54 protein-coding genes and 6 pseudogenes are annotated in these 57671 nt (G+C 41.6%); 24 read left to right on the top strand and 36 right to left on the bottom strand.

Features of this window, described 5'->3' with window-relative positions:
* Window positions 1-347: 347 nt before the first annotated feature.
* Window positions 348-530 carry a CsbD family protein gene (locus HWQ58_RS29930; RefSeq protein ID WP_292871139.1) on the bottom strand — a complete coding sequence of 61 codons (183 nt, stop codon included), beginning with the start codon at window positions 528-530 and terminating at the stop codon, window positions 348-350.
* A gap of 345 nt (window positions 531-875) precedes the next feature.
* A complete protein-coding gene (locus HWQ58_RS29925; RefSeq protein WP_292871137.1) occupies window positions 876-1328 on the bottom strand; it encodes a hypothetical protein in 453 nt (150 codons plus the stop codon).
* A 253-nt stretch (window positions 1329-1581) separates the two neighbouring features.
* Here HWQ58_RS29925 and uvrB point away from each other — a divergent pair, with 253 nt between their 5' ends.
* Both uvrB and HWQ58_RS29915 read left to right on the top strand, forming a co-directional pair.
* On the top strand, window positions 1582-3579 hold the full coding sequence (uvrB, locus tag HWQ58_RS29920; protein ID WP_292871135.1) for an excinuclease ABC subunit UvrB: 1998 nt from the start codon (window positions 1582-1584) through the stop codon (window positions 3577-3579).
* 98 nt (window positions 3580-3677) lie between these two features.
* On the top strand, window positions 3678-3914 hold the full coding sequence (locus HWQ58_RS29915; RefSeq protein WP_292871133.1) for a hypothetical protein: 237 nt from the start codon (window positions 3678-3680) through the stop codon (window positions 3912-3914).
* Between the two features lie 76 nt (window positions 3915-3990).
* Here the strand turns inward: HWQ58_RS29915 and HWQ58_RS29910 are convergent, their stop codons facing one another.
* From HWQ58_RS29910 to HWQ58_RS38605, 3 genes and pseudogenes are all read right to left on the bottom strand, one after another.
* The gene (locus HWQ58_RS29910) at window positions 3991-4221 is read right to left on the bottom strand and encodes a hypothetical protein (RefSeq protein ID WP_292871131.1); all 231 of its coding nucleotides are present in this window, start codon (window positions 4219-4221) and stop codon (window positions 3991-3993) included.
* 161 nt (window positions 4222-4382) lie between these two features.
* Window positions 4383-4940 carry a transposase gene (locus tag HWQ58_RS29905; protein WP_292871129.1) on the bottom strand — a complete coding sequence of 186 codons (558 nt, stop codon included), beginning with the start codon at window positions 4938-4940 and terminating at the stop codon, window positions 4383-4385.
* A pseudogene (locus HWQ58_RS38605) lies at window positions 4861-5408 on the bottom strand (hypothetical protein). The gene HWQ58_RS29905 and the pseudogene HWQ58_RS38605 overlap by 80 nt, the downstream one beginning before the upstream one ends.
* Window positions 5409-6414: 1006 nt before the next feature.
* Here HWQ58_RS38605 and HWQ58_RS29895 point away from each other — a divergent pair.
* Window positions 6415-6600, top strand: a complete 186-nt coding sequence (locus HWQ58_RS29895; protein WP_292871125.1) for a hypothetical protein — start codon at window positions 6415-6417, stop codon at window positions 6598-6600.
* 155 nt (window positions 6601-6755) lie between these two features.
* The gene (locus tag HWQ58_RS29890; RefSeq protein ID WP_292871123.1) at window positions 6756-7589 is read left to right on the top strand and encodes a hypothetical protein; all 834 of its coding nucleotides are present in this window, start codon (window positions 6756-6758) and stop codon (window positions 7587-7589) included.
* A gap of 550 nt (window positions 7590-8139) precedes the next feature.
* On the opposite strand, the pseudogene HWQ58_RS29885 reads toward HWQ58_RS29890, so the two are convergent.
* A pseudogene (locus tag HWQ58_RS29885) lies at window positions 8140-8760 on the bottom strand (hypothetical protein).
* 121 nt (window positions 8761-8881) lie between these two features.
* Here HWQ58_RS29885 and HWQ58_RS29880 point away from each other — a divergent pair.
* Window positions 8882-9361 (top strand): MEKHLA domain-containing protein, encoded by a 480-nt coding sequence (locus tag HWQ58_RS29880; RefSeq protein WP_292871121.1) that lies wholly within the window; start codon window positions 8882-8884, stop codon window positions 9359-9361.
* Between the two features lie 212 nt (window positions 9362-9573).
* Window positions 9574-10293: a rhomboid family intramembrane serine protease gene (locus tag HWQ58_RS29875; RefSeq protein WP_292871119.1), complete on the top strand. Its 720-nt coding sequence runs from the start codon at window positions 9574-9576 to the stop codon at window positions 10291-10293.
* Between the two features lie 117 nt (window positions 10294-10410).
* On the opposite strand, the pseudogene HWQ58_RS29870 reads toward HWQ58_RS29875, so the two are convergent.
* The 3 pseudogenes from HWQ58_RS29870 to HWQ58_RS29860 all read right to left on the bottom strand — a co-directional run.
* A pseudogene (locus tag HWQ58_RS29870) lies at window positions 10411-11021 on the bottom strand (transposase); the annotation flags it as partial.
* Window positions 11022-11068: 47 nt separating this feature from the next.
* Window positions 11069-11910 (bottom strand): annotated as a pseudogene (locus HWQ58_RS29865) (IS5 family transposase).
* A gap of 59 nt (window positions 11911-11969) precedes the next feature.
* Window positions 11970-12551 (bottom strand): annotated as a pseudogene (locus HWQ58_RS29860) (RNA-guided endonuclease TnpB family protein); the annotation flags it as partial.
* A gap of 375 nt (window positions 12552-12926) precedes the next feature.
* Here HWQ58_RS29860 and HWQ58_RS29855 point away from each other — a divergent pair.
* Window positions 12927-13598 (top strand): rhomboid family intramembrane serine protease, encoded by a 672-nt coding sequence (locus HWQ58_RS29855; protein ID WP_292871117.1) that lies wholly within the window; start codon window positions 12927-12929, stop codon window positions 13596-13598.
* Window positions 13599-13689: 91 nt separating this feature from the next.
* On the opposite strand, the gene HWQ58_RS29850 is transcribed toward HWQ58_RS29855, so the two are convergent.
* From HWQ58_RS29850 to HWQ58_RS29830, 5 genes are all read right to left on the bottom strand, one after another.
* On the bottom strand, window positions 13690-15864 hold the full coding sequence (locus HWQ58_RS29850) for a tyrosine-protein kinase domain-containing protein (protein ID WP_292871115.1): 2175 nt from the start codon (window positions 15862-15864) through the stop codon (window positions 13690-13692).
* A 219-nt stretch (window positions 15865-16083) separates the two neighbouring features.
* Window positions 16084-17439 (bottom strand): polysaccharide biosynthesis/export family protein, encoded by a 1356-nt coding sequence (locus tag HWQ58_RS29845; RefSeq protein ID WP_292871113.1) that lies wholly within the window; start codon window positions 17437-17439, stop codon window positions 16084-16086.
* A 233-nt stretch (window positions 17440-17672) separates the two neighbouring features.
* Complete coding sequence (locus HWQ58_RS29840) at window positions 17673-18395, bottom strand: cyanoexosortase B system-associated protein (protein ID WP_292871111.1); 723 nt, start codon at window positions 18393-18395, stop codon at window positions 17673-17675.
* A 223-nt stretch (window positions 18396-18618) separates the two neighbouring features.
* Complete coding sequence (gene crtB / locus HWQ58_RS29835; RefSeq protein WP_292871109.1) at window positions 18619-19512, bottom strand: cyanoexosortase B; 894 nt, start codon at window positions 19510-19512, stop codon at window positions 18619-18621.
* Window positions 19513-19717: 205 nt separating this feature from the next.
* A complete protein-coding gene (locus HWQ58_RS29830; protein ID WP_292871107.1) occupies window positions 19718-20911 on the bottom strand; it encodes a DegT/DnrJ/EryC1/StrS aminotransferase family protein in 1194 nt (397 codons plus the stop codon).
* Between the two features lie 740 nt (window positions 20912-21651).
* On the opposite strand from HWQ58_RS29830, the gene HWQ58_RS29825 reads away from it, so the two are divergent.
* Together HWQ58_RS29825 and HWQ58_RS29820 are read left to right on the top strand one after the other, a co-directional pair.
* Window positions 21652-23205: a GAF domain-containing sensor histidine kinase gene (locus tag HWQ58_RS29825; protein WP_292871164.1), complete on the top strand. Its 1554-nt coding sequence runs from the start codon at window positions 21652-21654 to the stop codon at window positions 23203-23205.
* Window positions 23206-23547: 342 nt separating this feature from the next.
* Entirely contained in the window at window positions 23548-24966 is a 1419-nt protein-coding gene (locus HWQ58_RS29820) for an IctB family putative bicarbonate transporter (RefSeq protein ID WP_292871105.1), read from the top strand.
* Between the two features lie 64 nt (window positions 24967-25030).
* On the opposite strand, the gene HWQ58_RS29815 is transcribed toward HWQ58_RS29820, so the two are convergent.
* Window positions 25031-25318, bottom strand: a complete 288-nt coding sequence (locus HWQ58_RS29815) for a WGxxGxxG family protein (RefSeq protein ID WP_292871103.1) — start codon at window positions 25316-25318, stop codon at window positions 25031-25033.
* A gap of 183 nt (window positions 25319-25501) precedes the next feature.
* The gene (gene smpB / locus HWQ58_RS29810; protein WP_292871101.1) at window positions 25502-25969 is read right to left on the bottom strand and encodes an SsrA-binding protein SmpB; all 468 of its coding nucleotides are present in this window, start codon (window positions 25967-25969) and stop codon (window positions 25502-25504) included.
* A gap of 656 nt (window positions 25970-26625) precedes the next feature.
* On the opposite strand from smpB, the gene HWQ58_RS29805 reads away from it, so the two are divergent.
* Window positions 26626-27309 (top strand): response regulator transcription factor, encoded by a 684-nt coding sequence (locus HWQ58_RS29805; RefSeq protein ID WP_292871099.1) that lies wholly within the window; start codon window positions 26626-26628, stop codon window positions 27307-27309.
* Between the two features lie 52 nt (window positions 27310-27361).
* On the opposite strand, the gene HWQ58_RS29800 is transcribed toward HWQ58_RS29805, so the two are convergent.
* The 4 genes from HWQ58_RS29800 to murC all read right to left on the bottom strand — a co-directional run bounded on the left by HWQ58_RS29800 (window position 27362) and on the right by murC (window position 31357).
* Window positions 27362-27865 carry a low molecular weight protein-tyrosine-phosphatase gene (locus HWQ58_RS29800; protein WP_292871097.1) on the bottom strand — a complete coding sequence of 168 codons (504 nt, stop codon included), beginning with the start codon at window positions 27863-27865 and terminating at the stop codon, window positions 27362-27364.
* Window positions 27866-28045: 180 nt separating this feature from the next.
* Window positions 28046-28393: a YbaB/EbfC family nucleoid-associated protein gene (locus HWQ58_RS29795; RefSeq protein ID WP_292871095.1), complete on the bottom strand. Its 348-nt coding sequence runs from the start codon at window positions 28391-28393 to the stop codon at window positions 28046-28048.
* A gap of 377 nt (window positions 28394-28770) precedes the next feature.
* On the bottom strand, window positions 28771-29769 hold the full coding sequence (gene murB, locus HWQ58_RS29790; protein ID WP_292871093.1) for a UDP-N-acetylmuramate dehydrogenase: 999 nt from the start codon (window positions 29767-29769) through the stop codon (window positions 28771-28773).
* A 124-nt stretch (window positions 29770-29893) separates the two neighbouring features.
* Window positions 29894-31357 (bottom strand): UDP-N-acetylmuramate--L-alanine ligase, encoded by a 1464-nt coding sequence (gene murC, locus HWQ58_RS29785; RefSeq protein ID WP_292871091.1) that lies wholly within the window; start codon window positions 31355-31357, stop codon window positions 29894-29896.
* A gap of 403 nt (window positions 31358-31760) precedes the next feature.
* Here murC and nadD point away from each other — a divergent pair, with 403 nt between their 5' ends.
* Both nadD and HWQ58_RS29775 read left to right on the top strand, forming a co-directional pair.
* A complete protein-coding gene (gene nadD, locus HWQ58_RS29780) occupies window positions 31761-32411 on the top strand; it encodes a nicotinate (nicotinamide) nucleotide adenylyltransferase (protein ID WP_292871089.1) in 651 nt (216 codons plus the stop codon).
* Between the two features lie 116 nt (window positions 32412-32527).
* Entirely contained in the window at window positions 32528-33541 is a 1014-nt protein-coding gene (locus HWQ58_RS29775) for a type I glyceraldehyde-3-phosphate dehydrogenase (protein ID WP_292871087.1), read from the top strand.
* A gap of 72 nt (window positions 33542-33613) precedes the next feature.
* On the opposite strand, the gene thiL is transcribed toward HWQ58_RS29775, so the two are convergent.
* Window positions 33614-34636 (bottom strand): thiamine-phosphate kinase, encoded by a 1023-nt coding sequence (gene thiL / locus HWQ58_RS29770; RefSeq protein WP_292871085.1) that lies wholly within the window; start codon window positions 34634-34636, stop codon window positions 33614-33616.
* Between the two features lie 180 nt (window positions 34637-34816).
* Window positions 34817-35716, bottom strand: coding sequence for a LysR family transcriptional regulator (locus HWQ58_RS29765; protein WP_292871083.1), 900 nt, complete (start codon window positions 35714-35716; stop codon window positions 34817-34819).
* Between the two features lie 186 nt (window positions 35717-35902).
* On the opposite strand from HWQ58_RS29765, the gene HWQ58_RS29760 reads away from it, so the two are divergent.
* From HWQ58_RS29760 to HWQ58_RS29750, 3 genes are all read left to right on the top strand, one after another.
* Window positions 35903-36784, top strand: a complete 882-nt coding sequence (locus HWQ58_RS29760) for an oxidoreductase (protein ID WP_292871081.1) — start codon at window positions 35903-35905, stop codon at window positions 36782-36784.
* 346 nt (window positions 36785-37130) lie between these two features.
* Window positions 37131-37514, top strand: a complete 384-nt coding sequence (locus HWQ58_RS29755; protein WP_292871079.1) for a nuclear transport factor 2 family protein — start codon at window positions 37131-37133, stop codon at window positions 37512-37514.
* A 403-nt stretch (window positions 37515-37917) separates the two neighbouring features.
* Window positions 37918-38490 carry a Uma2 family endonuclease gene (locus HWQ58_RS29750; protein ID WP_292871077.1) on the top strand — a complete coding sequence of 191 codons (573 nt, stop codon included), beginning with the start codon at window positions 37918-37920 and terminating at the stop codon, window positions 38488-38490.
* Between the two features lie 86 nt (window positions 38491-38576).
* Here the strand turns inward: HWQ58_RS29750 and HWQ58_RS29745 are convergent, their stop codons facing one another.
* Window positions 38577-39530, bottom strand: a complete 954-nt coding sequence (locus tag HWQ58_RS29745; protein WP_292871075.1) for a LysR family transcriptional regulator — start codon at window positions 39528-39530, stop codon at window positions 38577-38579.
* A 104-nt stretch (window positions 39531-39634) separates the two neighbouring features.
* On the opposite strand from HWQ58_RS29745, the gene HWQ58_RS29740 reads away from it, so the two are divergent.
* Window positions 39635-40528, top strand: coding sequence for an aspartoacylase (locus HWQ58_RS29740; protein WP_292871162.1), 894 nt, complete (start codon window positions 39635-39637; stop codon window positions 40526-40528).
* 120 nt (window positions 40529-40648) lie between these two features.
* On the top strand, window positions 40649-41491 hold the full coding sequence (locus HWQ58_RS29735; RefSeq protein WP_292871073.1) for a hypothetical protein: 843 nt from the start codon (window positions 40649-40651) through the stop codon (window positions 41489-41491).
* A 325-nt stretch (window positions 41492-41816) separates the two neighbouring features.
* On the opposite strand, the gene HWQ58_RS29730 is transcribed toward HWQ58_RS29735, so the two are convergent.
* A complete protein-coding gene (locus HWQ58_RS29730) occupies window positions 41817-42923 on the bottom strand; it encodes a peptidylprolyl isomerase (protein ID WP_292871071.1) in 1107 nt (368 codons plus the stop codon).
* A gap of 187 nt (window positions 42924-43110) precedes the next feature.
* On the opposite strand from HWQ58_RS29730, the gene efp reads away from it, so the two are divergent.
* The 3 genes from efp to HWQ58_RS29715 all read left to right on the top strand — a co-directional run bounded on the left by efp (window position 43111) and on the right by HWQ58_RS29715 (window position 44745).
* Window positions 43111-43668: an elongation factor P gene (efp, locus tag HWQ58_RS29725; RefSeq protein ID WP_292871069.1), complete on the top strand. Its 558-nt coding sequence runs from the start codon at window positions 43111-43113 to the stop codon at window positions 43666-43668.
* A gap of 109 nt (window positions 43669-43777) precedes the next feature.
* The gene (accB, locus tag HWQ58_RS29720; RefSeq protein WP_292871067.1) at window positions 43778-44335 is read left to right on the top strand and encodes an acetyl-CoA carboxylase biotin carboxyl carrier protein; all 558 of its coding nucleotides are present in this window, start codon (window positions 43778-43780) and stop codon (window positions 44333-44335) included.
* Between the two features lie 62 nt (window positions 44336-44397).
* Window positions 44398-44745, top strand: a complete 348-nt coding sequence (locus HWQ58_RS29715; RefSeq protein WP_104909018.1) for a metalloregulator ArsR/SmtB family transcription factor — start codon at window positions 44398-44400, stop codon at window positions 44743-44745.
* 64 nt (window positions 44746-44809) lie between these two features.
* Here HWQ58_RS29715 and HWQ58_RS29710 read toward each other — a convergent pair whose 3' ends face one another.
* The 3 genes from HWQ58_RS29710 to HWQ58_RS29700 form a co-directional block, all read right to left on the bottom strand.
* The gene (locus HWQ58_RS29710; RefSeq protein WP_292871065.1) at window positions 44810-45421 is read right to left on the bottom strand and encodes a GerMN domain-containing protein; all 612 of its coding nucleotides are present in this window, start codon (window positions 45419-45421) and stop codon (window positions 44810-44812) included.
* Between the two features lie 56 nt (window positions 45422-45477).
* Window positions 45478-45654, bottom strand: a complete 177-nt coding sequence (locus HWQ58_RS29705; protein WP_292871063.1) for a hypothetical protein — start codon at window positions 45652-45654, stop codon at window positions 45478-45480.
* 92 nt (window positions 45655-45746) lie between these two features.
* On the bottom strand, window positions 45747-47561 hold the full coding sequence (locus HWQ58_RS29700) for a proline--tRNA ligase (protein ID WP_292871061.1): 1815 nt from the start codon (window positions 47559-47561) through the stop codon (window positions 45747-45749).
* A 261-nt stretch (window positions 47562-47822) separates the two neighbouring features.
* Here HWQ58_RS29700 and HWQ58_RS29695 point away from each other — a divergent pair, with 261 nt between their 5' ends.
* From HWQ58_RS29695 to HWQ58_RS29675, 4 genes are all read left to right on the top strand, one after another.
* The gene (locus tag HWQ58_RS29695) at window positions 47823-48392 is read left to right on the top strand and encodes a Uma2 family endonuclease (RefSeq protein ID WP_292871059.1); all 570 of its coding nucleotides are present in this window, start codon (window positions 47823-47825) and stop codon (window positions 48390-48392) included.
* Between the two features lie 278 nt (window positions 48393-48670).
* Window positions 48671-50053, top strand: coding sequence for a 1-acyl-sn-glycerol-3-phosphate acyltransferase (locus HWQ58_RS29690; protein ID WP_292871057.1), 1383 nt, complete (start codon window positions 48671-48673; stop codon window positions 50051-50053).
* A 601-nt stretch (window positions 50054-50654) separates the two neighbouring features.
* Window positions 50655-50858 carry a hypothetical protein gene (locus HWQ58_RS29680; protein WP_292871055.1) on the top strand — a complete coding sequence of 68 codons (204 nt, stop codon included), beginning with the start codon at window positions 50655-50657 and terminating at the stop codon, window positions 50856-50858.
* On the top strand, window positions 50855-51109 hold the full coding sequence (locus HWQ58_RS29675) for a type II toxin-antitoxin system RelE/ParE family toxin (protein WP_292871053.1): 255 nt from the start codon (window positions 50855-50857) through the stop codon (window positions 51107-51109). The genes HWQ58_RS29680 and HWQ58_RS29675 overlap by 4 nt, the downstream gene beginning before the upstream one ends.
* A 60-nt stretch (window positions 51110-51169) precedes the next feature.
* Here HWQ58_RS29675 and HWQ58_RS29670 read toward each other — a convergent pair.
* From HWQ58_RS29670 to HWQ58_RS29630, 9 genes and pseudogenes are all read right to left on the bottom strand, one after another.
* A pseudogene (locus tag HWQ58_RS29670) lies at window positions 51170-51395 on the bottom strand (Uma2 family endonuclease); the annotation flags it as partial.
* Between the two features lie 221 nt (window positions 51396-51616).
* Window positions 51617-52165 carry a (2Fe-2S) ferredoxin domain-containing protein gene (locus HWQ58_RS29665; protein ID WP_292871051.1) on the bottom strand — a complete coding sequence of 183 codons (549 nt, stop codon included), beginning with the start codon at window positions 52163-52165 and terminating at the stop codon, window positions 51617-51619.
* 180 nt (window positions 52166-52345) lie between these two features.
* Window positions 52346-52549 carry a putative nitrogen fixation protein NifT gene (gene nifT, locus HWQ58_RS29660; protein ID WP_292871049.1) on the bottom strand — a complete coding sequence of 68 codons (204 nt, stop codon included), beginning with the start codon at window positions 52547-52549 and terminating at the stop codon, window positions 52346-52348.
* Window positions 52524-52811 carry a nitrogen fixation protein NifZ gene (locus tag HWQ58_RS29655; RefSeq protein ID WP_094349913.1) on the bottom strand — a complete coding sequence of 96 codons (288 nt, stop codon included), beginning with the start codon at window positions 52809-52811 and terminating at the stop codon, window positions 52524-52526. Before HWQ58_RS29655 ends, nifT begins: the two co-directional genes overlap by 26 nt.
* The gene (nifV, locus tag HWQ58_RS29650; RefSeq protein WP_292871047.1) at window positions 52798-53931 is read right to left on the bottom strand and encodes a homocitrate synthase; all 1134 of its coding nucleotides are present in this window, start codon (window positions 53929-53931) and stop codon (window positions 52798-52800) included. The genes HWQ58_RS29655 and nifV overlap by 14 nt, the downstream gene beginning before the upstream one ends.
* Before the next feature lie 372 nt (window positions 53932-54303).
* On the bottom strand, window positions 54304-54501 hold the full coding sequence (locus HWQ58_RS29645) for a DUF2949 domain-containing protein (RefSeq protein WP_292871045.1): 198 nt from the start codon (window positions 54499-54501) through the stop codon (window positions 54304-54306).
* Window positions 54502-54803: 302 nt separating this feature from the next.
* Window positions 54804-55055, bottom strand: coding sequence for an Asr1405/Asl0597 family protein (locus tag HWQ58_RS29640; RefSeq protein WP_292871043.1), 252 nt, complete (start codon window positions 55053-55055; stop codon window positions 54804-54806).
* Window positions 55056-55100: 45 nt separating this feature from the next.
* The gene (cysE, locus tag HWQ58_RS29635) at window positions 55101-55841 is read right to left on the bottom strand and encodes a serine O-acetyltransferase (RefSeq protein ID WP_292871041.1); all 741 of its coding nucleotides are present in this window, start codon (window positions 55839-55841) and stop codon (window positions 55101-55103) included.
* Window positions 55842-57018: 1177 nt separating this feature from the next.
* Window positions 57019-57495 (bottom strand): hypothetical protein, encoded by a 477-nt coding sequence (locus HWQ58_RS29630; RefSeq protein WP_292871039.1) that lies wholly within the window; start codon window positions 57493-57495, stop codon window positions 57019-57021.
* Window positions 57496-57671 lie beyond the last annotated feature (176 nt).

The following is a 57671-nucleotide window of genomic DNA, read 5'->3' as shown; positions in this document are numbered from 1 at the left end:
TTAGAATATGATACGGTTTAGTTTAAAGTGATTGGTCTTTCAAGAAGCGATAAATCGCGTCTCTACATCAGGTTTTTGTTGCTCATTCTGAACTCTATTGCTTTATAGTTATAATAATTATAAAAATAAATTAAGAATAAATTAAGCATAAACAAACATAGAGACGTAATTAATTACGTCTCTATAAAATTTCTGTCAATCAAGCTAGTCCTTTACTTTCAAAGTTTGCTAAGAAAAGAATAAAGGTATATAGCATTGAATCTTTAACGTTTCATAATTTTTTCTTGCAAAAATGGAATCCACCCCATTTATATCCCTAAAGTTTCTGCAAAAAAAACTATAAATTGTTAGTCAATCTTTTTCTTGACATTGTCTTTCACATCTTCAATGCCGTGACGTACTTCGCTTTCGGCTTGCTTTGCTTTACCTTCGGCTTTATCTTCTGGATCTCCAGTCACATTTCCTAATGCTTCTTGAGCTTTACCTTCAACATTTTTAGCAGCAGCCTTTGTGCGATCTTCTATGCTCATTTTGATACTCCTGATTAAATTAAAAATTAATTTCAAAGCTATAAACTAACTTTGAAATTCTTTGTTATTACCTTTACACAGTAACTTAAAGTTTTTGCTAAAGCCTTCCACCATAAGGCAGATTCAATAATTCGGAATTCGTAATTGGTAATTTGTAATTAAGAAAGTTAGTTGTAGTAAGCGTTCTGGCTGTTGGTTGAATATAAAATAAAGTGAGAATAGTTTAGTTACCTATGCTAAAAGACATAGAACAAATGTCACAGATGGTGATTTTTACTTTGTTAAATAAAAAAACCCAGTTTCGTATAGAAAATGGGTTAATAAATTTATGGGGATGTTTTTTGTTTAATCTAGAAAACCCATTAGGCTTTCAGAATTGTCAACCTCATTTGATGCTATCGGACGGTTCCCAAATGTTGAATAGCTTTCATCAATTACCAATAAACTTGAGCCAATTGGACGAATCCCAGAGAGATTCATACTTTCAACGACTTGGAATGTGTTAGCACCAATTGGACGGATACCCATTGAGTTATAGGTTTCAACTACTTCCAAACTACTGGTGCTAACGGGACGCACCCCAGCCATTGAGAGGTGTTCAGCAACTTCTAAGTCGCTAGCGCCTATGGGACGAATTCCAGAAATGGCGAGTGTTCCAGAAGCTCCTACAGGCAGTTCATTGACTTCCTCGACTTTATCTGCATTCAAGCTCTGGTCTTGTTGATTTTCAACTTGCTCTGTAGACTTGGCATACTTCTGCCGAGAACTGGTTGCTTTGCCAGTGTTGCTAATAGTCATAAACGAACACCTCTAGTTTGTTAACTGAATTTTACAATAATTAAGGAAAGATGAAATTTTTTCCCATATACTTTAGAGTTTAACCTTAAAAAACCTCATATAGATATAAGAATCTTTAAAACTAATACATAAGTAAATTTAAAGCAAGAACTTTTGTAAATAATTATTACTATTTATTTGATCTAATAAGCCAGCTACAATAGATACAGGGCGGAATCGTCACCATGAGATAGGGTATTTACAGCAAAATTGTATGACAGAATTTTGTCTTCAAGCTCCCTTTAGTCCCACAGGCGATCAACCACAAGCGATCGCACAACTAGCTGCTAGCATCCAATCAGGCAATCGTTACCAAACTTTACTCGGAGCCACTGGAACTGGTAAGACATTTTCGGTAGCAGCAGTGATTGAGAAAATTGGCAAGCCGACTTTAGTACTAGCGCATAACAAAACCCTGGCTGCACAGCTTTGTAACGAGTTGCGGGATTTCTTCCCCAATAACGCAGTCGAGTATTTTGTCAGCTACTACGATTATTATCAGCCAGAAGCGTATATTCCCGTCACCGATACTTATATTGAAAAAACGGCGGCGATTAATGATGAAATAGATATGTTGCGGCACTCAGCGACGCGATCGCTTTTTGAACGCCGTGATGTGATTGTCGTTGCTTCCATCAGCTGTATCTACGGTTTAGGAATGCCAGCAGAATATCTGAAAGCTGCCATCCCCCTTCAGATAGGTATGGAAGTTAATCAACGCCAAATTTTACGCGATTTGGCAAATGTTCAATATAGCCGCAACGACATAGAAATGGGTCGGGGAAAATTTCGCGTCCGGGGTGATGTCTTAGAAATTGGCCCAGCTTATGAAGACCGAATTATTCGTGTCGAATTCTTTGGTGATGAAATAGATGCGATTCGCTACATTGACCCAGTGACAGGTGAAATTATCAAAAGTTTAGAAGCGGTAAATGTCTACCCTGCACGTCACTTTGTCACTCCAGAAGAACGCTTAGAATTAGCTTGTCATGACATTGCAGCCGAGTTAAAACAGCAAAAATTAGACTTAGAAGAAGCAGGGAAATTATTAGAAGCGCAACGTATAGATCAACGTACACGCTATGACCTAGAAATGCTGCGGGAAGTAGGTTACTGCAACGGCGTTGAGAACTATTCCCGTCACTTAGCAGGAAGACAAGCTGGAGATCCACCAGAATGTTTAATTGATTATTTTCCTAAAGATTGGCTGTTAGTTATCGATGAATCTCATGTTACCGTGCCTCAAATTCGCGGCATGTATAACGGCGACCAAGCGAGAAAAAAAGTTTTAATCGATCATGGATTTCGTCTTCCTAGCGCTGCTGATAATCGGCCTTTGAAAGCCGAGGAATTTTGGCAAAAAGTAAATCAGTGTATTTTTGTTTCGGCAACTCCTGGAAATTGGGAATTAGAAGTTTCTGAAGACCATGTAGTTGAACAAGTAATTCGGCCAACTGGGGTGATCGATCCAGAAATTTCCGTGCGTCCCACAGAAGGACAAATTGATGATTTGTTGGGAGAAATTAAAGATAGAGCCGACCGCCATGAACGAGTGTTAATTACCACACTAACTAAGCGGATGGCGGAAGATTTAACCGAATATTTGCAAGACCACGGTATAAGGGTAAGGTATTTACATTCCGAGATTACTTCTATTGAGCGCATTGAGATTTTGCAGAACTTGCGCGAGGGTAAATTTGATGTTTTGGTTGGTGTGAATTTGCTGCGGGAAGGTTTGGATTTACCCGAAGTTTCCTTAGTGGCAATTATGGATGCAGATAAAGAAGGTTTCTTGCGAACCGAGCGTTCATTAATTCAAACTATTGGTAGAGCCGCGCGTCACATTCAGGGACAAGCAATTTTGTATGCTGATAATCTGACAGGTAGCATGATTAAAGCCATTGATGAAACAGACAGGCGGCGTGGTATTCAAACAGCACATAATCGACTGCATGGGATTACACCGCAACCAATTGTGAAAAAATCGAGTAATGCGATTTTGGCTTTTTTAGATGTATCTCGGCGGTTAAATGCAACTGACTTGAAAGTAGTAGATGAACATCTAGATGAACTGCCATTAGAACAGATTCCCCAATTGATTACTCTGTTAGAAGCGCAGATGAAAGAGGCAGCGAAGAAACTGGAATTTGAAGAGGCGGGTAAATTGCGCGATCGCATTAAACATCTACGGGATAAAATGTTGGGGCGTTAACGTGAATCTACTGAGTCTTCAATTGGAGTGTAATTGAGGGAACACTGATGACCGATTGTTAATTGTAAATATCACGGCGATGCCCAACTTGATGAATTGTGGATCTAACAGAGGAACAAATTAACGTTGCTCTGGCTTACATTGAAACCAATCGTGCAGAGGTGGAAGCTGAGTATCAGCAAATTCTCAAAGAAGCCGAAGAACTCCAGCAATACTACCAAGAGCAAAATCGTGAGCTAGTTGCCCGAATTGCAGCACAACCGCCGAAACCTGGAACTGAAGCCGCGTGGGAAAAACTTCGGACAGCTAAAGCAAAGCGCGAGTCTAAGATATGATTTTTTTGATTGATCACAATCTCAAAGGTTATGCCCTAATTTTCTTTGGTGCGATCGCCAGTCATATCAAATCCGGTTAAATGCACACAGTTAAATTGTTGTTTGTTTCTGGCCACCAGTGGTAATAAGTTAGACCACGAATTAAATCACGCTCGTTAGATAGTAGCTTGCAACGTTGAAATAAAACGGACTCTAGCTCATCTAAGGAATCAAATGACTGATTAGCGATCGCCTGATTCGTGACAGGACATAAGGGACTTCCAAAGAATAAATTATTCCAAGAAAAACAAGAGACAGGATTTTTCAATAATGATAATCATTTTAAGGGGGGAGAAAAGGGGTTGCCGAGGGCAACCCCTTTTCTCCCTCTCATCTGTGCATGAAGAATCTATACACTTGTCGTCTGCTTTGAAGTTAAACAGTGTAAAATTAATATGTTTTGTAGCTAAATAAATGCTGTTATTAAAATCAAATAACTTTTGTTTTACTACAACAAATATCAATAAACCAATTACCTAAATTTGGGAAAACTTCATTAGTAGAATCGGTTAGCCGCTCAATCTGTTTTTCAATTTGAGCCATCGCTTTTTTTGTAAGCTTTATCCCATTCTCATAAGTTTTGTGTACTAGTTTAACTACTGGATGAGAACCTTTCCATTTCATAGTACTAGCAAACTTTAAAGCCGTCTCCACTTCATCTAAAATGCTGCCATTCCAATGGTTCTCTAATATTGCCCATGTCCTTTCTATCGGATTATATTTACTATGATAGGGCGGATAGTAAGCTAAACGTATATTTACTTGATGTTTTTGGGCGAATTCTACTATACGTTTCATAAATTGGGTACACCGTGAACTGTTCTGTGGCCCATTATCTTGATTGAGAAGTAGGGTTTGAATATCGGAAAAACGATGCTTTTGTTCTAACCAAAAATCTTCTAAAATATCAACAATAAAATCGCTTGTAACTTTCGATTCTGTAAAGTATAAAAATAGCGATGTCTTGCTCTGGAAGAAATATACCATAGGGAGTTACAGTTGTTTTCGGATTATAATCATGGTCATCAGCTTTCGCCCCATCGCGGCTTTTACCTCCTCTGTCAAATGAGCCAATCTTTACACGGGCTTTTCCATCCATGCTTAGACGTAAAACACTTTTATCTTCCGAAGCATCAATATTAACTATGTCTAGTTGCTCAAAGATTGCATCAGTTTGTGGGATTTTTTTTGAGGTTGAACTTTCTTGACTCTTCTGAGCTTGTAACCTAAATTATTTAATTTAACTCGAATTGTTTCTGATGTATGTAACTTTTCATCACTGTAACCATACTTTTCGATTAATTGCTTTCTGACTTCGGCTGCACTGAGTCTAGTATATAGTCTTTGACTTTTAAAACTCGGATCGGTTTGACTATAGAAGTCAACTAAATTTTTTATATCTTCTAAAAGATTTGGCAGGTGTTCTTCTGCTTTATAACGTCCTTTACCACTCATGTTATCAACACAAGTAATACCACTTTTTAATTCTCTTACTCCTTTGCGAATTGTGTCTCTATTCCATCCTAATTCTGATTGTGCAAGCCTTTGCCCTCCTAAACCTAAGCCCTGAACTGTCTGTGCCATGAATTTGCGCTTTGCTGCACCTTTTAACTGAGATGCAGTTTCAATCAACAACTTTTTGAGAGAATCAGTTAATACTATGGACATCTGTTACCACACTCAAAAACAAGCATCATTATTCAAATTACTACAAAAGGGGAATGAAGGGGCTGCCGTCGGCAGCCCCTTCATTCCCCTTTAAAATGATTATCATTCTTTTTTAGGGAATAGTTTATTTTCTAGAAGTCCCTAACAGCCACAAGACTTGCAACTCCAATTCCAATAACACCGCCTGTGATGTCTGGATGCTCTTTTACTATCTTGAGAACATCTTCTATCTCTGGCGATTGAGGTGGTGGAGATATGCTAGGTGTTTGAGGTTGAGGAGTAGGCGAGGGTTTAGGTGATGGACTACGATCGCTCTTTGCTATTTGTTTTTGTTCTTGAGAGCGATCGCGCTGAGTTTCAGGTTTTTTAGATGAACTAGAATTAAGTTGCAGCGCTTTAGGTTGGCACTCTTTTGGAAGTGTACCAGACTAGTGAATCATGGGATGGCAAGAATGTTGAATCTGCAAAGTTTCTATGACTAGAAGCGGTGTCTAAACTAAAAAACATACAACTAGGATTATTTGGAATTGATCGCGAAGCCATCGGTCGATTAAACTGGGAAAGTTTGTAAGAATTTGCATGATGTAATTTGCGATGTTTTGCTTAAAGTGCGTTATTTACCTGCTCTACTAAGATATGCGATCGCATATCTCTCTCACCTTTTTTATCTCTCCAGTTTCTTCTATCTCCCTCCTCCTAATTTGACTGATAAATCTCAAGAGCCATATTTGTAGACTTCCCCAAAAACCTATCGAAGTAACAGTTTCAGATTCAAAATCAGATAGTTCGGAGGATGTTCGTAAAGTCTAATTTATTACTCGCTGACCTACTAGAAGTTGCGCCTACACAAGACTTTACCCACCTTTCCTACGAAACGCTGCGCGAACGAACGGAATGCCAAGAGCGAACGTGGGTTAACAACCGGAAAGTTCTCTATGAGAGGCGATCGCCAGAAACCATTGGCGAGATAAAATGCTGATTAGCTTAGTGCTTGGTAAGGGTAGAAATTCAGTGAATGTCGAAAGTTACAATATAACGTTAGTTCGTAAAAATACTATCAGTAGTGTACTTAACTACAAAAGGCGCTTTTTTATCATAGAATAGAGTCTTTTGTTACTATGAGTTGCATAGCAGATGGCATCCCAACGAGAAGCTATTATTTTTGTTCATGGTTTTTATCTTGGCAGAGATAGAAATCACTTTATTGATTGTTTATCCGTTGGTCTTACAGAGGTTTTAGAGTTCCCCAGAATTCAGGAAATAGGAGAGGAAAAGATAACAGGACACATTGGAAAGAAATTCAAGTTATATTTCGGTAAAAATATCTCTAGAGAAATTGATGTTTATGATGCTTATTGGAATGACTTATTTAGTAAACCGCTAAGTGGTAGCAACTTAAAAACCCAAGTGTTTCGTGGGATATATATATTGTTCTATTGGTTCTTTACAAAAAACCTACTTGCACTGAGAAACTCTCCTCCTCTACTAATAGGTTTGGGAACATCCTTAGTATTGTGGATTTTTTGGTTTTATGGAATTGTTGGACTTGCATTTGTAGCACTGGGACAAGAGCCAAGCTTTTTAGGATTTCCCATTCCTGAAGATTGGTCAAAGCCAATCAGTTCTTTTGGAAAGCAGATGACTAATTGGTCGGTCTGGTTAATTGTAAGTGGCATCTTCAGCTTTGTGCCAATCAACCTAATTGCTGATGTTGCAGATTTTTCTACACGATATTTGGAAGAGAACTCTGAAGGTAAGATATTGAAGGCAAAGATCCGAAAGCAGGTTGCAGATAAATTAAATGCTGTTATAGAGACAGGGCTTTACGATAAAGTAACTATTTTAGCCCATAGTTTCGGTGTTGTTATCGCAACTGATGTACTTGCAGATTATCAAGAGGATCATAGAGTTAGATATATATCTATGGGGGGTTGTCTAAAATTTCTATCATGTAAATCCAGACAATAGGAAAAGGAAATTAGCAAATGTCTTGACAACGAAAAGATAGAAGCTTGGATTGATTTTTATTCAGATCAAGATTGGCTGTGTACAAAAACACCTATTCCCAAAAAATCTAGTTATCAAAAAATACAGCAGAGAGAAACCCGAACACCCTTCTCTCTGTGGAAGCAGCTTACTGGTGAATCTCACGATCACTATTTTACAAATGAAGAAGTTCTGAAAGCAGTACTGAATCTGCAAAATTAAATATGTGGTTCAGTATTTATCGGAAGAGGTGCAAACGCCTCCTCTAAAAAACCAGTAAATTTGGATACACTCAAAGTAAGTTCCTAATTAGATAAACAACCTTTGTACTAAGCTAATGCGCCTATATATTGCACAAACTCTGTATAGATGGTCATTAATCATTTGTCATTTGTCATTTGTGTTTCTAAGGACAAAGAACAAATGACAAAGGACAACCCTCACTAGTTAATGTGCAATTTTAATGCGTAACAGCTTAAAGGTTTTGTACCTTTCCCTTTCTAGAAAGTTTAATTATTTACTATTGAGCAAATCAAACCCATCCTCGCAATTTTTTATGTACCTGCGCCAAATACCACATATAATCATCAATTTTGTAATTATCAGCAGCTTTAACTATATACTCTTGAGCTAAATCAAGATTATTTTCAGCTTCGTAATATAATCCCAAGTAAAGATGACTGTAAAAATTTCCCTTTATCTCTTCTGATTGACCAACAGTTAAAACATCATCTGGTCTACAATCTCCCGCATACAAATCATATACGCGTTGCATAACACGTCGAGGGTCATTTTTCACAGTTAGTAAAGAATGACGCGCCTCTTCAACACCTAACGAACGAGCTATGCAGAGATATCGCCATACTGTTTCTTCTACATGTTGGGCGTTTACAGTCAAATCTATTTCAAATTGTTCAGCGCCCTCAGCAAATCTTTCTGCATAATAATACGATAATCCACGTTGCCAGAGGTAGGGTTTGATACGGGCATCCAATTGCTCTGCCATGTCAAAATCTTGAATAGATTCATCAATTTTGGCCAGTTAAAAGTTAACCATGCCTCGGCGAATGTAAGCATTAGGGTTTTTCGGCTGATTGCGGATGGTTTCGTTCCAGCGCTGGAGTTGATTTTCTAGAGAATTTGAAAAAAACATGAGTTTGCCTAGCTAATATGCATTCAATAGAATATTTTCAGGCTTAAGGAGAACTCGTCAATCCCTAAAATGAGTCAAGTTTTGTCATACTAAATTCTTGGTGTTATATTTCCACTTTTCCATGACCAGCGTGATTGAGTTTCCTTGGCAGCAAGAGGCAATTATTCTCCACAGTCAATATCTAATAAATAGTTTTCAGCATTGGACGAGAAATTCTTTGCTGGATGCCAATGGTTCACCACTTGAAACAGCACAAGCGCTATTTGAAGCACCATTTGCCTTAGTTTCTCACGGCACGGATTCAGACCCAATTTTTAACTATGGTAATCGCAAAGCGTTGGAACTATGGGAGCTTTCTTGGGAGGAATTTACCAGAATGCCTTCGCGGAAATCGGCTGAAGAAGTAGTGCAGGAAGAACGCGATCGCTTATTATCAGAAGCAACAACTAAAGGCTTTATCACCAACTATTCCGGTATCCGCACTTCTAGCAATGGTAAACGTTTTTACATAGAAGATACTATCCTATGGAACGTTTTAGATGAGCAAAATCAGTACTACGGTCAAGCTGCTTTCTTCTCTACGTGGAAATTTCTTACATAACTACTGCATCACAGACTTTTTGAATTAATTGCTCTTGCTTGCAATTTTGTTAACCAATCTTGATAGCGCTATTTAAAGAGTGCAGTTTCCTTTGCCTAAGTCTTACTATAAATCTCAAATCTTAAAGCGAGATCCATCCACGGGGTAGAAGAAACTACTTGTAGAATTCAGTATTGTGATACTACTATCTTAAAATTCAGGAAAAAACGCCCGTGGTTCCCATTAGAGATAATAATCCGACAAAAATTACGCCTTATGTAACCTATGGACTGATTGCTGCTAATGTCCTCGCTTTTCTTTATGAAGCAAATCTTCCCCCCCAAGCATTAAATGGGTTTCTACACCTTGCGGCTGTAGTTCCACGAGAACTAACTTTAAGCTTTGGTGGTGTCTCTTTACATCAACCAGTGCCAGAGTGGGCAACTTTAATTACCTCACAATTTTTACATGGTGGTTTCTTGCACTTAGCAGGTAATATGTTGTTTCTCTGGATTTTTGGTAACAACGTTGAAGATAAGTTAGGTCATGCCAAATATTTACTGTTTTATTTATCTTGTGGAGTTTTGGCATCCTTGACCCAGTGGTTCTTCGCTCAAGATTCTAGCATTCCTTCTTTGGGTGCAAGTGGTGCGATCGCAGGCATTCTCGGTGCATACATTCTCCGCTTTCCCAACGCTGAAGTTCTCGGCGTAGTGCCTCTAGGATTTTTCTTCCCAACTTTCCGTGTCCCGGCATATTTCTTTTTAGGATTCTGGTTTCTCGAACAAGCTTTCTACGGGCTTGCCAGCCTCGAAGCACGTACCAATATCGGTATGGAAAGTGGCGGTATTGCCTACTGGGCCCATGCAGGCGGGTTTATTTTTGGGGCAATTCTCGGCCCATTGTTAGGTTTATTTAGCGATAAATCCCAGGAAGAATCTTGGTACAAGTAATTCTTAATGCTATTGTATCCTCAATTATACTGTTTGATTTAATAGGTGAAATTGTCTAAACTTCGCAACTGCTAGCCTTACAAGCTATATTGCAGTTAGTCATTGACACTCTTATCACTAAAGTGACTGAGATTCTTGATTCAACGAAGTCACTTGCTCATACAGGATTACTCCAGCAAGAGTAGAGGTGTCTTCTCCACAAGCGTTACTTGCGTCAAGCGCAAAGGTTCCGATATGCCCTACCGTACCCAATCCTAAGTTAAGGATGTTTATACCAGCATTGTGATCTCTATCCAACTTGCATCCGCATTGACAAACGTGGGTGCGAGTAGATAGACTTTTCTTCACAATTACGCCACAGCTAGAGCATTCAGCAGAGGTATAGGCAGGATTCACCGCGATAGTAACCCTCCTAAAAACCTTCCCGAAATACTCTAACCAAACTCTAAATTGATACCATCCAGCATCATTGATTGACTTTGCTAGACAGTGATTTTTAACCATGTTCTTGATCCTCAAATCTTCATAGACGACTACATCGTTAGATGTGATTACGCACCGTGCCAATTTCACAGCATGGTGCAATACGATTGTCTACTTATTTTGAGGTGAACTCTACTTAACTTGGTTCTAGCTTTACGTCTGTTGCTAGAACCTTTAACCTTGCGAGAAACAAGTCGCTGCGACCGTTTCATCTTCTTTTCCCCAGTTCTGTAGAACCGAGGATTTTCAACTTTTAACCCAAGTGAATCAGTAGACCTCTTGCAAAAGTCACTCAGGAAGATTTGATTTTGGGGAGACAAAGCTCGTAATTGTAGAGAGCAGCAATCAGATTAAACCTTAAACTAAATCTTTTTCGACGATTTCTATAAGTCAGGGACAAAATTTTAAAAACCTTGAGTTTCCGATTTATATGCTCACCTAAAACTCTGATTGTGGCTAATTCTTGATTCCTCTTTTTATCTTCATAATTTAACTTACCTCCTCTGGGCTTTTTTTTAGGAATCCAACTATTGTTATGCAGTTTCTGAATCCCTTGATAACCTTTATCTCCTAAGCACTCTATGTCTTCTCTGAACCTAAGTTTACTACTTTTAAATATACGAAAATCATGCTCTCTACCCTTGCCATGAGCGGTACAGATGATTTTACCATTCGCCTGGTCTACCACTACCTGAGACTTCAATGTATGCTGTTTCTTTTTCCCACTGTAGAACTTTTTTTGTTTTTTTTAGGACGTTCAATCGGGCTTTCAGTAACGTCAACTATCACTACCTGTAACTGATAATCAGAATTTGTCAGTCTTTTCTAGCCTGGAAGAGTGAAAGTCCTAGATTTAGTCAGTGTGTCTTCTATTTTTTGGATAATTCGGTAAGCTGTAGACTCGTTTACTCTCCACGATTGACCAATATGAAAGTATGTGCGGTATTCTCTCCAATATTCCAATGTCATTAACAATTGGTCTTCCAAACTGAGTTTACCTGGCCGTCCTGTTTTTTGTTTTGTTCCCTGTTGCGAAAGCCCGTCCTCTAGCATCTGGTTAAAAGTCTCCGGGCGTACACCACACAAGCGTTTAAACTCTTCTGGCTTTAGGCTCTTTACCTGGTCATAGGTCATAAATACTACCCAACTTTAACCTACTTGTCTCACGCATCTGGGACTTTTGCAAGAGGTCTAGTGTAGAAGCTCGTCGTACCAGCATCCAATCCGATGGTTTGATGCGTTGGTTCAATTACCTCCTTTCGGTCAACAGATACGCAAAATTGCACATAGTAACCATCCGCACGTTTCACCAACCTCACTCGCTTAATTTAGTTAGGCTGATAGAAATGCAAGTCACGAGTGCCTTTAAGCTTCAGCTGACCGATACGATTCTTGTCGGTAAAGGTTATTGCCTTACGATCATCTCTCAACTTCCATCCAGACGATTTGTATTCTACACTCCTACAATTTTTCTGGAATTGGGGGTAGCCTTTTTTCCCCGGAATCTTTTTCTTGCAGTTGTCGTAAAAACGAGAGATGGCAGCCCATGCTCTTTCAGCAGCAGCTTGCCTCGCCATTGAGTTTAGCGAGTCAGCAAAATCAAATTCATCTGCTAAAACTTTGGTGTATTTATTGAGATCAAAGCAAGACTTTGCATTCCCATCTATCCAAAAACGTAAGCATTTATTCCGAATAAATTGTGTGGTTCGGATTGCTTCATCAATGGCGTTGAACTGGGTAGCTTTGCCGTATGCTTTAAACTCAAAAACTAACATAGCATACCCCCTCTTATGATAGCATATTCATCATAAAAGCCAATAAACCTGACTAAGCCCCTTCGGGGCGGGTATAGGGGTGTAGGGTAATTAGCCCCTTATGGAGGGTACAAGAAAGAGTTTTTAAACATGGAATAAAGTTAAAGATGTATTTCGAGATACGTAGTACGAGAAATACGGCGTCCTTGCATCAAGCCCCTCAATTTATTGATGGGGTTCCCTTACACCCCTACACCCTTACCCCCTTACACCCAGCCCAAAGGGCACTGACAATTGAACTGTAGGACTAAAGTCCCACGAGTCGCTTATATCTCAGCCCTAAAGAGACTGAGTTTTACGCTTACCGAGTGTTTCTATAATTTAGGAAAAACACCTGTGTTTCCCCTCTACGACGAAAATCCGACGCGAATCACCCCGTATTTCACCTACGGGTTAATTGGCATGAATATTTTAGTTTTTATTCACGAGGTGAGCCTGTCACATGCACAATTGAGTCAGTTTTTAGGTGAGTATGCGGTAGTGCCTCAACAGTTAACTACCAATTTGAGTGGAGAGTGGATAACGTTATTTACGTCACAATTCTTACACGGCGGTTGGTGGCACTTAATCTCGAATATGGTGTTTCTCTGGGTTTTTGGCAACAATATTGAAGATCGATTAGGTCATGCCAAATATCTGATTTTTTATTTAGCGTGTGGTGCTTTAGCTGCTTTGTGCCAATGGTTTATTGGGATGAATTCTGAGATTCCTTCCTTGGGAGCAAGTGGTGCAATTTCTGGAGTTTTGGGTGCGTACATTATCCGCTTTCCCCACGCTCAAGTCATGACTTTAATATTTTTGGGGATTTTCATCACCACAATCAGAGTTCCAGCACTAGTCATAATTGGACTTTTCGTTGTGCAAAATGTGATATCCGGTCTTACTACTCTACAAACAGCTGCTAATATGACCGTGCAAACTGGTGGAGTTGCATATTGGGCCCACATCGGTGGTTTTGTATTTGGGGTAATTCTTGCTCCCCTGTTTGGCTTGTTTCGGCGCGACTAAATACAGCATTTCCTGAAACTTGTAGCAAAAAATTGCTACCTTTCAATCCTCTGCGTATCCTCTGGGTTAGAATTTCCACATTTGAAAACTATTAGTTTTTGTTAGCACTCGCTGAAACTTCTTCAGATTCTTCTACTTCAGATGTAAATGTTGATGATTTTGCAACTTCTTCAGGTACAGAAACGATGATATCAGCACCATTGATAATTGCTCCCAATAACCCCAGTTCAGATTCAACCAATTGATCGATAGCTTCAGCTAGCATATTCTCTTGCGTATAGTTTGGTCGCGCCACTAGTACGATCCCATCGCTGTAGGGTTGAATTAATAAAGGGTCATTGGATGTGCTGAGAGGACTAGTATCTAAAATAACTAGGTCAAACCGTTCGCGGACATCTTCTATCAGCCGCCGCATTTCGCTGGATTCAAGAATAGCAGCGGATTGCCGCACTGGGCCAGGACTGGGAAGAATGTATAAATTTGCCACATCAGGAACTAAACGAATACATTCACTCAAATTAGCGTAATAACGTAGGGGTTCAATAGTGGCTTCAGGGTCAGGAATTACTTTCAAGGATGTACAACGGGAAGGCGATCGCAAATCTGTTTCGATAATCAAGGTTCTTTTACCAGCACGGGCGGAAGCGATACCCAAATTATAAGCACTTGCCGTTTTACCCTCTAGGCTACCGGTGCTAGTAATCAATACTACCTTTAAGTTTTTACCACCAATCCGGCGCATATTACTACGGAATTTCTCATAAAATTCTAAATAAGGAGAATCTTGAGAAAATACCACCGGCACAGCATCTGGCCCCAAATCATCAACTGGCATTAAAGGTAATTCTCCCAACAGTGCCACTTCTCGTTGCTTGAGGCTCTCGCGGATATCCTCCCTGGTTTTGAAAGTCCCTTCCAATGCTCCTAACAAAAATATCACCCCGCCACCAACCAATACACCTAAGAAACCGCCGACAGCAAGGGTAATAGGCACACTCTTCGGAGATTTGGGATCGATAATGACTGCGGGGCGTCTGGCAATGCTGAGGCTGCTAGTAGTTTCTGCCTCTGCGGTTTTCGCATCGGTTAGCTTCACCTGCATTTGGTCATAGATGGCTTTTTTGAGTCCAACCTCCTGTTCTAAACGCGATCGCTCTAATTGCTTATTGGGTATCAGAGAATACTCTCGCCGTAGTCGCGCTTCTTGTTGAATTTCTTGAGCTAGTTGTTGTTGCAGTGTCTCCCTTTGGGTTTGTAAAGCCACCATTTGGTTTGCCAATTGCTGGCGTGTTGGATCTAAGCTGCTTTGAGTGCGAATACCTGCAACGCTACCCTGAAGCGGAGCCGCCGTCCCACCACCACCTAAAACTTCAGCCGCACGTTGTTGTAGTAATTCCTCAGCAGCTTGTTTCTGACGCATTAACTGCACCATCGTTGGATGTTCCGGCCGCAAATCTTTTCTGAGTACAGCGATTTGCGATTCACTTTGATAAATTTGCGATCGTAAGTTACCAATAATTGGATCGGCACTCAAAGCAGAAGAAACATAAGCCTGTCCGACTGTTAAGCCTAACTTATTTTGTAAACTGCGAACTTGACCATCAACCCCAGAAATAGTTAATTGAATTTGCCGTTGTAGATTTTGGCTGGCAGTAATGGCGCTTAACAAGCTACCATTCTCTGCTGCTAATATTGCTGTTCGCTCTATGCGATCGTACTGTTCCAGCTTCTTTTCAGCAATTTGCAATTCCCGTTTAGTTTGTGGGGTGCGATCGTTAATCTTTTGAATAATTGCTTGTAATCGCCCAGTATTGATGTCACTACTCAACTTGATCATTGCTTGCATCAATTCCGTCAAGACCTGTACAGATCGTTTGGCGTCAGTATCTACATATTTCAGTTCAAAGAGAGGAGATTCTAATTCTCCACTTTTAGCATTTTTTTTAGGTAGAGAAAGGGCAAGACTTGCGCCGAGTTGTTTCGGTTTGACACCGACTTTCTCTGCGACGCCTGCAATTATCTGGTTTGATAGTAAAACATCCTCATTCAGTTCCTTTCCTTGCTGTTGGATTTCATTACCAGTTGTAGAGAAAGAAACTGGTGGGCCATTATAACTAAGTGCACCAGATGCTATATAGCTAGTAGGTGGCTCTGGTTGCATAGCCACCACAGTTGACCCTGCAATAACTAAAGCAAAACTAGCTAGTCCAATCCATTTATATTTATCAAAAGCAATCAGATAGCGCTTAACAATTGGTGGGGTCATGGTCGCTTCGCTCCAATTCAAAATTTAAAATACAAAATTCCAAATTTAGGAAGTACCAAACAAAGATAGTGGCTTTGATACAAGGACGCTATCAACTTCCTATTGTATATATCGGTTGATATCTTTAAGATTTTTCCATTAATGAATTCAAAGATAAGTTAAAGATATGGCTTCCTATACTCCAAAATATTTCCAGCTTGTATACTTCTTTTAATGTTACTAATATCTACCACCGACGTTGTCAAAAAACCGGAGAAAGGATTGAACATTGAAGAAAGGCTGGGTAATAGTGGTCAGGAAGTTAGTAATTCTACCAATGAGGTTCCGACCAACAACAATAACATCGTTATCTTGAAGTGCCACATTTTGAGATGCATCACCGCTTAAAGCTTTTTTAGCATCAAGTTTTTGGGTAACAGCTTTGCCTCGTTCCGAATCAAAACGAACCAGAGCGATATCTCTCAAATTAGCAGTGTCTAGATTTACTCCTCCCAAAGCATCTACAAATGTACTGCCGTTAGGCAGTGCTTGAATGGAAAGACCTCCCGCAGCGTAGTTTAAAACTCGGACTCTAATCTGTGGTGTGGCCAAGGATGAACGTGCTACTAAATTGCGGTCATAACCGTCCTCATTACCGACTTCGCGACGGGGCACGAGTATCGCATCTCCGTCTTGTAAGCGTAAATTCGGGATTGAACCGCCATTTTGCAGTGCTGCATATAAGTCAATAGTTTGTGAAATCACAGAACCATCGATTAACTTCCGGCGTACTTGCACCTGTCGCAGGTCTGCATTCAACGTTGAACCACCAGATATTAGCAAAGCATCAGCAACGCGGGGTGTTGGTGAATTAATTGGATAAATTCCTGGTCGAAATATTTCCCCGCTAATGGTAACTTGAACTGGTCGCGTTCCTGCTAAGGATACTACCACGATTGGATCTGGGAAAAAGCGACTCAAGCCCAAGCGAATTTTTTCTTGAGCTTCTTCCAAGGTTAAACCTTTTAATGACACCGTTCCCACTTGCGGCACGATGATGTTGCCTTCTGGACTAATTACAGCTTGAAAACTGAGGTCTTGACGCTGGGTTACTAAGGCTAAAACTATTATTGGATCGACGACATAACGATTTAAACCTAAGCGAATTTTTTCTTGAGCTTCTTCCAAAGTTAAACCTTGTAAAGAAACTGTTCCCAATAACGGCACCGCAATATTACCTTCTGGGTTGATTAAAGCTTGAAAGCTCAAATCTGGAAAGCGCTGAACCGAAACGCTAATTCCATCTCCTATGCCTAAGCGGTATGGACCTGGAGGACGCTGAAGCACAACACCAATTGCATCTCCTGGCCCCAAGAGGTAGCGACTGAGTTGCGGAGAAATTTCTTCATTCGTACCTGGAGGTATAACCTCAGTACCTGGCAAAGGCGAAGGGAATAGCCCTGGTGATTGTCTTTGAGATGGAAAAGGCTGGGCAACAACAAGTTGGATAGGTGTTGTTAAGAAAACTCCTACTTGAAGACTGACAAAACACAAGGCGCTGAATCCACGCATACAAGAACTGGGATCTATGAACATTGGTGCAGAAAATATTGATATAGAAATTAGTCGCACCGAGTGGTTATTTTACTCTAAAAATGCCTTCAATGTCTCTTTTATCTACAAGTATTTACCAAGAGAAAGAGAATAATTTTGCTAAATTTAATTTCTAACTTCATGTTGTTAACATCATTTTAGGTGAGTTTCAGCTTGAACATAATTTATAGACATACTCTTGATAAATTTCTGCACAAGGGCATCTATAACAAGCTCTACAAAGGACCTGCCATTAATGCAGCTTGCACTGTTTCCCCAATAGACTGAGCTAAAGACCAAGATGTTTCTACTTGCCCCAAAGGTTCCATTGGAATCAGAATGCTCACGCCAACCCAAGGAGTGCGTTGCTTGCGCCACTGTGCCAGTTGATCCGCCAAGAACCAGTAAAAAGGTGATGGATTTCCGCCGTCTGGCATAGCATACCATTGCAAAACAGCGAAGGTTTGCTGTGGTGTGGAGGCGCGAAAAAACCTAGCTTCTACTTTAGTTTCGACATTAGAAGCCAACTTTGCAGATGGTTTGACAGTAAATTCCGCAGAACGAGATTGAGCTACATCCCACTTTCCCCAGCGTGATCTTCCCCAGCCGTTAACGTCTGTCCACTCTACCTCTGGTTGATCCATAGGCCCATTTTGCGGCAACAAAAGCAGGATTGCTTGGGATTCGGAACCTTCTTTTTTAATTACCTGCAAAGACCAATTATGTTCGCCAATTTGCTGTTCAGCTTGTTCAATGGTTTGCCAACCAGGAAGGGTTAACCCAGTCTTGCGGATCTGTTTTAATTCGTGGAGGGTAGTAACAGGGGGCGGCTGTTTCCATTGCCAGTGTCCTGTCAGATATCCGGGAACCCCTGCCATTGCTAGCAGCAGTAGCAATAACAAAAGTGCTGCTACCTGAGTCAATTGGTTTTCCTTGAAAAATTTAGATAAGGAAATCATCAGTAAAATTTGCAATACTTAGGCAAAATTTTACTTTATAAAATCACATTGTGAGTTCAGTAATATTTAGGACTTACGTATAAATGATGAAAGATGAAGGGAGTTGGGAGTGGGGAGTAGAGGAGATGAGGGAGCAGCGGGCAAGGGGAGATGGAAGAGTGAGGGAAAAGAATTAATAACCAATGCCCAATGCCCAATGCCCAATGCCCAATGCCCAATGCCTCTAACTTTCTACTTCTTGCTCAGTTTCTAGAGATGCTGAAAAATAGGTGTTAATCCAATTCAGTAAGGGCACTAGTGACACCAGCATACAAGCAGAGTAGAGATCGCCACCCCAACCCTCATGCAGCCATTTAAAAGCCGCTTCTTGACCTGTGCCGTGAAAGAAAGTCAGTAAAGTATTACGAATGATATTGGCACTAATACTAACGATCGCAGCAAGAGATAAAAACGATATAATTGTCCGCCGTGAAGATAAAGCATCTGTCCAATAAAGCAGCATCAAACCAACGTAGAGAGTCGTAAACAACATTTTCAGCCCTGCACAATAGGGAGCAACTTCTACAATCCGTCCTCCCACGTAAAGATTGATCTCATCTACGGTTACTTCCATACCAAATTGATTCAGTATGAAGCCTGCTGTGCCAGCGATGAAGCTTTGCAGAGGCATGGTATAGGGAGCAATGAGATAGGGTAATGCTGTTGGCGTAGCTAAAAATACTAGTAGTAGGGGGAATCCTTGTAATCGCAAACCTGCTATTCCCTTAAACCACAAGCATAATCCGACTAATATAACGGGCAAGGAAAGGTTAACCCACTCTGTAACACCGCTAAGATAAAAAACTGCCCCTAATAACAATAAAACAGCGCCCAAAGGATTGATGGTATCTGGCAAACGTCTCCACTTTTTCCGGTTCATCCAGCCCAGATAAGCCGCAAATGGTAGACCAATAATCCCGTGGCTGAAATATTCGTGTTCTGTACTAATATTTTTGTGCAGCCAACCATCCAACCAGTGTAGCAATATCGGGGCATAAAGCAGCAGCAAAACGCCTAAAATAGCTATATTTAACAAGCCTGATGCTTTTATATTTTTAACCTGTTGCTGGAGTGCCATGATTTTCAGTATTAGTCATTGGTCATTAGTCATTAGTCATTAGTCATTGGTCATTAGTTATTGGTCATTAGTCATTAGTTATTGGTTATTGGTCTATTAGTCATTGGTCATTTGCAAAGGACAAAGGACAAATGACAAATGACAAATGACAAAGCACAAAGGACAAATGTCTAATTGTTAGATGCACATTAAGTATGAATTAACTTCAGGCTACCACGCTGCCAAGGTCAGCAGGAGATAGATTATCTGCCTGATAACTTGTTGAGACTGCATTGGCGATCGCTGCTACAACTTCTTTAACTTGGCTACTACTCAAACCAGGATACATCGGTAATGATAATATTTGCTTTGACAACTTTTCTGCTTGGGGAAAATCTCCCGGTTGATAGCCTAAGTTGGTGAATGCTGGCTGGAGATGACAAGGAATTGGGTAGTGAATACCAGTTTGAATTCCTGCTGCTGTGAGTTTTTCCTGGAGTTGCTGGCGTTCTATTGGGCAAGAATCATCAACTTTAATCACATAGAGATGATAAACGTGTCCTGTACCACTTTGATTTTCTATAGGGATAATCCCAGCAGTTGCCAAGCGTGCTAGCTCACTATCATACTGCTGGGCAATAGTCAGGCGATCGCGATTCCACTGGGGCAAATATGGGAGTTTTTTGTGCAAAATAGCTGCTTGTAAAGTATCCAAGCGGCTATTTGTACCTGGTTCAGTATGAAAATACTTTTGTGATGCACCATAATTTCGCAAGCGCACCATCTTCTGGGCTACATCTGAATCTCGTGTCAGCAGCATTCCCCCATCCCCAAATGCTCCCAAATTTTTGCTGGGATAGAAACTAAAAGCTGCTGCTATTCCTACTGAACCAGCGTAATATCCGTCTCTTTGGGCCAGATGTGCTTGGGCGGCATCTTCAAAAATTAGTAGTTTGTAGGTATCGGCAAAGTTTATTAGATCGCGTGGTGATACCATCTGACCATAGAGATGCACAGGGATAATTGCTTTGGTTTGAGGCGTAATTGCCTTTGCTGCGGCTTCTAAGTCAATTAAAGCTGTTTGGTGATCGCAATCTACCAAAATTGGTTTGGCGCCAGCACGTAATACCCCAATTAAGGTGGCGATAAAAGTATTTGCGGGTAAAATGACTTCATCGCCAGCACCAATATTACACGCTTGTAATCCCAGAGCGATCGCATCTGTTCCTGATGCCACACCAACTCCATAAGCTGTACCAGATACTGCCGCAAATGCTGCTTCAAAATCTGAAAGTGCTTGCCCTAAAATAAAATCTCCCTGTTCCAATACAGATTGGATTGCATCTTGCAATTGCGTTTGAATTGGTTCATGTTGTAACTTTAAATCTACAAAAGGAACTCTAATAGTCATTTTATTCATTACCAGTCGTCCTCAAAAAATGTTTCCTCACATGGAAAAAATAGAAAACCTTGTACAATTTTCGGCATGAAACTGTAATAGATTTAATCTATTGGATAAAAGCTTAGATCAACTATTTAGTCGGTTATGGTTAATTCAAAATCACGCCCTCTTAATGTGAGCGCCCGAAATTGCCATCAGAGTTCTCTGAAGCCGCCACTCCAACTTCTCTCAAAATTCAAAAAGTTTAGAAACTGGGCTTTTCAATAATTTAGTAGCTTGCTAATCCGTAGGGATATGATTGGCCTATTTAGGTCATTCTGCACTAGGATTATCATCTCTGGGTGCTAGCTGTTATCAGTAAAATGTCTATATTTAATTACACTAACATCTATTTTTTTAAGTAAATTTACTTTGAATGTTCCAGTAAAAATTTTCCTTTATATACATAAATAATGACAGCCCCTTTGTATTGTATCCTTAGCATTAGCTTACCCTGGCTGAATCCAAATCTAACGCAGTCTGATTGCAAAATATCAAGCAATAAAGACTACACCAGTGCTAAATAAACAACATTCAGCACCAGTAACTAGTAACTAGCAGACACCACATCTTGGCTTAATGGAAGGGAGAAAAAATTTTTGCCCTAAATTTGTTTGTCAGAGGCAAAATTAGGGAATGCTTAAAAATAGCAATTGATAACCTAGAAATAGGACTTGGATCAATTACAGAATCGAGAAATTATTAAGGTAACAGTGGCAATGATAGAGCCTGAAAACAAATTATTTGCCCTAAAGGATGGTTGGGATTCTCATGAATCAAGAGAACAGCAACGCCTCAAAGCTTTGTCGGATTTAGGTTTGCGGCAGTCAGAAACGATTCCGGTTTTTGAAGAAGCCACACAGACTGCCGCCCGCTTTTTGGAAGCACCAATTTCCATATTGGGATTTGTGGATCAAGAACGCCATTGGTTCAAGTCGGCGGTAGGCTTATCTAGGCTGGGACTAATGAATCATTTGGCACAAAGCCGCCAACTACCACGCCGGGAATCCTTTTGCACTCAGGTAGTAGAGAGTTTTCAAATATTTGAAATTAATGATACACATAAACTTACCGACCCAATACTTGCTAGTAGCAAGTTGGTACAAGATTATGGTATTCGTGCTTACTTAGGAGCGCCACTGATTGATGCTGAGGGAAATTGTTTGGGTGCATTGGCGGTGATGGATTTAGTGCCGCGCAATTTTAAACCCCAAGACATTGAGTTTTTACAAATCATCGCTCGTTGGAGCATGAGTGAATTTGAACGTAACCGACTCCTGCAAGGGAAACTCGAATCAAACGCTTCCAAGAACGTTCCGATATTTTCACTAAATGAGGAACGTAACACTGAGATTAAAATCACTGCATCCACTCAAGATAGCGACTCTGTTTCTACTAAGCAACTGAAGCTAGAACTTTTGAGTCAGCTAACTCAAGAGTTACGCACACCTTTAACATCTGTACTCGGTATGGCTAGTGTTTTAGGACGTGAGATTTATGGGCCTTTGACGACTAAGCAGAGAGAATATTTGGAAATTATCCAACATAGTGGTCGGTACTTACTTTCCCTAGTAAACGAAATTACCGAACTTGGAGCTATGAATGAAAACTCAACTGTGCTAAATTTAGCTCCCGTGGATATTGAAATGCTATGCCAACAAGCTATCAATACCCTCGAAGAAGTAGCTAATCGCCGCGAGCAAGATATTCGCCTGTCTATAGAACCGGGACGCAGTCGCATTTGGCCTTTAGATAAAGACAAGGTGCGGCAAATGCTTTATCATCTAATTTTCAGTGTGATTCAACTTTCGGCTACAGGTAGCATTGTTCGCATTCATGTTTCTTACAAAGAAGATACGCTCAACATTACTATTTGGGTTTCCCATCCCTGGTTAGGGGATGGCATAACAGAGGTAGATCCTTACTTCCGTCTCAATTCTTTGTCGCTGCTGGAGCTTACAGGTGAGGTTGCAACTTACAATACTTATACAGAAAGACAAGAGCAACTAAATACTTCATCAGTAGCAGTGGAGAATTCCAAAAACCTGAGTGATTCCCACTCAAATTTCTTTGCTACTAGTTCAGGTATAAATTTAGCTAAATCACATGGAAGTCTTTCTCGTGAAAGCTTGGGTTTATTACTAAGTTGTCAACTGGCAGAATTGCATGGCGGACATATTTTGATTCAAGGTTCACCAGAGTCAGGATATCGTTATGTGCTTTCTTTGCCGCTCCAACTGGCGACTTCCTCACCAGCAATTAGCAATGTCTGATGATCGTGGGGATTGGGGAAGGTGGGGTCTCCTCTGGGGATAAGGGGTAATGGAAATTGGGAAAGACGTATTTTCTATCTATATTTCATTAATTCGTAGCGAATTCTCTGTGTGCTTCTGCGCTTACCTATGCCTTTAAATTTCAACCCTCAATTCGCCACCATTTTACGTCAAGCTGTACTAAGTATATGAAGAACTATCTTAACTTCGTATTGGCTGATGGCTAAGAATAAGAGCGCCATTACGCGATCTGCAATCTCTGTTATTACCTTTTTATAGCTATAGGCATTATGATCGATTCCAAGTTCTGCGTCGGCAGGCTAATTGATCGCAATGTTTTTTATGAATTTAGTCTGGCAACGATTTACTCTATCAACTTTACCGCTCAAAGAATATCTTGCTACCAGTTATGTACACCGCTCTCTGGTGGGGCTGCTAAGTTCTTGGCGGCAAACTAGCGTCTTGCTCCAATGGGGAGATGCGATCGCAGCAGCTTTACTCAGCTTAATATATGCTCTAGCACCTTTTGCTTCGAGTACATTAGTGGCTTTTTTGCTGGTGGCTTGTGTCGGATTTTGGCTGTTGTTGACTTTATCTGATGAAGTAACACCAGCAAATGTCTCGTCAGTCACTCCGATTCACTTGCTGGTATTGCTCTACTGGGGAGTTGCCGCAGTCGCAACAGCATTATCACCAGTGAAAAAGGCGGCACTTAACGACTTGGGAACTTTGACCTTGTATTTGCTACTATTTACCCTTTGTGCCAGGGTATTAAGGTCGCCTCGCCTCCGTTCTTGGATTATCATCCTTTATCTGCACGTATCGTTAATTGTTAGTGTATACGGGTTGCGCCAATGGTTTTTTGGAGCCACAGCACTGGCAACTTGGGTCGATCCAGAATCTCCTCTTTCTAAGACTACAAGAGTCTACAGTTATTTAGGCAATCCCAACTTATTGGCTGGATATCTCTTACCAGCAGTAATTTTTAGCTTAGTGGCAATTTTTGCATGGCAAAGCTGGCCTAAGAAAGCCCTTGCATTAACGATGCTAATTGTCAATAGTTCTTGCCTAATTCTGACTTTTAGTCGTGGTGGTTGGATTGGACTAGTGGTGGCAGTTTTAGCTGTGATGGCTTTGCTAGTTTATTGGAAAAGCGTGGAAATGCCTCGTTTTTGGCGTACTTGGTCACTACCGATTGTTTTAGGAGGTTTGATTGGCGTATTGGTGCTAGCAGTGATATTTGTAGAGCCAGTGCGGCTGCGAGTATTCAGTATTTTTGCTGACCGTAAAGATAGCAGTAATAATTTTCGCCGCAATGTGTGGGATGCTGTTTTTGAAATGATTCGCGATCGCCCGATTTTCGGCATTGGGCCTGGTCACAACTCTTTTAATAAAGTTTATCCCCTCTACCAACGCCCTCGTTACACTGCTTTGAGCGCCTATTCGATATTGTTTGAAGTGACTGTAGAAACTGGCTTTGTTGGTTTAGCCTGCTTTCTCTGGCTAATAATTGTCACATTTAATACGGCACTTTTGCAAGTGCGACGGTTGCGACAAATCAGAAGTGTAGAGGGATTTTGGTTAATAGGAGCGATCGCTATTTTGTTGGGTATGCTAGCTCACGGCACCGTAGATACTGTCTGGTATCGTCCTGAAGTCAATACCCTCTGGTGGCTCATCGTTGCCTTAATTGCTAGTTACTGGACACCTTTAGCTCAAAACCAGACAAATTCAACTAACTTAGAACCAGCAACAAACTAATATAAATTAAGTTGTCAGTTGTTTTCTTACCGAACAACTGACAAATGAATGAATTTTAAATAGTCTAATCTCTGTAGGTAGTGGTACTTGGGGCATTAGGATCACGATAAGCTACAGGTTCGTTAGCGCGCTTTTTACCAGCCAACCCAGCTAGACCAAATAGACCAATTAATCCTAGCCAACCCCAATCAAAATCATTGCGATCGTCAGTGGTCGTTGTTGGAGCAGTAGTACTAGTAGTGGCTCCGGAGTCATTAGTTGTCTGAGCTTGTGCAGATAGAGTTAAAGGTAAAATTCCCATACTCAAGCTGAGAACGCCAGCGCCAACAGCGGTAATGAAATTACTTTTCATAAGTTGTGAAAGTTCCTGATGCTATCCGAAGTTACTCACCACTATATCGGGTCTCAACCTTAACAAAATCAATCTGCGGCTATAAACTAGGCATTTTAATAACTCACGCTGTAGACATACAACATGGTTTTCACAGCAATCCTGTTTCTTACTCTTGCTGTGGTAGTTTAGTAACACCGATCCTCAATAACTTTTCATTGCCCGTTGAATATCACGCTGGTCTTGGCGTCGTTTCAGGTCTTCTCGTTTATCGTGGAGCTTTTTACCCTTGCCAAGGGCTATACTCACTTTTAGCCAGCCTCGTTTAAGATACATTTTCAAAGGGATTAAAGTTAAACCCTGCTGTTCGACTTTGCCAATTAGCTTACGGAGTTCTTGACGATGTAATAGAAGCTTGCGTGTACGCCGTGGTTCGTGATTAAAATATTGTCCACTAGCGTTGTAAGGCGAGACATGCACATTGATCAACCATGCTTCGCCATTGCGAAGCAAAGCATAGCCATCTTGGAGATTGACTTTACCCGCACGAATCGACTTCACCTCTGTTCCTGTCAACTCAATTCCAGCTTCGTAAGTTTCTAGAATTTCATACAAATAACGGGCTTGACGGTTGTCGCAAATAACTTTGTAACCTTCGTTCTTGTCGCTCATTGATAATTTTGTGTGCTTTAAATGTACCTAAAAAATTATTTTGATTGGCTTGTAAATTATAGAGTGTATCTTAGAACCGCTATAAATGGTGAACTGTATATTACTAATTTAGCTTTTTTAAGTTCAAAATTAAGGTTTTCTGGCAACTTTAAGTTAGCTGATACCAATTACCTCTGAGGTTTCATAGAACAAGTTGCTTGAACAACTTGTCTGACCAAGCCTGATTTTGTGCAGTTTCACAAATAGGACTTACACATCAAGTAGGGGCAATACCCTGTGGGAAGCCGCTTCTCTAGAAAAGACTCCGCGTAACTTGCTTCTTTGCGTTTACATGAATTGCCCCTACAGAAAATCAAGATTTTTACTCCCTTTTGGCATAAGTCCTGACAAAGAATTGGTATGACGCTAATGATGATGAGTTGTTACAAATTACAAAGCTCTCTATGCCTCCTAAGCACAGGGAGTCTAAGGTAATTACACTTCGTTAACCTTCCTAATGATTTAAGATTTTCCTTATAAATAAACCCTGAGAGCAGTCATTAACCGGTAATCCTGTCATAGTATGAAACATAAGAACACTATTATTGTCTGTGTTCACTAACGGAGTAGATAAAAGCAAATATTCTGAGTAAAAAAATGCTAGGGGTGTATAATCCATGCCCTTGACGATCCTTGTAGTGGATGATGATTTGGGCACTCGTCTGTCTGTTAGCGACTATCTTGAACTGTCTGGCTACTCAGTGATCACGGCTAATGACGGTCAAGAGGCTTTGTTTATGGTGGATGAGTATCATCCTGATTTGATTGTCACGGATATTGTTATGCCACGGATGAATGGTTATGAACTGGTGCGCCGGGTGCGTCAACAACCAGTGTTTCGTTTATTGCCTGTAATTTTATTAACGGCACGCATTAAGACCCAAGAAAGAATTCTGGGCTACCAGTCGGGGTGCGATTTATATTTACCCAAGCCTTTTGAACTGGAAGAGTTAGCAGCAGCAATCCGCAATCTTTTAGAGCGATCGCAAATTATCCAATCAGAATATCGTTTTTCTCATAAAGACAGTTTGGGCATTTCCGGCTTGATAAAAGCGGAGGATGCCCATAATTCTCTATCCACTCAAATTCAGAAATCCCATCTGCACTCAGCCCTAACTCATAGAGAACAGGAAGTCTTAGAGTTATTGACTCATGGTCTTTCTAATGCCGAAATGGGTCATCAGCTACACCTGAGTCCTAGAACCGTGGAAAAGTACGTTAGCAGTTTATTGAGAAAAACCTCAACCAGCAACCGCGCGGAATTAGTCCGTTTTGCGATGAAGCATGGTTTAGTGGAATAAAAGTTAGGAGTTCAAAGTGAGGAGTGAGGAATTAAAACTCCTAACTCCTAACTCATAACTCTTGACTTTTAACTTTTGTGAGCAGGCCTTCACAAGCATCGATCAGTAAATCAATAACCTGATTAAATCCCTCTTGACCACCGTAATAGGGATCTGGAACTTCCTTTAGAGTGTATCGAGAGCAAAACTCGCATATCAAACGCACTTTATGCTGATATTGCTTAGTTCGATCAAGACTGAGGATGTTCTCATAATTTTCTCGATCCATAGCCAAAATCAAATCAAAGTCTTGAAAGTCTGACTTTTGAAACTGGCGTGCTCGACCACGCAGTTTAATTCCCAACTTAGTAGCGGCCGCAGCACTCATGCGTCTGTCAGGTGGGCTACCAACGTGATAGCTAGATGTACCAGCAGAATCACAGAGGATGCGTATGCCTTTGGGGTTGGCGGAGCCATCGCTTAAACCAGCCTGCTCAATTAGATGATTCATGATATTTTCTGCCGATGGCGATCGGCAGATGTTACCTAAGCAGACAAACAGCAACTTGTAAGGCATAGATTTTCTTTGTCAATAGTCAATAGTCTTTTGTCAATAGTCAATAGTCATTTATCCTTTGCAAATGACCAATGACTAATGATCAATGACCAATAACCAATGACTAATGACCAATGACCAATGACCAATGACCAATGACCAATAATTAATGACTAATGACCAATGACTAATGACCAATGACTAAAATCCAGGTAACTCCAACCCACTGGTTAATTCTTCCATACGTTCCCGCATTGTTGCTGTGGACTTGTTGTAGGCTTCTTTCATTGCCACTGTTACAAGATCAGAAAGTACTTCTGCACCTTCTGCTAAAGCATCTGGAGAAATTTCTACTCGTTTTGGTTCTTGGTTCCCACTGACAATCACCTTCACCAGACCACCGCCAGATTCTCCTTGAATCTCCATTTGCTCCAATTCTTCTTGGAGTCGCTTTGCGCCTTCTTGAACTTGCTGTGCTTTCTTAAAAGCTTCGGCCAGTTCCTTCATTTTTCCTAAGCCAAAGCCGAATCCCTGTCCTTTTCCTATCATAATTATTTGTACGCCTGTGCGTTGAATAACAAATCAAATTCAATTATAGATGCGGTAAGTAATTTGCCTCTTTTTTTACCAATAATTAATGCTTCATAGAATGGGGCATGGGGGAGGCAGTGCGGTCTTCTCCCAAGGGGAGACGCCAAGGGCGATAGCGAAGCGGTAGCGAGTCATCGAGCGTCTGGAGTTTCCCCAAGTGGAGCAACTGCCGTCATGGGGCACTTGTACTGAGCGTTTAGCGTCTCTAAGAGTTGCCGTTGGCGCAGCCTTCTCCAAGAATTGTATTGGGCATTGGGCACAAGAGGCAGAGGTACGGAGGGGAAAGACTTACTGCAACTGATCCTCTGCTTCCCCTACTCATTGAATTGAAAGTTTCAACAAGCACCTTGAAACTCTCCGAGCATTTTAACTTCTGGCTCTAAATTAATAGACCAACGTTCTTGTACTTGATGTTGGATGTAGCGAATGAGACAGAAAATGTCACTAGCTTTTGCTCCACCACGATTAACGATAAAATTAGCATGGAGTAGCGCTACTTGTGCTCCACCAATTTGGTAGCCTTTCAGACCAGTTTGTTCAATTAACCAGCCAGCACTGTAAGGTTTGGGATTGCGGAAAACACTGCCACAACTGGGGAAGTTGTATGGTTGGGTGCTTAACCGATGCTTTTTGTGTTCTTTGGTGATTGCCACAACTTTTGCGGGGTCTGCACCTGGCGCGAGTTGTAAGGTGGCTTGAGTGACTATGCGATCGCCACCTTGCAATAATGAAGTTCGGTAGCTATAACCTAACTGTTCCGGGGTAAGAGTTTCCAACGTACCATCTGGTGAAAGTACCTGGGCACTAACTAACATATCTGCGATACAGCTATTATGTGCCCCCGCGTTCATTACCACTGCACCTCCGGCTGTTCCAGGGATACCAACAGCCCACTCCAATCCTTGCCACCCTAATTCTGCTGCCGCCAATGCCAGGCTGGGAATTGATTCTCCAGCAGCAACGGTTAATTGACCGGTTTGGGGGTCAAAGTTGCTGAAGCGGAGATGACGAGTAGCAATGACTAAGCCTGATATACCACCATCGCTCACCAGCAAGTTAGAACCTGCTCCCAGTGTTGTCACCTTTAAATTACGTTCTTTTGCGTATTTAAGACTTGCTTGCAGTGCTTCTAAGTTTCGGGGGGCAACGTATAAATCAGCGGCTCCCCCAACTCTATAGGAAGTAAACGCTGACAAAGAAGCCTGGGACTTGATCGCACAATCAGTACTGGGTAAGTAAATTACTTCGCTCTCCACTGAATTAGCTGTTTGATGTTTCTTTGTATTCAAAGCAGGAACTGTGCAGACGTTTCCAGCTGCCTGGGAAATGGTCATCTTTACTTTGTTTTGGTAAAATTTTTACATTAATTTACCGCAAAGACACGGTAATCGAATTCACAGATGAAACCGTTGCTAGAGGGGCACTTTGTTTGGAAATAAAACTTCGCAAAGTTTCCACTTAGGATGTGGCTTTAGCCGGTTCACAGAGTGTCGTAATTATTTCAGGAATCACCTGGTTCAAATTTCCCGCTCCCAAAAACAGCGCCAAGTCTCCTGGGCGTAGTGTTTGTAGCAAGTACTCACACACTGCGGGTAAAGTTGGTTGATAAACTACCTGCGAATGCTGTTTAGCAATTTCCGCCGTTAGACATTCACCACTAATTTGCCCTAAATTAGGTTCGCCTGCACTGTAAATATCAGTCAGCACAACCAAATCAGCATGGGTAAAGGACTCGGCAAATTCTTCTAAAAAGGTCAGTGTACGGCTATAGCGATGAGGTTGGAAGATGGCAACCACTCTTTGCCCTGGTCTTGCCTGTAAACGTGCTGCGGCAAGAGTAACGCGAATCTCGCTGGGATGGTGAGCATAGTCATCGATGAAGGTAATGCCATTGACTTCACCTCGGAACTCAAAGCGTCGTCTTGCTCCTTGAAAGGTGGCGATACCTTTGGCAATTGCTCCAAATTCTAAGCCCAAAGCACGACCAACAGCTACTGCGGCTAGGGCATTGCTGAGATTGTGCCGACTGAGCAACCGCAACGTCAATACGCCCAAAGCTTTGCCTCTTTCCCAAACCAAAGCCGTGGTACCATCAGCACGATAATCAATATTAGTGACGGTGTAATCGGCGTCGGTATCTGAGTGTAAGCTGTAGCTGATTGTGGGTTGCAAGCGATCGCGCACTGTAGCACAGTCAATACTACATATTAACGTTTTACAACCCTTAGCAAATGTCTGGAAGGTGTCAATGACTTCTTCTAATGTATCGTAGTGGTCAGGGTGATCGAGTTCAATATTGGTGATAATACCAATTTCAGGAGCGTGTTTTACTAAAGAACCATCTGATTCATCTGCTTCGGCTACCAAATATTGACTTTGTCCCAATCGAGCATTACCTTCCCAAGCATTCACTTCGCCACCGACTAAAATCGTTGGGTCTAGACCTGCTTCCAGAAGCATATAGCCAATCATACTACTGGTTGTAGTTTTGCCGTGTGTTCCTGCCACTGCAATACTGTAGTAATCGGCAATTAAAGCTGCTAGTACATCTGAACGATGTAAAACTGGACAACCTAATTCCAGCGCTGCTTTGTATTCTAAATTATTAGTGTTAATTGCTGTTGAACAAATGACTTGAGGCAGTTTTGACTTACTATCAGCAGGTAATTGTTCTTGTGAATTTAATACTACTGAATTAGCCAATACCTGAGGGTGAAAGAATTCGAGATTGCTTGCCTCTTGTTTACCAAAAATATGAGCACCGATAGATTCCAACTTGTGTGTAATGTGATTAGGACGAAGATCCGAACCTGATACTGGAAATTGACGCTTCGCAAGAACGTACGCCAGAGCAGACATACCTATGCCACCGATGCCAATAAAATGAAATGGTCTACCACTAAAATCTACAGAATTAGTCATTTATTGCTCCTCTTACACCACACCACACCATAATCACAAATGACACGCGTATCATAACAGGAATTTGATTTTTACCGTAACTACTCCTGTATCATGTTCATGTTTGATGCCCAAATGATGTTTCTGCTCTGGTTTTCCTGGTTGAGAATGATTTTACCTTGGTTGGAAGTTTTTGCTATTTCTGAACTGTTCTTAAGATTATTCTGAAAATTTTGGCTGCATCGGGAAAGAAATTCTTGTAATGTCAAATACATATTTTTGGCTACCTTACTGGAATTGGCTACATAATACATTGTTTAGTGAAACTAATTTGAAATTGCATTAAGTTTAGGCGTGAATTGAGTACAATAGTACATTGGTAATGAAACTATTTTTCAATTGCATATAAACCAGGCTTATCTGGATGCAGCAACTAGCAATTTTTGGTGGCACATTCGATCCAATTCATTGGGGACACCTGCTCGTAGCCGAGACAGCTTTGCATCAAGTATCCCTTGAAAAGGTAATTTGGGTGCCATCCCTAAATCCTCCTCACAAAGAAGCAGCATTGTTTGAACATCGCGTGCAAATGCTGCAATTAGCCATCAAAGATAACCCAGCATTTACTGTCTCACTAGTGGAGACTAATCGCTCTGGGACTTCTTATGCCATTAACACCCTGATTGACTTATCTGCTTGTTACCCAAATACTCACTGGTACTGGATTGTGGGCTTGGATACTTTCCAAACCTTACCCGGTTGGTATCGGGGACACGAATTAGCACAAATGTGTGATTGGTTAATCGCACCCCGACAGCTAGGTGGTGAGACTATAACTCAAAGCAAATTAATCTGCAAGCAAGTGGAGCAACAACTTAGAGAGCAGTCATATAACATTCACTGGCAACTCTTGAATATACCTTTAGTAGGAGTTTCGTCAAGTCTAATTCGCAAATTTTGCCGCGATAACTTCGTCAACGCCAAGGGCGAACGCCAGTCAATTCGTTATTTAGTCCCGGAATCGGTCAGATCATATATCACTAACAACAATCTCTACTCTTACAAATCTGAATAAATTATGTGTTTTTTTATTGATCTAACACTTTATGGTTAAAAGTGCCCCCCCCCTTTGCGATATGATTGGGGTCAACGATATCAACATATAAGCATAAATACAGAGGGCAAGACACTGTGATTAGAGTTGCAATCAACGGTTTCGGGCGGATTGGACGTAACTTTGCGCGTTGTTGGGTGGGTAGAGAGAATAGTAAAATCGAACTTGTCGCTATTAATGACACTTCAGACCCTAGAACCAATGCTCACCTGCTGAAGTATGACTCAATGTTAGGCAAGATCAAAGGTGCTGAGATTAGTGCTGACGATAACTCTATCATCGTCAACGGTAAGACCATCAAGTGCGTATCCGATCGCAACCCAGAAAACTTGCCCTGGAAAGATTGGGGAATTGACCTAATTATCGAAGCAACCGGGGTATTTACTAGCAAAGAAGGAGCGCTCAGGCACGTAAATGCTGGAGCCAAGAAAGTTCTGATTACCGCTCCTGGTAAAAACGAGGATGGTACTTTTGTGGTTGGTGTGAATCATCATGACTATGACCACAACAAACACCACATTATCAGTAACGCTAGCTGTACTACCAACTGCTTGGCACCAATTGCCAAGGTGTTGAACGATAAGTTCGGCATCATCAAAGGCACGATGACCACCACCCACAGCTATACAGGCGATCAGCGCTTGCTAGACGCTTCTCACCGGGATTTGCGACGGGCGAGGGCCGCAGCGATAAACATTGTACCTACTTCTACTGGCGCAGCAAAAGCAGTGGCGCTGGTTATCCCAGACCTCAAAGGCAAGCTAAATGGCGTTGCCTTGCGCGTACCAACCCCGAACGTCTCAATGGTAGATTTCGTAGTTCAGGTTGAGAAGCGTACTATTACTGAAGAAGTTAACCAAGCTCTCAAAGATGCTGCCGAAGGCCCACTTAAAGGGATTTTGGACTACAGCCAACTAGAACTAGTATCTTCCGATTATCAAGGTAGTGATGCTTCTTCGATTGTCGATTCTAGCTTGACTTTGGTTATGGGCAATGACCTAGTAAAAGTTATGGCGTGGTATGACAACGAGTGGGGTTACAGCCAACGAGTCTTGGATTTGGCAGAATTGGTAGCCGAGAAGTGGCAATAATTAATTTGTCATTAGTCATTAGTGATTAGTCATTGGTCATTAGAAAAAGGACAAAGGACAAATGACAAAGCACTATTGACCAAAATGTTGAAATCCCTGGCTAAGATTGAGAACTTGGTCGGGGAATTTTTTTTGCTCGTCGTGCAATATTACTGTCGATCCGGCTGTAATCCTGCCTGCGATCGCAGCACCTTCTCCAAGATGTTGCACTAAGGCTGATGCTAATTCTTGTGGTAAACACAGCACTAATTCAAAGTCTTCACCACCATATAAAGCATATTTTAGCGCTTGGTCTGGTGTCAGCCAATGGTTAAAAGTTTTTGGTATGGGAATTTGTCTGTGTTCTAAGACAGCGCCAACGCCACTCGCGCGGCAAATTTGGATTATCGCATCTGCCAAACCATCGCTGCTATCCATACCAGCAATGGAAAGTTGAGAGTTAGGAGTTAAGATTTTCCAGAGGATTGGTAAGACATCTAATCGTGGCTGTGGGCGTTGGTGTGCGAGGATTAGAGCTGTGCATTCTGCATCTTTGAGGTTCTGTACTAATTCGGGATGCAAGAGCAGTTCTAAGCCAGCTTTTGAGGCTCCATGAACGCCTGTAACGACGATCGTATCCCCCACAACAGCAGCAGAACGGCGAATAATTTGGCTAGGGTTCACTTGACCAAAAGCGGTAATTGCCAAAGTCGTTACAGGCGATCGCACCACATCACCCCCAACAATCAGGGTATTGTATTTTTGCAGGCATTCTGTCATTCCCTGGTACAAGCGTTCTACCCAACTCACCCTAAGTTCACCAGGTAGTCCCAACCCGACAGTGATTCCCAATGGAGAAGCGCCCATTGCTGCTAAATCTGATAAATTGGCAGCCGCAGCTCGCCAACCAGCATCTTCTGGGGAAGTGGTGAGATTACTAAAATGCACGCCATCAACCAGTACATCTGTAGTCACTACCAAAGATTGCCCTGGTACAGTCTCAAGTACTGCGGCATCATCGCCGATAATTTCTGGAGGACAGAAGCGCTGTAATCTTTCCAAAAGACCTTGTTCGCCAATATCTTTTACTTGTTGAGAAGATAACTCACTGTTCACAATCGGTTTTCCGTGTTGCAATACTCCAGACAGTTTTAAGTTGAGCAATTAGACAAGAAAGCTATCGATCCATTAGGGTGCTGATTAGAAGAAACAAGCACTCCTTACGATAGCTATATGGAAATTGTACAAAGCCTGCTGGGAAAAATGGGTATGTTTGGCAAACCTCAACAGCATTGCTTAATGAAACGCTGCACTAAATCGTGTAACGGCTCTTGATTGCGCTAGAAATTGGTGTAGCACGGGCGAGGTGTTTGCACTTCGCCAAACAATTGCTAACTTGACATAGAGCGTTTGGTCTTCGAGTGGTTTGTAGACAACCCCTGCTCGTTGCAAATTCTGGAGTGAAGCTGGGACAAGCGCAACCCCTAATTCCGCTGCCACTAAGCTGACAATAGTTTGCATCTGAATTGCTTCCTGAGTTACTCGGGGAATAAATCCTGCTTGTTGACACAAACGGATAATCTGATCGTAAAAGCCGCTTCCTAGATGACGTGGAGATAAAATGAAGGACTCCTCGGCGAGTGATGCTAATGACAGTTGTGTTTGCGTCGCAAGCGGGTGTGCTTCTGGCAATACAGCGACGAACGATTCTTGTAAAACCGTTTCCACGCTGAGTTCGTCATCGCTGATGGGCGGACAAATAAAGCCAAGCTGAATGCGATCGTCATGCAGTGCTTCAATTTGCTCGCTCGTGGTCATTTCATGCAGCATCAAACGGACATCAGGAAACTGACGGCGAAATGACCGCACGGCAGCAGGCAGCAGGCTACACGTGGCAGATCCAACAAATCCAATCGCTAAACGACCCACTTCGCCTCGACTTGCACGTTGGGCTACCTCAATCGCTTGCTCAGATTGCACGAGAATTTGTCGTGCCTGCTGTAAAAAGGCAAGTCCTGCTTCAGTAAGTCGGACTGTTCGCTTTGTCCGATACAGCAACTCGACACCGAGTTCTTGTTCGAGTTGACGGATTTGTTGACTGAGTGGCGGTTGAGCGATTTGTAGTCGTTGCGCGGCGCGACCAAAATGAAGTTCCTCAGCTACAGTCACAAAGTAACGCAAGTGTCGAAGTTCCATTGTCAATTAATACGTTTTAAGTCTTAGTCTAAGACAAAAATCATATTGGACATATTTATTCAGGTTGCTTAATGTGGAAAGTAAGTTACAGAATTGCAGTTGCGCTTTTAGCGAATTGCTGTACTTTTCGCTTCGACCGAGAGATACACCAGCTTGCTCTCATCGTTTTTGTATTGGAGAAAACAAATGAACTCAGACAAAAATCGTGTCGCTCCTAAAGTTTGGTTGATTACAGGATGTTCAACAGGGTTCGGACGGGCCCTAGCAGAAGCTGTGTTGAAGAAGGGCGACTACCTGCTTGCTACTGCTCGCAAACCAGAGCAACTTCGCACTTTGATTGAGCATTATCCAGAGACCGCAAAGGCTGTACGTCTGGATGTCACGTTATCCCAAGACATACAAGCAGCCGTTGATACAGCGATCGCTACATTTGGTCGAATTGATGTGCTGGTCAACAATGCTGGACATGGACTCATTGCCGCACTCGAAGAAGTCAGTGATGTTGATATTCACCGATTTTTTGAAACCAACTTCTTTGGGGCGCTCCGTCTGATGCAAACAGTCTTGTCTGTGATGCGTCAGCAAGGCAGCGGTCACATTGTCAATATGTCATCCACAGCAGGATTAGTGGGATTTGGTGGAAGCAGCCTCTATTGTGGCGCTAAATTTGCTCTGGAAGGTACGTCTGAAGCCCTAGCTAAGGAGGTTGAATCCTTTGGAGTTAAGGTCACTTTAATTGAACCTGGGGCATTTCGCACAGATTTTAACGGACGCTCTCTGGCAGCAGCAGAACTTTCCATTGATGCCTATGCGACCGTGAGCGGTGCTTCATTGCAGTGGTTCAAACAGATGGATGGTAAGCAACCTGGCAATCCACTTAAAGCGGCACAAGCCATCATTCAAGCTGTGGAAAGTCCTCATCCACCGATGCGACTGGCATTAGGCACCGATGCCATGAGCCTGATTCAGGAAAAACTGTCAGGGGTCAAAACGGATTTGGATGCTTGGCAGCAGGTGACTGTAAGTACGGATTATGTAGATAGTAACAGTGAGGTAATAGTTGGGTAGCTAATACCAGTTCTCTTTGAAGGCGCACAGAATCGTAGGTTGGGGAGCCACTTGCATGGGCGGGTTTCCCTACTTGAGGAGCCAGTGCGTTGCGGAGGTTCCCTCCGTTGTAGCAACTGGCGTCAAAGTGGCGTTTGAACGGCGTGAAACCCAACGGTTCGGAAGATAGATAGAGCCAGTCTACCCTCTACCCTTTAGGATGTTATGCAGAAACTTTCGACCTATCCACCCAAATGAGCGTATTATGCGCAAAGATTCGGCTTAAACAGCGGCTTTGGAGTATTATACAGAAATTTTCTGTCTATCAATTGTTAGTCCCTACTGCGTATCCTTCACCACACCGCTTATGCCAGATCAACCTGCACTCCTAATCGAACTGCTTTGCGCGGCCTACGCGGCCTTTAACGCGCGGGACATTGACGCCGCCCTCGCCCTCATGACTCCGGATGTGACCTGGCCGAGAGCATTCAAAGGCGGTTTTGTCCGTGGATCTGAAGAAGTCCGTGCTTACTGGACGGAGCAATGGAGCGAGATCAACCCGCACGTGGAGCCGGTGACTTTTCACCCGGAGGAGGCCGGGCGTATCTTGGTCGAAGTGCATCAGGTCGTGCGCGACCTGGCTGGAGTTGTTCTTGCCGATGAGCACGTCGGTCATCGTTTCACCATTGCGCAGGGCTTGATTCAAGCCATGCAAGTCTGTCCGCTTCCATCGTCCGCCCACACAGCCTAACACGGCGCTCGAGCGAACGCTTCAGGGCGGCCACCCCGGTTCCGTTCTTCACACCAACAGGCGCCTTGAAGCGTCGCTCAGCTTTGATCCGTTAGCTCACGTTATAAAAGTAACCTCCAGATTTTGATGAACGTCGTAAATCCATTCCAAGCAAGATAGGGGAGCAACCAACGAAACGCCATTTTTGACTCATACCATCAGCATTAATTTATAAGCACCAACATGGCTGGCTCAAGCCGCCTTTCCAATTATGAAACAGCAAAACTACGGACGGATTGTGCTTACGACTTCGGATAGGTTTTTGGTGGGAGAGCAGTTGAAAGGAGGTGTTGCAAAACTACGAAGAAAACTGATGATTTATTTTACTGTTTAAGATAAAGATATCGTCTAGGAGTCAGTTGGAATGGTAACAACACCAGTAACCAGCATTACGTTTGAGGAGTACTTAACCTATGATGATGGCAACGGTTTCCATTATGAACTGGTGGATGGGAAGCTAGAGTTAATGAATCCACCTACTATTGAACATTTTCTGATTGTCGATTTTTTGGATACTGCCTTGAAAGCAGAAATCAAACGTTGTAACTCTAATTGGCTGACTTTTCGGGAAAGTGGGGTGAGAACGGGTAGAAATAAATCTAGGTTGACCGATTTGTGTGTAGTGACAGTGGAACAAGCCAGAGAATTGTTGAATGCTTCAGCAGTATTTGAATCACCACCGTTACTAATTGTCGAAGTGGTCAGTCCAGAGTCTGTTAAACGGGACTATCGTTATAAACGCTCGGAATATGCGGCGTTAGAAGTTCCTGAATATTGGATTGTAGACCCACTAGAAACAAAAATTTCAGTGTTACTACTGGAAGATGGATTTTACGAAGAAACAGTTTTTACAGCTAATCAGCAAATTGGATCACGGATTTTTTCAGAATTTAATATTGCAGTTGAAGAGGTGTTGAATGCAGGTTATCTGGGCTAGTAGACCATAGATAGTAGTCGTCTTTTAATCGTGATTAGATTAAAAACTCTTCAGCGATGCTGAGTTGAAAAATATTGAAGATAAATTCATGCTAAATTCCCAATCACTTCAAGGAAATTTTTCAAAATTATAGGTACATGATCACTTCGCCAAACAGCAACGATTTCTAATACTGGTGATTGTCCTTGTATAGAACGATAGACTACACCACTTCGTTGAAGATTTTGTACGTTTGCCGGAAGTAGTGAAATCCCCATTCCACCTGCAACTAAACTCAGAACAGTTGATATCCATGCTGCTTCTTGTCTGACTTTTGGCTGAAAACCTGCATCCACGCAAAGCCTATTAATTTGATCGCGTAAGTTATATAACAAGTTATGTGGTGGTAAGATAAATTGCTCATTTGCCAGTGTTGCAAGTGAAATGCTAGTTAGCCTTACGAAACGATGGTTTTCCGGTAAAACAATGACTAGCGATTCTTGAAGAATAGGCATAGAAGTCAAAACATCATCATTATTGCTTTTGATATTTTGTAAATTATGCAGATGAAAGAAACCTAAATCCAGTTGTTGGTTTCGCAACTTCTCAATTTGGTCATAGGAAGCTATTTCCTGTAACACCAATTTTACTTCTGGAAACTTCTCATGAAATGCTCGGAGGATATCGGGTAGTTTGCTGTTGGCGATGGATGTATTGATTCCTATAGTTAATCGTCCTTTCTCACCACGACTTAACTGTTGACCTGATTCAATTGCTCGTTCAACCTGACTGAGAATTTGACAGGCTTCTTGCAAAAACTCATTTCCCGCATCTGTTAATTTTAACGGGCGCTGGTTGCGATCAAATAGTTGAAATCCAATTTTTTTCTCCAGCCGCTTGATTTGTCTACTCAGAAATCCCTGATCGATTTCCAGATATGCAGCAGCGTTGGTAAATCCTTGCTTTTGGGTTACAGCGATCGCATACTTCAGGTGACGCAGTTCTAGTTCATCCCAATTTGACCATTTGTGAGAGGCTAAAGATTCTTGTTTTTTCAGCATTATGACGTTTTAGTCATGGAATGTTGCATAAACAAGGTGATTATATCATGGTTTCCCAAGATATCTTCAGAGCAATACAACCACTTGCAATTAGGGAACCAGAAATGAAATTTAAGAGCCAAATCAATCGAGTATTGATTGGAGGTGGAACTCATGGGAACGAGTTTACTGGAGCATACTTGATCAAACTTTTTGAGCAATTTCCTGAGCTAATTCGTAAATCCAATTTTGAAACACTGACATTGTTGGCTAATCCTAAAGCATTTGCAGCAGGAACACGATACATTGACAAAGATTTAAATCGGTGCTTCTTGCGTCAAAATTTAGAGGATTCAACACTTTCTGATTATGAAGATTTACTAGCTCAAGAAATTGACCATCTGTTTGGTCAAAATGGTAAAACTCCTGTTGATTTTATTTTGGATTTACATAGTACAACCGCCAACATGGGTGTAACCATTATTGTCGATAATCATCAACCCTTCAATCTGCAATTAGCCGCCTATCTCAGTTATGTTAATCCTTCAGTCAAGGTTTATAGTTCTGGAAACTCTGGTCGAGGTGATAATTCGCTGCGATCGCTTGGCAAATTTAGCGTTGCTATTGAGGTTGGCTCTGTTCCTCAAGGTGTTTTGAATCCAGATATTTTTCTGAAAACTGAAGCCATAATTTACACAATTTTAGATTATTTAGAACTGTACAACCAGGGAAAAGTACCAGCGTTCTCAAATACTCTTATCTTCTACAGATATATAGAAGCAATTGATTATCCCAGAAACGAACACGGAGAAATTCAAGCCATGATCCATCCTCAGCTTCAGTTTAAAGATTATGAGGCTTTAAATCCTGGCGATCCTATGTTCTTAACATTTGACGGTCAAACAATTCCCTACGAAGCCAACTCAACTACCTATCCTGTTTTTATCAATGAAGCAGCTTATTACGAGAAAGGTATTGCCATGTGTTTTACCGAAAAACAAATAATTACTGTTGAGTAAGCCAAAATTAGGACTTACGCAAACAACTTTCAAACACTCATCCACTTCCTCTGTCGTTCATTCTATTACCTGTATGTTAGTCTTGACAATTTAACTTTTAACACTTTAAAGGAGTTACTAATGAACACTCAACAGACAGAGCTTTATCAAAATATTCAAAAATTTTCTCTAGATGATGCTGATGCAGTTTTATCATTTACTTATCGATTAGCAAAAGACAACGGTTGGACAACTAAATACACCCAACGTGTTATTAACGAGTACAAAAAGTTTGCCTTTCTTGCCGTTATCGCTGGGCATCCTGTTAGTCCTTCTGCTCAAGTGGATCAAGTTTGGCATTTGCACTTAACCTACACTCACTCATACTGGGATGAGTTTTGTGGTAAAATCTTACATAAATCATTGCATCATCATCCTAGTAGTGGCGGTTATAGCGAGCAGGAAAAACATCGCAGGTGGTATAACGAAACGCTGATTAGCTATGAAAAAATATTTAATGAGCGCCCACCGATTGATATTTGGCAGTCATCAAATATCCAATTCGATAATAATGTTCAGTTCACACGAGTAAACACTCGTTGCTACTGGATTGTACCCAAACCATCCTTTACTTTTCTTCGATTGCCTGCGTTGAAATCGATGCTAATTGCGCTGTTATCATTTATGCTAGTTCTAGCAATGAGTAGCCTTTTCCCACTGATTGCTAATACTCATAACTATTCAAATAATTTGAATAGCTCTGAACTTATGATGTCTCAGGTGGCTGAAAATACTCCACGTCCTGGCAATAGACCAACATCTACCTTTGAGAATAATCACACTACCTCGGACAAAGCTTCAGAGTGGTCTTGGTGGTGGCTTTTGTGGTTGCCTATATTAATTTTTTGTTTCTTGAGCCGTGGCGGTAACAGTAATGGCGGTGACAATAATAATAATTGCAATAGTTGTGCCGGCTGTATGTGATGAATCTGTTAGTAATGACTCCAATTTATAATAGGAATATGGCTGTTTTTAATAGGAACATGGCTATGCCAAATTTATGGAGTATTGATTCGTTCCAAATTTCCCACCTTGAAAAGGCTGAAATCTAGGACTTACGCATTGACAGGAAAGACCAAATATGTATCGATGATTTGAAAAACCACATCTATCGTAGGGGCAATTCATGAATTGCTCCTACAGCGCGGGTTTATTTACCATCAAAGAATGATTAATAAAAACCTGAAACGATGTATTTACGTTGATACACAACATGATTCTTTTGTACAGTGCGTAAGTCCTAAATCTATTAGGCAGCTTGCGGCTCAACTAAATTTTCTATTCCTTGAACGACTGTTGCCGATTCTATTTTGTCACCCGCCTTTAGCTTATCCAAAACTTCTTTACCTTCGGTGAGATAGCCAAAAACGGTATAGCGACCATCCAATAGATTGCGTCCGGCGGGGGTGAGTTCTGGTTCAAACAAAAAGAAGAAAAATTGTGATGAACCACCATTTACTTCACTTTCAGGACGAGCCATCACTACTGCACCAAAGGCAGAGAAGGGTAGAACTGGCATATCAACGTAACGACCAGCTTCTTCTAAAGTAATGCCATAAGTAGGTGCTTTATCGCCTTGAACTAAGATTTCTAAGGGAATAGCACGATATTTTCCCGTTTTGGGATCAATGAAGCCTACATCTTTCCCAGCAGGATCTCCAGTTTGGAGAAAGTAAGATTCTTCAGAACGGGTAAATTCTAAGCCATTATAAAAACCCCTCTGTACCAAATCGACAAAATTACCAGCAGTCACAGGAGCGCTGTAACCGTCTACGACAAGAGCTAAATCGCCTTTGTTGGTTTTAACTTCTACAGTGGCACGACCTTTAAGTTGCGGCAGGTTGCTATATTCAGCAGGCACTTTAAAGGGAAATTGTTTCACCATTGAATCTTCTAGCTGAGTAACGAGATTTAGTAGTTTACTTCTCTCTTGCAGAATTTGTTCTTTATCTTTGCTGTTCGCCAATTCTTCCAATTTACCAACCCCAGCTTTCAACTCGGTAATCCAAGCTTCAGCTTGGGGTTGGCGTTCTGCGGGAACGCTTGTTAAGATTTGGGAAGGTTTATCGAGAATGCGGGATGCTTGGCTGATGTCTTTGGAAATAGCACCCCAACGTCGATTCGCCCGCAGTTGGGCAGAGATGTCCTCTAAGCTGCCTTGTAGTTGCCGTACAGGTTTGTTATCTATCGGGAGTGCATACCGCAACAAAGCCTTACCGTCGGTAATTGCATTGCCGGCTGGGAGTGCGGCGCTACTGGAGGGAGTCCACCCAGCTGTAGTTATGCCTAAAAATATTGTTATCAGCAGTATTGCCATTAGGCTCTTCTTCAGCCAGGATTTTAATAAGTTAAGCATGGGATAACTCAAATGCAGCAGTGAATTGTTGACTGGATGTAACCCATAAATAATCTTCCCACGTTAAGGGCGGAGGATAAATGACAAATGACTAATGACAAATGACAACTAACTAATGACAAATGCCCAATGACGACCCTAGAAGGGTACAATAAATGCCGATTGTCTTCCAAAATTTGAAAGTTTCATGATCTCCAGTAACGACTTTCGACCCGGTGTTTCAATTGTATTGGATGGGTCTGTATGGCGAGTGCTTGAATTCTTGCACGTCAAACCAGGCAAAGGTTCCGCCTTTGTACGAACTAAGCTAAAAAATGTCCAGAGTGGGAGCGTGATGGAAAAAACGTTCCGAGCCGGGGAAACAGTGCCGCAAGCCACTCTAGAAAAAAGTACGATGCAGCATACCTATAAAGAAGGCGATGAGTTTGTCTTTATGGATATGGAAACCTACGAAGAAGGCAGATTGACTCGCGAACAAATTGGCGATCGCGTCAAGTACCTCAAGGAAGGTATGGAAGCCGAAGTTATTTGGTGGGGCGAACAGGTGCTAGGAGTAGAGTTACCTAAGTCTGTGGTTTTGGAAATTGTACAAACAGATCCAGGTTTAAAAGGTGATACCGCCACAGGTGGCTCAAAACCAGCAACTCTGGAAACTGGTGCAGTTGTGATGGTTCCTTTGTTTATTTCCCAAGGAGAACGCATCAAAGTTGATACCCAGGAAGATAAATATATCAGCAGGGAATAACTTTCATCTCTACGGAGATGCTTGCTCCCGATTGAAATCCCTACATAGGGATTAATTCCCTGCCGCACTTAAAATGCTAATTTACGGATAGGTCGAGGTAATAAAAACTGTGCCATTGGACTTTAATGAAATCCGCCAACTTCTGGCAACTATCGCACAAACAGATATTGCAGAAGTCACGCTCAAAAGCGATGATTTTGAGCTAACAGTCCGTAAGGCTGTGAGCGTTAGCAATCAGATGTTGTCGGTAGGTCAAGGGACTTTAGGCGGTGTGGTAGGTTCAGGCTTGACATCGAGTTCATCTGGGGGAAACCAGATGAGCGGAAGTCAGCTAACAGAGGTGTCCACATCTCGTGGATTTGAGAATACTGGAACTAGCACACAAATGCAGTTATCAGTAAATCCTCCCTCAACCATTGACCAGAGATTAGTAGAAGTGCCTTCCCCAATGGTAGGAACGTTTTATCGCGCTCCTGCACCTGGGGAAACGGCATTTGTGGAAGTGGGCGATCGCGTCCGCAAGGGTCAAACAGTCTGTATCATTGAAGCCATGAAGCTGATGAATGAAATCGAAGCCGAAGTCTCTGGACAGGTGATGGAAATTCTTCTCCAAAATGGCGACGCTGTAGAATATGGTCAACCTTTGATGCGAATTAACCCTGATTAAGTATTAATGTATATATGAAGTGAGTCATTGTTAAAATTTTCTGTTCTTGCGGGTTAACCCTGATGAAACAAACGTTGCCTTTACCACCAGAGGTGGTGCAACAAGTAGCTGAATACTTCAGCCTGTTAAGTGAGCCAATGCGCCTACGGCTGCTACACTTATTACGGGATGAAGAAAAATGCGTGCAAGAGTTGGTAGAGGCAACACAGACTTCTCAGGCAAATGTGTCAAAACACCTGAAGGTAATGTGGCAAGCAGGTATTCTTAGCCGCCGCAGTGAAGGAACTTGCGCCTATTACCGGGTGGAAGATCAAATGATTTTTGATTTGTGTAATCGGGTTTGCGATCGTCTCGCCACAAGGTTAGAGCAGCAAGCCCGTAATTTTCGCGTGTTAAATAGCAAACGGTAAGTCAGTTGTCATTTGTCCTTTGTCATTTGTGAATGACTAATGACCAATGACCGATGACCATTGACTAAAGTGGATAATCTTTCTGGAACTGTTCACGAGTTAGGGGTTGTTGTAACTCTACACCCTCGCCGCCTAAAACATCCAACGGTTTGCCGTTCACGTCAATGTACACCTTGGCTTTGGGATTTAAACTTGTCGCAGTATAAACAACTTGTCCGACGCGGCCCATCATTGAGGTGCTACCACCACCACTGGTAAAATCTTCAGATAAATTAACGTGAACCTCATTATTTTCCGCCTTCAGTCCCAATAGCTTGGTTCCTTTAGGGATAGTTGTCGAATCTGTCCCTTCTGTTGGGCCTGCTAACAAACTCTGGAAAGCTGCTTCTAAAGGCTGGTTAGGTCGAATAGAAGCGACTTTAACAGGTTGGGGAACCAAAGCAACATTTTTGTCTTTTGGTCTGAGCCAATAAACATTAGGGGTTTGCTCATTAGCTGGCTGCCTAGTTGATGGCTGTGCTGATTGTTCAATGCGCCCAGAGGGGTTTGACGGTGTGGGAGTATTGCCAGATTGTGTGGTAAACCAAGCTACACCGCCACCCACCGCTACAACCGCTGCTGATACAGCTGCAATTACGCCTGAAGAAATACGATTAGATCCTTGTTGGTCTTTCATGTTCAAAACCTTCCTAACTGAGGGCTGATATGGTAGTTATGTGAGGAGCAGCCTGGTTAACGACGATACTTGTAAGTGAAGAGTTTCCCATAACCGAGAGGAGACTTTGGTGCCTCAAAATGCATTAGTCCCGTGAGTCCCTGATTCAATTCTAGAATTTTTACTTCTAGTCCGTCACCTGCCAAATTATGTAAATCTCGTTCTTTTTGGAGATGATTAAATTTACAACGCATAGGCGCTTCGCCTTCTTGCAGGGTAGGAACGTTGAGGTAAACGCAGAGGAACGCAGAGTAAAGTATTTATTCCTCTGCGTAAGTATTACTGTTTAATTTTTTACCTGAATGGCGGCGGTAATCCACTGTTTAAGTGTTGTTGTAACTTCCTCAATGACTATTTCTTGAGATTTGCGGGTTGCTCTTTCTACAACTTCGACTTTGCCATTAGCGATCGCTCGTCCGGTTACAATTCTATAAGGTATGCCTATCAAGTCAGCATCTTTAAATTTCACTCCCGCACGTTCATCGCGGTCATCTAGTAGGGTTTCAATTCCCCTGGAATTGAGTTCTGTGTAAAGTTTTTGGGCGATTTCGATTTGTTGAGCATCTTTAATGTTAGGAATTGTGACGATCACGTGGTAGGGTGCGATCGCAACTGGCCAAATAATCCCATCTTTGTCATAAGATTGCTCTACGGCAGCTTGTGCTAATCGTGATACACCGACACCGAAACAACCCATAAATAACAGCTTTTCTTCACCCTGTTCATTGGTATAAGTTGCTCCCATCGCTTGGGAGTATTTAGTGCCTAATTGGAAGATATGACCTGCTTCAATTCCACGGGCGCTGAAGAGAGTTTGTTCTGGGTTATGGATAGCGCGATCGCCTGGTCTTGCCTTTCGTATATCTACTACACCACTTGGTAACTTAAATTGCTTACCCCAATTAGCACCAACTACGTGATAGCCAGCTTCATTCGCGCCTGTAACAAAGTTTTTTAAATCAACGGCTGTTTGATCTACCAAGCGCAAAAACTTGGGATGAATCTGTTTATTAGCCGTAATATACTCATCTGCGATATCTGGTGCAATGTAGCCTAAAGGTAGAGATTTAGCTGTCCATGCTTGCTGGGCTTCTACATTTGGTACATCCAAACTAATAATAGTTTTAGCGCCATACTCAGAAGCTAATTTGGTCAATTCATTTTGCAACTTGACTTCATTAACTTCCTGATCGCCTCGGATGCTCACCAAAACTAACACCGTTATACCATTATCATAAACTGTCTGATAAAGGACATTTTTCACTAATTGAGTGGGAGAAGAGTTGAGGAGTTGACAGACCTTTTCAATGGTTTCTGTTCCAGGTGTATCGCGTTTTTCATAGGTTGTAAACCGTGAGGTTTCCGCGTCAATTGGTAAAGAAACAGCCTTTTCTACGTTAGCGGCGTATTTACCATCCTCAGTGTAGAGAACTTCATCTTCGCCAGCTTCCGCCAAAATCATAAATTCTGTAGAACCAGAACCACCAATTGCACCCGAATCAGCCTCTACTGCCCGAAAAGCTAAACCAGAACGCCGTAGGATATTGCTGTAGGCTTTATACATATCCTGGTAAGTTTCTTTGAGGCTGGCTTCATCGGCGTGGAAGGAGTAGCCGTCCTTCATGATAAATTCCCGTCCGCGCATTAAACCAAAACGGGGACGAATTTCATCGCGGAATTTGGTTTGAATTTGGTAGAGATGCAGTGGTAGTTGGCGATAAGAGCGAATCATATCACGAGCGATCGCTGTGATGACTTCCTCATGAGTTGGGCCTAATCCTAATTGTTGCTCCCGGCGGTCAATCAGCGAAAACATAATGCCTTCAGCTTTGGTGTAAGTATCCCAGCGTCCCGATTCCTTCCATAAATCAGCAGGTTGCAATTGCGGCAAAAGACATTCTTGTGCGCCTGTAGCGTTCATTTCTTCCTGCACAATCTGAGAAATTTTTTGCAGTACCCGCCACATCAGAGGTAAATAAGCATAGATACCGCTACCGATGCGACGAATGTAGCCTGCACGGAGTAATAATTTATGACTGGGAATCTCAGCATCAGCCGGATCATCCCGCAGTGTAACAAATAACATTTGTGAAAGTCGCATCTTTATTCCCTTTCCAGAATCTCTAATTTGTTTATAAACCACCTGGCGATTAGAAATCGCGCGCCAGTCGCCTCAAGTCGGGAAACCCGCCCACGGCGCTGGCTCCCCAACGCACTGGCTTGGCTACACAAACTCTCTTTGCCTGTGCAGACTAAGAAGGCATCCTAGTTTTTGAACTTGTGTGGTGTGCGATCGGCATCTTACATTCATTAAGATATGGCATGATATAATCTTTGCAACTATTTAATCTAGGTCTAGGTTATGAGTCCTTTGACATTAAAACTAGACACCGTTCACCTGAGTGACGAACAATTTTATCACTTATGTCAAAATAACCGCGAATTGAAATTTGAACGCACTGCCAAGGGAGAATTAATCATCATGTCCCCCGTTGGAGGTGAAAGCGGCAATCGAGAAGCAGATTTAATTATTGATCTGGGAATCTGGAATCGGCAAACTGGCCTTGGTTACACTTTCAGTTCTTCTACTATATTCAAATTACCCAATGGTGCTGACCGTTCTCCAGATGCTGCTTGGATTCAACGAGAACGTTGGCAAGCACTTACACCTGAACAAAGACGCAAATTTCCCCCCATTGCACCCGATTTTGTCATTGAATTAAGGTCAGCAACAGATGATTTGGAAATGTTACGTTCCAAAATGCAAGAATATATAGATGCAGGGGTGCAATTGGCATGGTTAATTAACCCCCAACAGCAGCAAGTAGAAATTTATCGCCAAAAACAAGATACGGAAGTGCGAAATCTACCCACACAATTATCGGGTGAAGATGTATTGCCAGGATTTAGCTTGAGTCTTTCTTGTTATTAAGATTTGCAAGTGCTGGTAAACCTCCACTATCTGCCAACACTTTCCATTGCAGTAGAAAATACTTTATAAGTCTGCGTAAGTACGCTTCATTAAAATAATCTACGTAGGCGGACTAAGAAGGTATCCTAGTTTTCTAACCTGAGTAATGTGCCAAGCACAGCGCAATAGGCAGGTTTTACCTCAACTTCATTACTCAGGGCATATTACAGCCGTTAGGATATCTTAAAAGAAATAACCATCAGGCGTTTAGAATCAGGGCATCTTTAGGAGAAACTACTTTGGCAAATGTAATTTATCAAGCACAGCCACCCTTAGAATTTATTCCTCCCGCGTTTAACCCTTTATTGCTACGAGTTGTCCATCTGTTGCTACCCAGTTGGATAAAATGGCAAACACCTATTACTCAAATTGAAGCAGACAACGTAGAGGTTCTGGTGGATCTCTATCGCCAGTTTCAGGAGGGTAAGATCCGTTTTATGCTGGCATTTCGCCATCCGAAAACAGACGATCCGTTTTGTTTGGGTTACTTGCTGTCTCAACTCGTGCCAAAGGTAGCACGATCGCAAGGCACAGCACTACAACTTCCGATTCACGCTCATTTTATCTACGATCGCGGCATTCCTCTCTGGGCAGGTGACCACGTTGGCTGGATTGCTTCTCATTTAGGTGGGACTCCGATTCAGCGAGGTAAAGCTGACTGGACGGGGTTACGTTCGGCGCGTGAGTTGTTCGCCAATGGAAAATTCCCGATGGCGGCTGCGCCAGAAGGTGCAACCAATGGTTTATCAGAGAATATTAGCCCGCTAGAACCTGGGATCGCCCAATTAGGCTTTTGGTGTGCTGAAGATTTGCACAAAGCGGGAAGCGACCAACAGGTTCTAATTGTACCAGTTGGGATTAAATATAGTTACGTTGATGCTCCTTGGGATGCGATCGCTAATCTTTTAAGTGAATTGGAAGCGGCTAGTGGTTTACCTGTGAATCCAGCAGAAAATGCTTCTGTGGAGTCGCTTTATCCCCGATTGTTGACTTTGGCAGAACATTTACTTTCGTTGATGGAAAAATTTTACACGCGGTTTTATCATCTAAAGCTGCCAGATATCAAAACAGTAGTAGGAGAAATTGAAGATATAAATGAAGCGTTAGCAGTTCGTTTGCAAGCTTTATTGAATGCAGCGCTACTAATCTCAGAACAGTATTTTGATTTGCAGTCAAAAGGTACTTTGAGCGACCGATGTCGGCGGGTAGAACAAGCTGGATGGAATTATATATTTAGAGAAGATTTTAAGGATGTAAAAGGGGTATCTGCTGTTGAAAGAGCTTTAGGCGATCGCGTTGCTGAGGAAGCGAATGCGCGGATGTGGCACATGCGTTTGGTAGAAAGTTTTGTGGCAGTTTCTGGTAATTATATTCGTGAAAATCCAACAGCAGAAAGGTTTGCTGAGACGACTTTAATTTTATGGCAGATGATTGCTAAAATCAAAGGCAATAAAACTGTGCAGCGTCCACAATTGGGTAAGCAAAAAGTCAAAATTACTGTGGGTGAACCCATATCTATTTCTGAGCGTTACCCAGCGTATAAGGAAAATCGTTTAGGTGCTAGACAAGCTGTTGCTGATGTGACAAATGATTTGCAACACGCCTTGGAAGTTTTAATTTGATTGGATGGTGAGGATCTTTCTCTTTTTCACTATTGCAGTCTATAAAATTTCTTGAACTGTTAATTGCAATTTGAGTCTGTAGTTCTTTATAATTACAGAAAAGGCCGTGGTAAATGCTTCAGAACTGTATCTTGGATGCATCTTTATCACTCAAACCTTGAAAAAAGGTCATCCCAAAGAAAAATAATGGTAACAGTGTAAGTAGTAGTAAGCAAAACACTTTAGATAAATCTAGAAACAAATAATGTAAAAAGTAAAGACGCGATTAATCGCGTCTTTGCTCAATCTGGTTACTTTAATTTTTTATCGGCTCTAACAGAAAATCACGACTATTCCTTAAACTTAGGTAATATACTTGAGGAACCTTTTGCGAATTTGGGGGACTTGGAATTACCGGAAATTCTTAGAGAACCTATTCGTACCGTATCAACATTTGAAGAATGATTATTTTTGATACAAACGTTTTGTCAGAATTAATAAAACTTAAAAAGTCTGAAATAGTTCGTAGTTGGGCTGTTCAACAATCGTTAATAAGTGTGTTTAACACAACAATCACTCAAGCAGAAATTAATTAACAAGTTTGCAGTTGGAGAGGTTAATTATGGAAACTACAACTAAAATACAAGAGTTGTTAAAAGCAATAAATCAAAGATTAGAACAAGCTTATGAAGATACTTTAGAAGATGTTATAGAACTGTTAGATATTAGGAAAGCAGAGGATAAAGAGGACATTAAAGCCTTTGAAGAAGCTAAAAATGAACCTACTATTACTTGGGAACAGTACAAACAAGAATTAGAATCGTGACTTATCAAATAGAAATTTCAAGCAGGGCTGTAAAACAATTAAAAAAAGTATCTACTGATATTCGAGATAGAATTAACGAGAAAATTTTAGAAATGGCTGAAAATCTGCGTACTATCGGCGTTGTCAAGCTAGAAAATACCGAGAGTAAATATCGTATTCGTGTTGGCAATTATCGTGTTTTATATGAGATTCAAGATGATGTACTGATAGTTATAGTTGTCAGCGTCGGGCATCGTAGAGATGTTTATTGAGATGAGTAGATTGTAAACTTAATTCTAAGCTGTTATTTTTTACTAATAATTTTATGACTGCAAAGTAATTGGTTGTTGTCCTCGCAGGGTTGCGCGATCGCCTACTAGTTTATATAATTCTCGCTCTAGGCGTGTTTCACAAACAGAGTGCGGTGTACCTTTTGCTGCCATCTGGATTATTATCACCCTTAATTAGCTCAACTCGCTCATTCTCCTCAAAAAAGCCGAGTTCAGCTAGACGGTGATATTCAGCGATAGTAAAGCGTTTAGCAGTAGTAAGGCTCATAACAACTACGAGAATGCAAAGTTATTTTTATCTTAATATAGCTGTAACTGATTAAACTTCTGCGATGGAAGATGGTGAGGTGTCTAAGTCTTCTTCTTTATGAGTTTCTGTAACTGTTTCTATACTTACACCCTTCCAAGGAAAATCAAAATATTGTTCCATAGGGGTAAAATTTTTACCCCTACAAATTTATCTATTATTTTAAGAATAGCTAGAGAAGTTTATTGCTCTGAAGTTAAGTGACTTTCTAGCAAAGATGCGATCGCTTCAGGATGAATATTCTTGTATTTCTTGTTACCAAGCTGTAAAACACAGTTGGGAGCGCTGCCACAACATTTTTGGCAACTTGTATGTTCAATGGTAACTTTGTCTAATAAACCGCGCTCGCACAAAGTTTTTTCTAAATCTGATAATAAACCTTTACCACCACGTTTCAGGCAACCGCCCTTTTGACATACCATAATCCTCGCTTTGGTTTCAGGTGGTAAATCTTGCTTTGGACACACATCAATTGGTGTCACTCGATAGGCTTTGATTTTTATTTTACTTGTGCGCGAGTCTACCTTACTATGACCACAAATGCGAATTTGCTGACCAGGAACTAAGGATGAACTTAGTAAACGACGCAACTCTTTAGGCAGTTTAATGTCTACATTTCCAGATGGAACTGCCAATTGTAAGTATTTATATTTTCCTGGTTCACCACCAACAAAACCTAGTAACTGTCCTTCAAGGTTTAATTCTGATAACGTCAAATACTTGTTACCCATGATTGATAAAAAGTTATTGGGGATTGGGAATTGGGGATTGGGGATTGGGGATTGGGGATTGGGAAAACTCTTACCTAGTCCCCTAATTTATCGGGGGCTTAGGGGGATCTAAAAAGTTATGGGGTAAAACGAGTATTTTGAAAACACGCCCTAGTCCCCAGCCCCCAGTACCCAGTCCCCTTACGCGAGGCGTTTAGCTTCTACAGTTTGGGGTAAATTCGCTGCGTCTGGCAAATCACGAAATTCTAATTCCCAACCATTTGCTAGGGTGAGAATCTTGCCATCATTTCCATCAGTTTGTTTGACGACTTCTTCTTCCAGGTCTTTTTTAGCAACGTAAACTACTAAAATGCCGGCATCATTCATCCGTAGCATTACTTTCATGAGATTCCTCAACAGATTCTAGTTCTTTTTTCATACAACCGACGACGAACCCTGTTTCTAAGAAATGCACAGCATATATATAGGAAGTCTGCAAATATGTGCCTATACTTGCTATGTAGCCAATATCTCCCTTGTTTACTAAAACTTGGCCGACTTCCTTACCAGGAAAGGTACCATCGTTTTTCAGCAGTTTACGAACTCTGACTTTTTCACCAATTTCAAAAGCAGGTGGCAAGTTTAGTTCTAATTCATCGCGTTGCATGAGAGTACCTCTGTTCTCTGACCAAATTCAATAGTTCTTCTGTCGTCAAACTGCGTTTTTTCTGTACCGATTGATGGCGCACTGCGTCTAAAACTGATTGGGTTTCTTGAGGATTCAAGAAAATTCCATGCTGTTCTAGCAAGTTAGCAACTAAATGCCGTCCAGAATGTTTACCTACTACTAAACGCCGTTCCCAACCCACTTCTTCGGGTGCAAATGGTTCGTAGGTAATGGGATTTTGCAATACCCCGTGAGCATGGATGCCAGATTCGTGGGCAAAGGTATTTTCGCCAACGATCGCTTTCCAAGGTGGTAAATCTGCACCGGATGCGGCTGCAACTAGTTGAGATAGTTCCAGCAAACTGGGTGTGTCAATGCCCAAATCAACGCCGTAGATGCGTTTGATCGCCATGACAACTTCTTCTAATGCGGCATTTCCCGCCCTTTCACCCAATCCGTTAACTGTGGTACTCACGGATGAGGCTCCGGCTTTGATACCCGCAAGGGCGTTGGCAGTTGCCAGACCAAAATCATTATGCGTGTGGATTTCTAGGGGAATCGTCAACGCTGAAACCAATCGTTGGACTTTGGTGTAGGTGGTGAAGGGGTCGAGAACTCCTACAGTGTCGCAGAAGCGGAACCGGGACGCACCCCATTCTTGGGCATAAAGTGCTACATCTAAGAGGAAATTATCATCAGCCCTGGAAGAATCTTCGCCGCCGACTGCTACCCAAAGACCTTGATCGAGGGCGAAGTTGATTGAGTCTTTGAGTTTTTGTAAACTTACTCGCCACTGACCGTGAAACTTAGCGGCAATTTGGATACCAGAGACGGGAATAGCAATATGCACCCTGTCCAAACCACAAGCGATGGAAGCCTTGATATCTGAGATCACAGCACGGTTCCAGCCCAAGAGTTTTGCTTGTAAACCCAAGTGAGAGATTGCGGCGATCGCCCGCGTTTCTTCGTCACCCATTGCTGGTATACCTACTTCTAATTCTGGTATACCAATGGCATCGAGAAACTTAGCGATCGCTACTTTTTCCTGTAGAGTAAAGGCAACACCTGCTGCTTGTTCGCCATCACGTAATGTAGTGTCATTAATTATGATTTGATTCATTGCAAATATCCCTCTCTTGGAAGTATTCTTAATATCCTTTCCCTCTACAATCCCCAGCGATGGCAAATGCTAAAAATATCACAATTCATAATGTAGGATACATGATCCTTAATTATTGCCCCATTAGTAGCATTACATCTGTATGGCAGGGAACTAAAACAATGTATAATTTACTATTCGTTTTTACCGAGGTCATTTGAAATGTCTTCGATTAGCAATGAACTAATATAACTATTAGCAAATCCCGAACAAAGTAAGACACAGAATCCAGCAATTAAGGATGTAATCATCTTCATAACCTCATCTTTTCTAGTGCATTTGGGTGTAATTTAGGCAGGTGATGGTACTACAAAGCTAAGGCGTACAAATTTGCTAACTTTGGTCTGCTAGCCAATCATAAATTTTTCCTAGCTGCTCCAAATCAACGAAACCGTACTGCCAGAGGAGCATTGGTAGTGGGCCATTTTCTGATTCACGGTGTCGCAGAGCTACAGCAATATCGGCATTTGAAAGTTCAAGTTCATTGTGCAAAAAATTGAGGAGTTTTATATCTCTGTTCCGAGTCGGCATAATCGAACTTTCAATTTTTTAATTTTGGAAAAGATTAAAAATCAGAAATTCCAATTTATATTTGGGAATTTCGCCTTTTTAATTGTCGCTATATGTCAGGGAAGTTTCAGATTTAGTAGACCTAACAAAATCTAAACCCCATCTAATCCATCTCAGTCTGCAACAAATTCTCCTAGGGGACAGTAGCTTCAAACTCTAAACCTATTTGAGCTTTGTGCATCAGTGAACAAAAAGGATGAAGTCCAGTACTTGCGTCATGAATTCAAGATTAATCGTCTCTGAATTAGGTCTTTTTGAAATAATCATGACTCATCACTATAATGCCAGCAACGCTCTAGCCACTCTAATAATTCGTGACGAGAAGCAAGAAATTGCATAACTGTACTGCGAATCAGAATTGCTTCGACCAAATTGTTCACTTGCACTCGCAAAGAACCATCGGGGGGACAGTAGCTCTTAATTTTTAACTCTTGCAAGCGGTGATAGATTCGCCAGCGATCGCTCAAAGGAATCTGCAAAATGTGATTTGTCATTTGTCCTTTGTCATTTGTCATTTGTCAGTTGTCCTTTGCTAATGCCCCATGCCCAATGCCCAATGACTAATAACTCTTAACGCCTAAAGTTTGCAGTTGTTTTTCGAGTTGCTCGATACGTGAGAGCAAAGAACGAATCACGGTTGCTTCTAAATCAGGTAGCTTTCCATGTTCTAAAGGAGAAAGGCTGGCGCTTTCGTTGCGAGAAATAATTCGGCCAGGAACTCCCACAACTGTGCAGTCGTTAGGGATATTCCGTAAGACAATGGAACCAGCACCAATACGGACGTGATCGCCAATTTGCAGATTACCCAAAACTTTCGCACCCGCCCCAATCACTGCATTTTTGCCAACTGTGGGATGACGCTTACCAGTTTCTTTACCAGTTCCGCCAAGGGTGACGCCCTGATAAATCAGTGTATAGTCGCCGACGATCGCAGTTTCACCAATGACTACACCCATTCCGTGGTCGATAAACACACCCTGACCAATTTCTGCACCTGGATGAATTTCAATTCCGGTCAAAAATCGCCCCAAATGAGAAATTAAACGGGGGATAAAACCGACTCCTCGACTATGTAACCAGTGAGCAAGACGATGCAAACAGAGTGCGTGCAATCCTGGATAGCAAAATACTACCTCTAGCCAATTCCTTGCTGCGGGATCGCGCTCAAAGATAATGCGAAAATCACTCAATAATGGCTCAAAAAAAACGCCAGAGAGGAGATTTTTCAGCATGGATGTGTGGGCAGAATCCTGCGTTTTGGTAGTTTGGCGATCGCTAATACTGTCTAAAGACTGTTGCATCGGTAATGTCTATCTGGTAAAAAGAGTCATCTGCTATTTTTATGCTTATATCAGGTGACTTCCAACTCAATAGAAAACCTAATGCTGATTGGATTTATTGGATTGATTGAGGTTGTACTCAAACGCCGAAACCCCGACTCAAGATAAACTTAAAATTTGTCTTGGGGTAGGGGCGCTAGTATTTAATGATGGGGGTACTAGTATTTTTGGGGCAGGGGTTAAGAATTTATGTTCACGCTACAAGAAACTTTACCCGTAAGCATTTGCTAAGATTTTATCAAGATATTTTGCAATATATTAAGCTGTACTCAGATGTACTCAAGTATGAATTTGATAAGGCTACAAATCTATTTTCTGTATATCCTATTACTATTAGTATCTTATTATTGGGTAAGACAAAAGACAGGTTTCTTTATTTTCTTTTAGGATTTGCTGTCTGTATGTATGTATACGTTTCAAAATATAGTTATCGCTCATCATGTCTGTTTTCTTATTATATAGATGTGTGGGAATAGCCAACACAAAATCTTAGAGCGGCATAATAGGTAGATATTCTCATAGCAGTTAAATAATTGCTGATTGCTGTAGCGGCGTAAAGCTATGCTACTTTAGCCACGAAACTTGTAGAGGTTTACTAATGAAGTTCAAATACTCTTTAACGGAGTTCAAAGGCTGATTAATGGAGTTCAAAGACTGATTAATGGAGTTCAAAGACTCATTAACGAGTATCAAAGACTCATTAATGGAGTTCAAAGGCTCATTAACGAGTATCAAAGGCTGATTAATGGAGTTCAAAGGCTGATTAATGAGTATCAAAGACTCATTAATGGAGTTCAAAGGCTCATTAACGAGTATCAAAGGCTGATTAATGGAGTTCAAAGGCTGATTAATGAGTATCAAAGACTCATTAATGGAGTTCAAAGGCTCATTAACGAGTATCAAAGGCTCATTAACGAGTATCAAAGGCTCATTAATGGAGTCCAAAGACTCATTAACGAGTATCAAAGGCTCATTAATGGAGTCCAAAGACTCATTAACGAGTATCAAAGGCTCATTAATGGAGTCCAAAGACTCATTAATGGAGTTCCAAGACTCATTAATGAATATCAAAGGCTCATTAATGGAGTCCAAAGGTTCATTAATGGAGTTCAAAGGCTCATTTATGAGTATCAAAGACTCAAGAACTAGATGCAGCTTTAGTCGGTCTACCTTTGATAGCCTTAAAGCGTTCGCCTAACTGTTCAGCGACAGTCTTTAAACCTGGAGTCTTTTTCGATGCAGTCTTCACGTAATCATAAACTGTCAAACTGCCAGTCATCGCTTCACTACCGACAGCCATTAGGGTATCATCTACCTGTTCGGTGAGTTGCTGCATGGAGATTAAAAGTTCGGTAAGCACAGCTGCTAATTGATAATCTTGAACCAGTTCCTCAACGTCAAAAGTGGCTGGAAGAATTTCGCGGTTAGACTGAGCAGCAGTAATGCTATTATTCACAAAAGCTAGGCTTTTATCGCCCATTTTTACTAACTTACGCCGTTCTTCAGTGCTGAGAGTAATCAGAAAGGGCAGCTTTTTTTGGACTGTCTGTAGCGCGGCTTTAATTTCTTGGATATCTTGTGGCGAAAGGGTGGCTGCAATATTTTGATAGGACATTGTATATTTACCTTGGGAGTTCTAATGGTGAAGTAGCAATAGTTGCTAAGTATAGAATTCCCATTGGTGGATGCGATGTCTACGACGGGCTACGCCTACGCACATCATAACCTATTTATTTCTAGCGTGGTAAAATTCACTAGAGAAGACGACTCTCTAGATTAGCTAAGTAAGCC

Source organism: Nostoc sp. LPT, assembly GCF_017115165.1.
Classification (GTDB): Bacteria; Cyanobacteriota; Cyanobacteriia; order Cyanobacteriales; family Nostocaceae; genus Nostoc.
The sequence above is the reverse complement of the archived record's forward strand: the minus strand, read 5'-3'. Positions and strand labels throughout refer to the sequence as shown.

Excerpts from the sequence above, each read along its gene's own strand:
- HWQ58_RS29840 (WP_292871111.1), bottom strand. The coding sequence starts at position 18,395 with ATGATTTCCTTATCTAAATTTTTCAAGGAAAACCAATTGACTCAGGTA.
- HWQ58_RS29800 (WP_292871097.1), bottom strand. The coding sequence starts at position 27,865 with ATGCCTTACAAGTTGCTGTTTGTCTGCTTAGGTAACATCTGCCGATCG.
- efp (WP_292871069.1), top strand. The coding sequence starts at position 43,111 with ATGATCTCCAGTAACGACTTTCGACCCGGTGTTTCAATTGTATTGGAT.
- HWQ58_RS29815 (WP_292871103.1), bottom strand. The coding sequence starts at position 25,318 with ATGAAAAGTAATTTCATTACCGCTGTTGGCGCTGGCGTTCTCAGCTTG.
- HWQ58_RS29880 (WP_292871121.1), top strand. The coding sequence starts at position 8,882 with ATGACCAGCGTGATTGAGTTTCCTTGGCAGCAAGAGGCAATTATTCTC.
- HWQ58_RS29765 (WP_292871083.1), bottom strand. The coding sequence starts at position 35,716 with ATGGAACTTCGACACTTGCGTTACTTTGTGACTGTAGCTGAGGAACTT.
- murC (WP_292871091.1), bottom strand. The coding sequence starts at position 31,357 with ATGACTAATTCTGTAGATTTTAGTGGTAGACCATTTCATTTTATTGGC.
- HWQ58_RS29640 (WP_292871043.1), bottom strand. The coding sequence starts at position 55,055 with ATGACAAATGACAAAGGACAAATGACAAATCACATTTTGCAGATTCCT.
- HWQ58_RS29805 (WP_292871099.1), top strand. The coding sequence starts at position 26,626 with ATGCCCTTGACGATCCTTGTAGTGGATGATGATTTGGGCACTCGTCTG.
- HWQ58_RS29750 (WP_292871077.1), top strand. The coding sequence starts at position 37,918 with ATGGTAACAACACCAGTAACCAGCATTACGTTTGAGGAGTACTTAACC.
- HWQ58_RS29755 (WP_292871079.1), top strand. The coding sequence starts at position 37,131 with ATGCCAGATCAACCTGCACTCCTAATCGAACTGCTTTGCGCGGCCTAC.
- uvrB (WP_292871135.1), top strand. The coding sequence starts at position 1,582 with ATGACAGAATTTTGTCTTCAAGCTCCCTTTAGTCCCACAGGCGATCAA.
- HWQ58_RS29630 (WP_292871039.1), bottom strand. The coding sequence starts at position 57,495 with ATGTCCTATCAAAATATTGCAGCCACCCTTTCGCCACAAGATATCCAA.
- HWQ58_RS29680 (WP_292871055.1), top strand. The coding sequence starts at position 50,655 with ATGGAAACTACAACTAAAATACAAGAGTTGTTAAAAGCAATAAATCAA.
- HWQ58_RS29695 (WP_292871059.1), top strand. The coding sequence starts at position 47,823 with ATGAGTCCTTTGACATTAAAACTAGACACCGTTCACCTGAGTGACGAA.
- smpB (WP_292871101.1), bottom strand. The coding sequence starts at position 25,969 with ATGAGCGACAAGAACGAAGGTTACAAAGTTATTTGCGACAACCGTCAA.
- HWQ58_RS29700 (WP_292871061.1), bottom strand. The coding sequence starts at position 47,561 with ATGCGACTTTCACAAATGTTATTTGTTACACTGCGGGATGATCCGGCT.
- HWQ58_RS29665 (WP_292871051.1), bottom strand. The coding sequence starts at position 52,165 with ATGGGTAACAAGTATTTGACGTTATCAGAATTAAACCTTGAAGGACAG.
- crtB (WP_292871109.1), bottom strand. The coding sequence starts at position 19,512 with ATGGCACTCCAGCAACAGGTTAAAAATATAAAAGCATCAGGCTTGTTA.
- HWQ58_RS29745 (WP_292871075.1), bottom strand. The coding sequence starts at position 39,530 with ATGCTGAAAAAACAAGAATCTTTAGCCTCTCACAAATGGTCAAATTGG.
- HWQ58_RS29760 (WP_292871081.1), top strand. The coding sequence starts at position 35,903 with ATGAACTCAGACAAAAATCGTGTCGCTCCTAAAGTTTGGTTGATTACA.
- HWQ58_RS29825 (WP_292871164.1), top strand. The coding sequence starts at position 21,652 with ATGATAGAGCCTGAAAACAAATTATTTGCCCTAAAGGATGGTTGGGAT.
- HWQ58_RS29905 (WP_292871129.1), bottom strand. The coding sequence starts at position 4,940 with ATGGTATATTTCTTCCAGAGCAAGACATCGCTATTTTTATACTTTACA.
- HWQ58_RS29820 (WP_292871105.1), top strand. The coding sequence starts at position 23,548 with ATGAATTTAGTCTGGCAACGATTTACTCTATCAACTTTACCGCTCAAA.
- nifV (WP_292871047.1), bottom strand. The coding sequence starts at position 53,931 with ATGAATCAAATCATAATTAATGACACTACATTACGTGATGGCGAACAA.
- murB (WP_292871093.1), bottom strand. The coding sequence starts at position 29,769 with ATGACCATTTCCCAGGCAGCTGGAAACGTCTGCACAGTTCCTGCTTTG.
- HWQ58_RS29705 (WP_292871063.1), bottom strand. The coding sequence starts at position 45,654 with ATGCGTTGTAAATTTAATCATCTCCAAAAAGAACGAGATTTACATAAT.
- HWQ58_RS29895 (WP_292871125.1), top strand. The coding sequence starts at position 6,415 with ATGTTCGTAAAGTCTAATTTATTACTCGCTGACCTACTAGAAGTTGCG.
- nifT (WP_292871049.1), bottom strand. The coding sequence starts at position 52,549 with ATGAAAGTAATGCTACGGATGAATGATGCCGGCATTTTAGTAGTTTAC.
- HWQ58_RS29850 (WP_292871115.1), bottom strand. The coding sequence starts at position 15,864 with ATGACCCCACCAATTGTTAAGCGCTATCTGATTGCTTTTGATAAATAT.
- HWQ58_RS29930 (WP_292871139.1), bottom strand. The coding sequence starts at position 530 with ATGAGCATAGAAGATCGCACAAAGGCTGCTGCTAAAAATGTTGAAGGT.
- HWQ58_RS29655 (WP_094349913.1), bottom strand. The coding sequence starts at position 52,811 with ATGCAACGCGATGAATTAGAACTAAACTTGCCACCTGCTTTTGAAATT.
- HWQ58_RS29645 (WP_292871045.1), bottom strand. The coding sequence starts at position 54,501 with ATGCCGACTCGGAACAGAGATATAAAACTCCTCAATTTTTTGCACAAT.
- nadD (WP_292871089.1), top strand. The coding sequence starts at position 31,761 with ATGCAGCAACTAGCAATTTTTGGTGGCACATTCGATCCAATTCATTGG.
- HWQ58_RS29845 (WP_292871113.1), bottom strand. The coding sequence starts at position 17,439 with ATGTTCATAGATCCCAGTTCTTGTATGCGTGGATTCAGCGCCTTGTGT.
- HWQ58_RS29715 (WP_104909018.1), top strand. The coding sequence starts at position 44,398 with ATGAAACAAACGTTGCCTTTACCACCAGAGGTGGTGCAACAAGTAGCT.
- HWQ58_RS29710 (WP_292871065.1), bottom strand. The coding sequence starts at position 45,421 with ATGAAAGACCAACAAGGATCTAATCGTATTTCTTCAGGCGTAATTGCA.
- HWQ58_RS29740 (WP_292871162.1), top strand. The coding sequence starts at position 39,635 with ATGAAATTTAAGAGCCAAATCAATCGAGTATTGATTGGAGGTGGAACT.
- HWQ58_RS29830 (WP_292871107.1), bottom strand. The coding sequence starts at position 20,911 with ATGAATAAAATGACTATTAGAGTTCCTTTTGTAGATTTAAAGTTACAA.
- HWQ58_RS29735 (WP_292871073.1), top strand. The coding sequence starts at position 40,649 with ATGAACACTCAACAGACAGAGCTTTATCAAAATATTCAAAAATTTTCT.
- HWQ58_RS29925 (WP_292871137.1), bottom strand. The coding sequence starts at position 1,328 with ATGACTATTAGCAACACTGGCAAAGCAACCAGTTCTCGGCAGAAGTAT.
- HWQ58_RS29890 (WP_292871123.1), top strand. The coding sequence starts at position 6,756 with ATGGCATCCCAACGAGAAGCTATTATTTTTGTTCATGGTTTTTATCTT.
- HWQ58_RS29730 (WP_292871071.1), bottom strand. The coding sequence starts at position 42,923 with ATGCTTAACTTATTAAAATCCTGGCTGAAGAAGAGCCTAATGGCAATA.
- HWQ58_RS29795 (WP_292871095.1), bottom strand. The coding sequence starts at position 28,393 with ATGATAGGAAAAGGACAGGGATTCGGCTTTGGCTTAGGAAAAATGAAG.
- cysE (WP_292871041.1), bottom strand. The coding sequence starts at position 55,841 with ATGCAACAGTCTTTAGACAGTATTAGCGATCGCCAAACTACCAAAACG.